Here is a 47,728-nt window from a genome sequence, read left to right as displayed (position 1 = left end):
TGCGAAAATCGGATTCAAAGCGCGAAACTGAGGTTCAAAATGCGAACTCCGGGTTCAAAGTGCGAAAATCGGATTCAAAGTGCGAAATCGTGATTCAAAGTGCGAAACCCGATTTCAAAGCGCGAAACTGAGGTTCAAAGTGCGAAAATCGGATTCAAAGTGCGAAACAGAGGTTCAAAGCGCGAAACCCAATTTCAAAGTGCGAATTCCGATTTCAAAGCGCGAAACCCGATTTCAAAGCGCGAAACAGAGGTTCAAAGTGCGAAAATCGGATTCAAAGCGCGAAACTGAGGTTCAAAATGCGAACTCCGGGTTCAAAGTGCGAAAATCGGATTCAAAGTGCGAAATCGTGATTCAAAGTGCGAAACCCGATTTCAAAGCGCGAATTCCGATTTCAAAGCGCGAAACTGAGGTTCAAAGTGCGAAAATCGGATTCAAAGTGCGAAACAGAGGTTCAAAGTGCAAACTCCAATTTTAGAGCTCAAATTTGGTTTGAAAGACGGAATCCCTGTCTCAGAAATGAACTAGTATCATGTAGTCACTGTTAAGACCAGGTCCCTGGTAAACCCAGGTCCCTGGTAAACCCGTTGTCCATCTTGGCGAAACTAAAGTACGGGACTTTTTTTACTTGGCTATGGCTGCTCCCCAGGGGGAATTAAATGAAGGAGATAGAGATATGGAAAAACTAAATATGACGTTACTCATATTATTGGCCAATCTTTTTATTGCCTTTTTAGGCATTGGCCTGGTGATTCCGGTGATGCCGACGATCATGAATGAGCTGAATTTATCGGGATCCGTAGTTGGTAATCTGGTGGCAGCTTTTGCCATTATTCAGCTGGTTACATCTCCTGTAGCCGGCCGTTGGGCCGATAAATACGGCCGGAAACGAATGATCGTCATCGGGCTGTTTATTTTCAGTTTATCTGAGTTATTGTTTGGGCTGGGCCAGTCGGTGGAAGTCCTGTTTATTTCCCGCTTTCTTGGCGGATTCAGCGCAGCTTTTATTATGCCGGCCGTCACAGCCTATATTGCTGATATTACCACAAAGGAAACTCGGCCCAAAGCGCTCGGATACATGTCGGCAGCTATATCCACTGGCTTTATCATCGGCCCTGGATTTGGTGGATTTTTAGCAGAGTTAGGGACTCGCGTTCCATTTTTTACTGCTGCTGTTTTGGCTCTCATCGCTGCGCTCATATCCATCATTACCCTTCGCGAGCCGGTACGCAATAAGGCGGAAGCAGCTTTGAACCAAAAAGCAGGAATCAAGAGAATTTTTGTACCTATGTACTTTTTTGCATTTATGATCATTTTTATCACCGCTTTCGCCCTGGCGGCATTCGAATCGTTCTTCTCCCTGTATGTTGATCATAAATTTGCCTTTACTCCCAAAGATATTGCCATTGTCATTACAGGTGGCGCCATAATCGGGGCAGTTGCCCAAGTTGTATTGTTTGATTGGCTTACAAAAAAATGGGGGGAAATCGGACTCATTCGTTATTGCTTACTTTTATCGGTTGTGCTTGTGTTTCTCATGACCACTGTACATACGTATGTGTACATTCTACTGGTCACCTTTATCATTTTTGTCGGATTCGACTTGATCCGGCCGGCGGTCACATCTTATTTATCCAAAATAGCAGGCGATGAGCAGGGATTTGTGGGCGGCATGAACTCCATGTTTACGAGCATCGGCAATGTACTCGGACCGATCATCGGCGGAATTCTGTTTGATATGAATCTGGATTATCCCTTTTATTTCTCCTCCATTTTCTTGTTGGCCGGAGTTGCACTTTCACTGGCTTGGAAAAAGCCTGCAGATCTGTGATGAAAAAGTTGGAGCGCGCCGTGCCCTCAAAGGGCGCAGGCGCGCTCCCAACTCTCTTATAAAGCTCCCAACTCTCTTATAAAGCTCCCAACTCTCTTATAAAGCTCCCAACTCTCTTATAAAGCTCCCAACTCTCTTATAAAGCTCCCAACTCTCTTATAAAGCTCCCAACCAACGGTCCAACCGCCCAATTCTCATTTAAAAACGCTGCCTTCCTAGGCTTTGGGGTTTCAGGCCGGGATGGACGCCCGTATCAATCGGCTCACGCACTTTTCTTCGGACGGTCCATTTTCTTTTTATACATATTTGAAAAAGCAATGATCATTGGCACCATAACGATCGTGGGCAGGAACCAAATGATGAGGCTCACGGACTCAATGTTCAGCAATCGGGGAGCGCCGAATACGGTAAAAGCAGTTACCGTGGCGATGCAACAGGACAGCATGCCGACAATGTGCTCCACAATCCAATGGGATGTTGTTTTCGGTATTTTTAGCCAATAGATCAACTGGGAACCACCAAGGAATATGGCCAGAATCGGAAAGTATTGCAAAAGCGGAAAATCAATGAACCACCCGTATACAGAAATGCCCACGCCCATTATAAGAAGGAGGCCAGGAAACAGCAGGTCCGCGAATTGTCTGTGAACTGCCTTTCTCCGCTTATATCGCAAGACGCGAATTCCATACCAGGCTGTGGCACTGCTCAAAACGGCTATTAACAGCAGAAACCAGGAAAAAGGAATGGCATCGGGGTCTGGACCGGCATCCCATGTCAGCCGATAGATGCCCATGAAAAAAGCACTTACCGATACACTTCCCATTGCCCATACATACACCCATCCGACCTTTCGATGCGGCCGCCCTCCTTTTTTTACTGCGATTGGTACCCAGAATATGCACAGGGCCAAAAAACCGCTGACGATATGAAGCCAGCGCATTCCATCAAATAATATTTCCAATATCCCAACCTCCTGCTATCATCTTTTTTTCTATATATACGGACATAGGGCTCATCAGTTCCACAAAAAAGAGCCCTGCTCCAAAAAAAAGCGAGGCTCCCATATATAAAGATCCTATAAAATTATGAAATGAGCTCATATTGGTTAAGGATATGATCTAATTTTTGACTTACCTCAACAGTTTTTTTGCTGGATAATCCCTTGGTCATTCCGGTCATAATCATTTCTCTTCTTAAGGCGTTAATCTCTTTCTGCAATGTTTGCTTTGTCTTATAGAGGGTTGATTTCTCCATAGCGGCTGCTCCTTTGTCAAAGGTATTTTTTGAAAAGATTATTCAGAATCCAAACGGGACGTGTTTCCGGTATTTGGATATATTTAGATTATACCACATATTGTGTCAACTTAAACTTTTTTATACAACATGTAGATATTATCGTATTTTTACATAATGTTGTTTATTGGAGAAAATTTTTTTGTAAAAAGCGGAAGGATGTCGATTGATACGGGAAAAGGTGATTTTTTATATAAAATCATGTCGATTTGCCTATTTTTAAAAATATCGTCGAATTTTGTCAAAAAGTTTTTTGGGAAATGATCAAACAAATTTTTTCTTCTGTCAACATGGTCATAAATTTCTCTTAATACCAAGTGTAGTGCACGGTGGTAATTAGCACTCCAATGTCTTTCTGGATCACTCGTCTGCTTGGAACCTATTCAGAAATACGAACAAATAAGCATTCCATCTATCTCTATAAAATAATATTTTTAAAAAACGTTTGACAAGGAAAAATCCGCGTGCTAGACTGCTAATAACGATTTGGAAAAACCAATTTAATACAATTCTTATCAAGAGTGGTGGAAGGAACTGGCCTGATGAAACCCGGCAGCCTTAAGCATAAGCTTAAAAGGTGCTAAATCCAGCTGAGCTGATAGCTCGGAAAGATAAGAGGAATATACGACAAACCTCTCATCTTTCGTGAGAGTTTTTTTGCTTTAAAAAATTAAATAATGATTTCTTATCCAGAGTGGCGGAGGGACTGGCCCGATGATGCCCGGCAACCATTAAGCTCAATACAGGCTTAATAAGGTGCTAATTCCTGCAGGAGGCAACTCCTGAAAGATAAGAAGAGAATGGACTTTAAAAACAGGCTCTCTTCTTATGAAGAGGGCTTTTTTATTTATCAGAATGGGGGAAATGAACATGACAACAGCAACAAAAAATGCATCATATGACTTGGAAACATTGGCATTACACGGAGGGCAGGCTCCAGATCCGACTACCGGATCAAGAGCGGTTCCGATCTACCAGACAACTTCTTTTGTTTTTCATGATACAGAGCATGCTGAACGGCTATTTGCTTTAGATGAACCAGGAAACATTTATTCCCGTATCGGAAATCCGACAGTGGATGTATTTGAAAAGAGGATGGCCTTACTCGAAGATGGCGTAGCGGCAGTCGCCACTTCCTCCGGAATGTCAGCCATCACTTTATCCATACTTAGTCTGGCAAGCGCCGGCGATGAGATTGTTGCGGGTGCAAATCTTTACGGAGGTACATACAACTTATTCGCTGTCACCCTTCCGCGCTATGGAATCAACGTAAAATTCGTGGATCCAACCAACCCGGAAAACTTCAAAGCCGCTATTACGGATAAAACAAAAGCCGTTTATGGTGAAATCATCGGAAATCCAGGCTTGCAAGTACTTGACGTTGAAGCTGTTGCAGATATTGCTCATGAGGCAGGTGTTCCGCTCATTATTGATAATACTTTTGCAACACCGCATGTGTGCAAACCGATCCAACTCGGAGCCGATATTGTCGTCCACTCCGCAACAAAGTGGATCGGAGGGCACGGAACATCCATCGGAGGCGTCATCATCGACGGAGGCCGCTTTAACTGGAATACTGAAAAGTTTCCTGAGTTTACAGAGCCAGATCCGAGCTATAACGGGATTCGGTACGCAGTGGACTTCGGAACATTGGCGTTCATCACAAAGGTACGTGTTCAATTGCTTCGTGATTTCGGAGCAGCCTTGAGCCCGCAAAATGCGTTTCAATTGATACAAGGGCTGGAAACTTTGCACTTACGCGTAGAGCGCCATAACGAAAATGCGGTTAAGCTTGCGGAATATCTGGAAAATCACCCGGCGGTGGAATGGGTCAACTACCCAGGGCTTGAAAGTCACCTATCTCATCATTTGGCGAAAAAGATCTTCAACAATGGTTTTGGATCGATCATCGTTTTTGGCATCAAAGGCGGTAAAGAGGCCGGGAAAAAATTGATCAACAACATTTCATTGTGGTCACATGTGGCAAATGTCGGAGATGCGAAATCGCTGATCATTCACCCGGCATCTACAACACACCAACAGCTCACCAAAGAGCAATTGGAAGAAGCAGGCGTAACGGAGTCGCTTGTCCGTTTGTCAGTTGGAATCGAATCTCTCCGCGATATTCAAAACGATCTCGACCAGGCATTGGCAAAAGCAACTGGTATTGCTGCTCAAGAAGAGCAACCTCTTGTAATTAATGATGAAGGTGTGATCCGTTGGGCTTTGAACTCTGCAACGGAACGAGTGGTGGAGAATGGAGAGGAAGTCAGCCGCCAAAAAACACTGGCCATTGTAGGATTAAGTGGAAAAGAAGCAAGACCGAGCTACCGTTTGGCCCGCAAAATGCAGCGTCTTGGCTATAAAATCATCCCCGTAAACCCAAGGGAAACAGAGATATTGGGTGAGAAAGTATACCCGGATTTAAAAAGCATCCCATTCCCGGTCGACGTTGTTCAAGTATTCAGGAGTCCGGAAGCTGCCATCGGGGTCGCAAAAGAGGCAGTAGAAATAAATCCGAAAGTTTTCTGGCTCCAGGAAGGTGTCATCTCTCCGGAGGCAGCAGAAATAGCAAGAAACGCTGGAATCCCAGTCGTCCACAATAGATGCACATATAAAGAAGCACAAAGATTACGCGGTACGATCTCAACATATGCGTGTGAAATTTAAGTTACCGAGTGAAGGAGAAAAGCACCTATGAAAAAATTCACATTTATTTTAACATTTAGCATTCTAGGCTTAGTTACATTGATTATTTCAGGATGCTCTTCGAATGCCAATTCAGAAGAAGGAACACCCGAAAAAATTCGGATGGATTATGCTTACTATTCACCGACAAGCCTGGTATTAAAAAAGTTCGGCTTCTTGGAAGAGGAGTTTAAAGAGGACGGCATCGAGATTGAATGGACTTTAAGCCAGGGCAGCAACAAAGCCCTGGAGTTCCTGAACAGTAACAGTGTTGATTTTGGATCAGCTGCAGGCGCAGCTACATTGATGTCAAAGGCGAATGGAGCACCAATCAAAAACGTGTATATCGCCCACAAGCCAGAATGGACAGCACTTGTGACAAGCAAGGATTCCGATATTCAATCGGTAAAAGACTTAAAAGGTAAAAAAGTCGCAGCAACATTGGGTACAGATCCTTATATTTTCCTGCTTCGTTCATTAGACAAGGAAGGGTTGTCCGTTGATGAGGTTGAGATTGTCAACCTGCCGCATGGAGACGGAGCGACTTCACTGACAAACGGATCAGTCGATGCGTGGGCTGGACTCGATCCTCATATGGCCCGTCTGGAAATTGAAACGGGAGCTGAACTGTTCTATCGTAATGCTGAATTCAATACGTATGGATTCTTGAATGTAAGGGAAGATTTTGCTGAAAAATATCCTGAATATGTAGAACGTGTAATCAAAGCTTACGAGAAAGCTAGGGAGTGGGTTCTTGAAAATCCGGAAGAAGCAGTAAAACTACTGGCTGAAGAAGCAAGTATTCCGGAAGATGTGGCGCGTATCCAACTGGAACGTAATGAATTCTTGGAACCTGTACCAGGAGATGTCCAGACCGAAGCACTCATCGAAGCAGGGAAAATTTTACAAGAGAGTGAAACAATTAGTTCAGAGGCCAATGTTGAGGAATTAACATCAGATCTTATTGATCCGTCATTTGCAAAAAAAGCAATTGATGGTGAATAAACTCGGTAGGAGCGAAGTGAAATGGCAAAGCATGAAGGGGAGTTAGCACCTGTACTCGTTAATAGAAAATCGGCAGAAAAGAAAAAAGCACAGATGAAAAAATCACAATTACAGCCAATCTTTCTTGGAAGTATATTGCCAATCATTCTAATTGTGTCTTGGGAAGGTTTAAGCCGTCTGGGAGTTTTTCCGTCGTATCAACTCCCGGCACCTTCTGCAATTTTAGCAACGATTCAAAAGATGGCGCAGGACGGGACTCTCTGGGGACACATCGGTATTACAACTTATCGTGTATTTGCTGGATTTGTGATTGGAACCGTGACGGCGGTGATTTTAGGTTCTTTGGTCGGCTTTTATAAAAAAGCGGAATACCTGTTTGATCCGTTAATTCAGGCTTTCCGCTCCATACCTTCATTGGCGTGGGTGCCCTTGTTTATACTCTGGATGGGAATAGGAGAACCTTCCAAAGTCACCATGATTGCGGTTGGTGTATTTTTTCCGGTGTATTTAAATATTGCCAGCGGCATTGCTGGAGTTGACCGTAAATTGATCGAAGTGGGAAAAATGTATGGCTTAAATACATTTCAGCTTGTAAGAAGAGTCATTTTGCCTGCTTCCTTGCCATCTTTCCTTGTCGGATTGCGAAGCGGCCTCGGATTGGGCTGGATGTTTGTTGTCGCCTCGGAATTGATGGGTGCCAGTCAGGGATTGGGATATTTGCTTGTACTGGGACAAAACACACTTTCTCCAGAGACAATTATCGCAAGTATTATCCTCTTTGCTATTATTGGAAAATTGTCCGACTGGATTTTGAAAGTCATTGAAAAACGCGCACTCCATTGGCAAGACCGGCTTGTTAAGTCGTAACTCGGAGGGGTAAAAGATGGGTTTGGAATTAAGAAATGTCAGTCGGACATTTGCTGGAAAAACAGCTGTAAGGAATGTCACCTTGTCTGCAAAGCAGGGTGAGATTATCGGAATACTAGGTACGAGTGGCTGCGGAAAAAGTACTTTATTAAGGGCGATTTCCGGGCTCGACAATGAGTATGACGGAGAAATATCAATTAATGGCAATACCTCAAAAGATGTTCATGATACGACCGGTTTTATTTTTCAGGAACCTAGACTATTTCCGTGGATCAACGTATTGGAAAATGTCACTTTTGGGTTGAAAGGGAAAAAGGAAGAAAAGTACCTTCTTGGAAAACGGTATTTGGAAAGTGTCGGCTTGGGAGGTTGTGATGAACTGTATCCGAGGGAGTTATCGGGAGGGATGGCACAGCGTGTTGCCATCGCCCGGGCTTTGGTTACATCCCCCGAGATTCTTTTACTGGATGAACCTTTCAGTGCGTTAGATGCCTTTACGAAAATGCAGCTACAAGACCTGCTGATTGATATTTGGAAAGAGCATCAGACGACGATGGTATTGGTTACACATGATATTGATGAAGCCACATACTTATGTGACCGAATTGTAATCCTCCGAGGCCAGCCAGGTGAAATTGCTAAAGAATTGACCATTCCGGAAAAGCGGCCAAGGTCAAGAGGGAGCAAACTGTTGGCAGACCTTAAAGCAGAAATTTTGGAAAGCCTTGATTTAAATAAAGTGGAAAAGGCTACTTTTTCATCGTAACGGGAGGGAAGGCTGATGGGAGTTTTAGAAAAAGAAATACTTGCACCGGTTTCGGGAACTTATAATCTTGAAAACTACGAGGCAATACGAGAGACATTTTCATGGGATGATGCTGCGAAGGGTCTGAGCTTTGAAAAGACCGGAAAGATCAATGCTGCCTATGAAACCATTGACCGTCATGTTGATGAAGGCTACGGAGATAAAATCGCTTTACACTATGTAGATGGCGATGAGAGACGCATACTTACTTTTAAAGAAGTAAAAGAAAAAACGGATCTTTACGCCAGGGTATTAAGGGACAACGGAGTGCGAAAAGGGGACAGGGTATTTGTATTCCTTCCGAAAACACCGGAATGCTATATTTCCATTTTGGCAATTATTAAAATTGGCGCCATTGCCGGTCCTCTGTTTGAAGCATTTATGGAAGAGGCAGTCAAAGACCGGATCAATGACTGTAAGGGAACGGTTTTGATTACAGACAAAGAAATGGTCAAACGGGTGCCGCAAAGCGAAATCCAATCCCTTCATACGATTTTGGATGTCGAAAATATCGAAAATACAGTATACGAAGAAACAGCAGCTGATCCGGTGGAATGGGTGGATCTTGAGGACGGCATGCTGATCCATTATACGAGCGGATCCACTGGCAAGCCCAAAGGGGTGCTCCATGCCCATCGTGCGGTGATCCACCATTATGTTTCGGGCAAGTGGGTGCTTGACGTAAAAGATGATGATGTTTATTGGTGTACGTCCCACCCCGGATGGGTGACGGGCAGCGTGTACGGTCTGTTTGCACCTTGGCTGAACCGGGCTACGATCGTGATTCAAGGCGGCCGCTTTAAAGCAGAAAACTGGTACCGGTTGATTGCCGAATTGAAAGTGACTATCTGGTACAGCGCACCCACTGCCTTTCGGATGCTGCTTTCCCAAGGTGACATTCTCAAAAACTATGATCTTTCCTCGTTACGCCATGTGTTAAGTGTCGGCGAGCCTTTGAACCCTGAAGTGATTTATTGGGCATGGGAACAGTTGGGTGTCCGCATTCATGATACATGGTGGATGACGGAGACGGGCGGGCATTTAATCGTTAATCTGCCGGCTGAAAAGATCAAACCGGGATCCATGGGACGTCCTTTCCCTGGAATCACAGTCGGTATTTTGGATGAAAAGGGGAAGGAACTGCCGCGAGGTTCGGTAGGTCAACTGGCAGTACGGACGCCATGGCCGGGATTGATGAAGGAAATCTGGGGAAATCAAGATCGATTTGACGCTTATTTCAAATATGAAGGATGGTACGTTTCTGGTGACCTGGCTTATCAGGATGAAGAAGACTATGTGTTTTTCCAAAGCCGAGATGACGATATGATCAACTCTGCCGGGGAACGGATCGGGCCATTTGAAGTAGAAAGCAAATTAATCGAACATCCAGCTGTAGCGGAAGCGGGGGTCATCGGCAAACCGGACCCCATTCGCGGAGAATTGGTAAAAGCATTTATTACGCTGAGGCCCGGGTTTACGGAGTCCAAGGAACTGTTGGAAGAAATTCGTGTTTTTGTCCGCAACAATTTAGCAGCACACGTTGCCCCCAGGGAAATTGAAGTCTTGGAAGAACTGCCTAAAACAGTCATCAGCGGAAAAATTTTGCGCAGGGAATTAAAAGAAATGGAGATTCTTAGAACAAAGAAGTCTAATTGATTCTTAATATGGAGGAGATTGGATGACAGTTTCAACATTTACTCAAAGTCGAGTTGGCGGAATACACGCCATTCCGGAACTTGCACCTCAGTGGAAAAAGTTAAATTTCGCGGAAATATTAAAAAGGTCAGCTGCTTTTGTTTCGATTAGCCAAAACAAATGTCTATATGAGAGTGATGGTGCCCTTGGACATGAAAATCACCGTGAGCGGGGGAGCTTGCCGGCAACAATTAAAACGGTGAAAGCGGCAAGGAAAGCAAGTAACTTTGTTTCGTTCAATTGGATTGGCTACAATATTTATCGCGGAAATGAGCCGCAAAATATTTTTGACAAGGTCCAATACGAAACCTGGGTGGAAGGATTGGAAGTTACTGAAGAGAAAATTAAATGGGACAATGAATTGGTGGATGAACTGCAGGAATTGGTAGAACCGGGTGATCTGCAATTTAGTGAATGTGCTTTGCAGACTGCCTTTATCGGTACACCCTTTCCACTGGAATTAGCCAAGAAAAGAGTGGAAGTGATCGTGTTTACTGGGGTTCATCTTGATTGGTGTATAGAAGGAAATGTTCGTTTGGCCCGTGACCACGGTTATCTGCCAATCGTGATCGGCGATGCGACAGGGTGCGAAAAGCCTGAACAGGAAGCGGCAGCCATGGAACGTATCAATCAAATTTTCGCACCTGTCATCTCTTCTGATGACTTTGTAAAATATTTGGAGCAACCGATTTTGAGAGGGGACAGTTAAGAATGTTTGAAGTTAAAACGTACTCCGGGAATAAACAGGAAGATTACCAGCTGTTGCTGAAGCAATTAAAAGCCCTGCTGGATGGGGAGGCCGATGAAACAGCATTGTTGGCCAATGCATCCGCACTGTTAAACCAGTTTTTAGATCAGGTCAATTGGGTCGGCTTTTATGTATGGAAAAACGATGAGCTCGTACTTGGCCCATTCCAGGGGCTGCCGGCCTGTACACGAATTGCTTATGGAAAAGGCGTATGCGGCACGGCTGTGAAAGAACGGAAAACTCAGCGAGTGGCCGATGTTCATCAGTTTCACGGGCATATAGCCTGTGATGCGGCAAGCCAGTCTGAAATTGTCATTCCTATTGTCGTCAATGGAGACATTTACGGGGTGCTTGATATAGACAGTCCGATTACTGACCGTTTTGACGAAGTGGATCAAAAATATCTTGAGGAATACGTAACAATTATTGAAGAATGTTTAGTATAAACCTTCGATTACCAGGAGCTGACTAGACCACTAGAGGCGCTTTGTTTCATCTTTTTGGATGGAGAAAGGTGCCTCTTTTTATGAATGTGTAAGGGGGATTCAAGTACGACATTTCACCGTTTTTTACAACCCCTTCCATGTTTTTTAAAAAAGGACGTTTACAAAGGCGGAAGCCTATATAAGACATAACCAGAGGAAATGAAAATTGAGTGGATTGCGGCCGCACTGCATAATTAAAATAAAAGGAGCCGATCTTGACGGTGAAATGAATTGTGCTAGTGCTAGGCATCAATCACCGGGTTTATGGAGACATCCCGAAGATGAATCTGAGGTATATAAAGATCTTGACTATTGGGTTGAACTTGCAAAAACATTGGAGTAAGGGTGTTTTGACGGTCTGTTTATTGCGGATGTCATTGGCATTTATGGGGTGTATGGCGGCGACAAAGCAACAGCTCTCAGGGAAGGAACGCAGGTTCCGGTGAATGATCCGATGATGCTTGTTTCAGCAATGGCTCATGCAACAGAGCATTTGGGGTTCGGTATTACATGTTCTACAACATACGAGCATCCCTATACATTCACCCGCAGGATGCCAACGCTGGATCACTTGACAAAAGGCCGTATGGCTTGGAACATTGTCACCTCCTATTTGGAAAGCTGAACAAAAAATAAGGATATCAGGGGTAAATCCCAACATAGCGAGCGCTATGCGGTCGCAGATGAATATTTGGAAGTTTGTTATAAACTATGGAAATCAAGCTGGGAAGAAGACGCGGGAAGGTATCTATACAGAACCGGAGAAGGCTCATGAAGTTAATCACCGCGGGAAGTATTTTCATGTTCCGGGTATCCATTTAAGTGAGCCGTCTCCGCAAAGGACCCCAGTTCTCTATCAGTCTGGAGGGTCATCTACAGGTATGAAATTTGCAGCAAAACATACAGAATGCACATTGATCTTAGCACCCGCCAAAGGTCCGGTTGCCTCATATGTCAAAAAACTGAGGGACCTCCTTCAAGAAGAAGGAAGGGATCCGAAGAGTGTGAAGATATTTGCTCTGATGACGCCGTTTGTTGGCCGAACGGAAGAAGAAGCCTGGAGTAAATATGAGGAGCTTTCAAGCTATGTCAGCTATGAAGGGGCTTTGGCTTTATTAAGCGGTTGGACAGGGGTGGATTATTCCAAATACCATCCCGATGATGAAATAGACTACATAGAAACAAATGCCGTTAAATCCAAATTGAAGATCCTCACGATGTCAAAGCCTGACACGAAGTGGACGCTTCGTAAGATTGCTAATTTTGTAGGAGTAGGCGGGATGGGGCCTGTCGCTGTGGGTACACCCGAACAAATTGCAAATACAATGGAAGAATGGATAGATGAAACGGATATAGACGGTTTTTAACTTGGCATAAGCCGTGTCGCCGGGGACATGTAAGGATTTTGTTGAACTTGTTACCCCTGAGCTGCAAAAGCGCGGACTGTTAAAGAAAAAGTGCACTGATGGAACATTTCGGGAGAAGTTATTTGGCATAGGAAACGCCCGTTGCCGGAAGACCACCCAGGGGCGGAGCATCGCAACGTACTTTTAAGCTTGTAAAAAAGTTTGTATTTTTGTACGGGGTCTCTGCTTCCTCGTGATTTCTGTATAAGTAAATGTAGAAAAACCCCGGCCATTCTTTCCCGAGGGCTTTGCGCATGTGGAGTTGCTCATTTATCAGGGAAAGAACTTTCATCTGCAATCATTGACTCCGCAATGGCTAAAGGATTATATTGTTTTCTATATATATATCTATAAATATTATTATAGGAAGGTGTTCCTCATGTCTTTGGAAAGCGTAAAAGCTCATTTTGAACAATGGAACCGGCAGGACGATATCATGGAATTTGAAACCTCCAGCGCTACTGTACAAGAGGCAGCAGACACCATCGGTGTCATACCTGCCCGGATTGCCAAAACACTGTCATTCCGTGGAGAAGGAGATCAGGCCATCCTTGTGGTGGCTGCAGGAGATGCGAAAATTGACAACAAAAAGTTTCGCCATCTATTTAACTTCAAAGCTCGCATGCTTTCACCGGATGAGGTATTGGAACAGACGGGACATGAGATCGGCGGTGTTTGCCCGTTCGGTCTGGCCAATGATTTAAAAGTGTATGTGGATATTTCGCTAAAACGCTTTGATACGGTATTTCCTGCATGCGGAAGTACCAATTCCGCAATTGAACTTACTTGTGACGAACTGTATGAATATTCTTCCGCCACCACTTGGGTTGATGTCTGCAAAGGGTGGGAAGAAGAGAAGCCGGAACCCGTTCTCAGCAGCGAAAAGGGGTTGTGAGCTTGTAAAAAGGGACTTTAAGGACAGTCCCTTTTTATTTTATATCCGAGCACTCTGCGTATGGTTCCCCATCAGCCGGATACCTGTGGAATTGTACAATAGAGCCGGCAAACAACACAGGGTCGTCGGAATATCTGTCCCTGAAAGATTGCAAACGTGCACATGAAAAACTTTCAGGCTGCCGGCAGTATTCCGAGCCCTTTTATGGCAGTCAACCAACAAAGATCTCCGTAGATTTATCCCTTAATAAGTGCTAAACGTTTGACAAGTGGACTTACCAATTGGAAGCAAATGCTGCCCATCTTTTTTGACTACTGTCAGAACACAGTCAATAGGCAACAAATTGAATTTTCCTACGTGGCTTGCTCCAATTCGGGTGACGCTTTGCTGTATAATAAAGTCATTCAGATGGATGTGGCCATTGTTCTTTGTTGATGAATCCATCGAGTTGATCTGTCTGAAAAAACATCGTCGGGAGATACACCGTTAACAAGCAATCTATCTCATTGGGAGCCGCCAGTTTGCACATGTTCGTTCCTTTGATGTCTTTTTCAGTTGTAAAACACTCTTTCCCGGATAAAGTGTGAGAAGGATTGCAATCATTTTTGTTTGTGGTAATTTTTTTGGTATTGGCGATAGGGATCGTTTTTTGTGTTACTCCTTATTAAGACGGAAAAACTGCCAAATTCAATACGTGTGAATGGAGGTGCCCACTTGCTGACAGTAGAAAATGTACATAAATCCTATGGAGACAAATTGTTGTTTAATGGCGTAAGTTGCATTGTTCGGGACCGGGAACGAATAGGCCTGATCGGCGTCAATGGTACGGGTAAATCGAGCCTTTTGAAGATCATTGCCGGGATAGAAAAGCCGGACACCGGAGAAGTGAAGCATGCCAAAGATTACCGGATTGAATATTTGGCTCAGGACCCGGAATTGGATCCTAAACTGACGGTTATTGAGCAAATTTATTACGGAGAAGCAGAAATTATGAGGGTGATGCGCGACTATGAACAGGTCCTTCAGAGGCTGGAGCGTGAGCCGGAAAATGCCAAGGTACAAGAGCATTTGTTCTCGCTCCAGCAGAAGATGGATGAACTGGAAGCGTGGGATGCAAGCAGCCAGGCTAAAACGGTGTTAACCAAACTGGGCATCCGTAACTTTGATCAGCAAGTGCAATTGCTGTCCGGCGGGCAGAAAAAGCGCGTTGCGATTGCCAAGGCGCTGATACAGCCAGCGGATTTGCTGATTTTGGACGAACCGACCAACCATCTTGATCATGAAACAGTGGAGTGGCTGGAAAAATATTTGACGGGCTTTCCGGGAGCTTTGCTGATTGTTACACATGACCGTTATTTTCTAAACCGGGTGACCAATCGGATCTGCGAGCTGGATCATGGCCAGCTTTATACGTATGAGGGAAATTATGAATATTACCTTGAAAAGAAAGCGGAGAGGGAAGCCGAGGAAAGAGCAAGCGAACAGAAGCATGTCAACACGCTTCGAAGGGAATTGGCGTGGCTACGGCGCGGTGCCCGGGCACGATCAACGAAACAGAAAGCGCGAAAAGAACGGATCGAACAGATGCAGGATCGTTCATTTCATACGAAGAAAGAGGAAGCAGCATTCCAGGTAGGTACGACGCGTCTGGGAAAAAAAGTCATGGAGCTGAAAGGGGTCGAAAAAAGTCTTGGCGGCAGACGGTTGATCCGCTCCTTTGATTATCTGCTGAAGCCGGGGGATAAAATCGGGATCGTCGGACCCAATGGTGCTGGGAAAACAACGCTGCTCAATTTGATGGCGAAGCGTATGAAGCCTGATGCAGGAGAAGTCGAAATGGGAGAAACGGTAAAAATTGGCTATTACGCTCAAGGGGACGAAGAACTCGACGGAGGCCGGCGCGTTATTGATTATATTAAAGAAACCTCTCATGTAATCCGGACGAAAAGCGGTGATACAATAACAGCGGAACAAATGCTGGAACGGTTTCTTTTTCCCCGGCCTTCCCAATGGACCTATATCCGAAAACTGTCCGGCGGCGAGAAGCGCAGGCTCTATTTACTGAAAGTCCTGATGACTGAGCCGAATGTACTGTTTTTGGATGAGCCGACGAATGATTTGGATACGCGAACGCTGGGAGTGTTGGAAGAGTATCTCGAACAATTCCCAGGAGTCGTCGTTGCTGTATCGCATGACCGCTATTTCCTTGACCGGGTCGTCGACCGGCTTTTAGTTTTTAAACACGGCGGTGCCATTACCGAGTTTTATGGGAACTACAGTGAATATCTGGATGATGCAGCTGAAGAGGCCAAGTTCAAGGCTGAAGTAAAGCCGGCAGCTGAGAAACCAAAGCCGGTCAAAAAGAAACAGGCCAGACTCAGCTATAAGGATCAAAAGGAATGGGAAAGCATTGAAGATGAAATAGCTGAACTGGAAGAGCGGATTGAAGCGCTTGAGGAACGTATAGCTGAGGCAGGAAGCGATTCTGAAAAAGTACAGGAGCTTTTTTTACAGCAGCAGGAGGCCGAAGCCGCTTTGGAGCAGAAAATGGAGCGGTGGGAAGAACTCTCGCTGATGATCGAGGAACTGGAAAGCTAAAAACTCGCCGCATATGGCGGGTTTTTTCATTTTGGGAGGGCGCCGGGGATGGCAGTCAAGTGCTCATAATCAGTGGGTGAATCCTGAGTGTTTTCGATCCCCAAGCATCCCAGATCTGGACCACCCGGGAACGTAAGCATGACATTCGTTCCCGAAGCATCCCAGATCCGGACCATACGGGAGTGAATTCGAGACATTCGTTCCCGTATGGGCAGTGCTTGAAATCATTTGGCAATGTATCCTGACTTTACGATTAACTATCGTGCAGGGCCGGGTCACACTTATCTGTGCAGGGCAGCCTTATTTATGGAAACATGTAGGTGAACAACAGACAAAGCTTCGCATAATACGCATGCTGGAACCCTTAGGCGCTGTACAATGGTGCCGCCAGTCCTCCTAATTTATACTGATGAGTTCCCTGCAAGGCAGCTGATTCAGGGAATCTGCTCTTGCTTAAAGCATAATCGAGAATGCAACCGGTTCACCACGTGAGGTGCAAAGGATTGGCTGAACCGTTGTTCATTTTAAAAACTTATGGTTGCCTCTGGATGTTCTCCTATGTCGAAACAGATTTTTTTATCTTGCTTTTAGAGGGCTGTACACTCCATACGACAGAAAAAATAGCTGCCAGCAGTCCAAGTGCCCCTGATAAATAGAAGGCACCGCCAATGCCCAGATAGTTGTTCAACAGGCCGCCAAAAAAAGGTACTGTAAACATTCCGATAGCATAGATCCCCTGATAGGCACCCATGGCTGTTGCTCTTTTTTCCTGCGGAATCATTTCAATAGCCATAGCCAGTAAAACAGGGTATAAAAGACCCAGCGAAAATCCGTTTAAACCTTGTAAAATCCACAGTAACAGTTTGGTTTTGACAAAAGGGGTCAGAACAGAAAAGACTGCTGCAGTACCAAATGCCAGCTGTAATGTTCTCCATTGGCCCAGCTTCGGGACAAAGACCTTTCCGCTTAATATAGTAGATATGGCGTGAGGCACCATAAATGCAATAACAATCTGGCTGATTTCATTTGCCTGAAATCCAATATTTACAGCATATGCAGGCGTAAAACCAAACATAGTCGTAAAGAGAATGCCGTGAGCGACAACAGACAGCAACGATACTTTCAGCAGGTGGGGTTCCCGGATAACCGCAGATAGATCTTTCCACCGGATGGGTTCTCCGACTCTGCTGTTTTTCGTTTCTTTTATTAAAAAGGCAAGCAGCAACCCAACGATACTGATCCACGCCCCGATCCAAAACGGGGCTTGCCATCCCCATTGATCAACCAAATAGCCGCTAACCCCCGTACCGGTAAATTGAGCCAATACAACAACAAGTGAAATGCTTCCCATGGCTTTTGTGATCTGCTGATCTGTAAAATAGGAAGCATACAGTACAGTAAACACAACCCAGGTGGAGGCAGCCAGTCCTGCCAGAGATCGTGCCGCCAGAATCCATCCCAAGTGGTCAGTCACAGCAAACAGGAGACAGCTCAGTGCGCTGAAGATCATTCCCGAAAGAATAAAAGGCCTTCTCATTTTCATCAAATCTGAAAAAATACCGATCGGCATCCTGCATAATAGCTGCATAATCCCATAACTTCCTAATACAAGTCCGGCATAAGTGTACGAGCCCCCTTTAAGTTCAATATAGGGAGCCAGCATGGGAACATAGATAAAGTGTGACACCCAGAAGATAAAAGAAACGAGCAAGAATAAGTATGGATTCAACACTTCAGATGATGGTTTCACCCGTTTCACCCCTTGTTTTAATCATGATGGAATGAAGCAGCCGGATTGGCCGCTTCACATTAGAAATTCATCTTTCAACTTATTTCTTTGTTCTTTTGCCTTATCCCCGCATTGATCCCTTTTCGCCAATCTCCTTGGGGGAATCGGCTGCTTGAACCGCGGTTTTTTTATCCGGCCGCCGCCGTGAAGATTGGACATCGTGGCTTCTCCCGAAACTCATTGACAGGAATAGGGGAGAAGTTCCTCTCTGCGTGCAATCGGTGCAGTTCTTTCATTTACCGTTATTTTTTTGTAAAAGCTTTGGGAGGACAGTAACGGCTTTATTTTTAGGTAAACGGCTTACTCATTCCATATGCATATCTTTTTTGGCCTGTTCAAAGAAAAGTTTACAAACCTCTTGGGAGCAGCTCCTGCATCCATATTGTCTCCACTGTGGACCAATTTCCCCGAAAGTCATTCTGCTCGCTATTCTAAGCTTGAAATGCCACATCTTTTGAAGGATCCGGCCGATCTTCATCTGGGGGCCATGCTGTTTATGTTGGCAAGCCTGTTCTGTGATCTGGGAGCAGACCGAATTATATAACAAGAATAAAGCGATTACACAACAATCCGTCGGGACTGTCATGTAATCCACTTTTAAACTTACAATCTATTTTAAAGTATATAAGACTGGAATACTATGAAAATAGAATTATTTTACTTATGAGTTATCGAGGTATTGTTTTAACGCACTTGTTTGCGGTTCCGTTCTTTTGAAGGATAGGGGCTTTATTTTGATGATCCCGGCCAATCCATATGGAAAGAAGTTCAATTGCAACCAACCGGCTCCTTTTACTGGACAGGTAAAAGCTGCCAGTCATGTACCGGTAAAATAGAGTCAATAGGACAGCATCAGGTACGAGAAGGCTGCTATGGCTTTACCGTTTAAGTATTTTTCCTTGTACCCCCAACCCTTTTACCTGCCTATTGAACAGCTTCGAATAACTGGGACCCGGCAGAATTTCCGTTTAAATTCATGTTGCTCAACAAGTTGCCAAAAAATATTTTTTACTGTACTCATGCAATCATGCCGAGAATATCCACCCGATTTTATTCCAATGACAATTACCGTCCGTTTGAATACGATAGTAGGAAACAAAAAAGGGGCGGTAAGACAGTGAAAAACGCGTACTTACAATGTTTGGCTTTATTCGGAGTGGGTGGCGCACATCCAGGCGGCCTGTCTCTTACACAAAAACTTTTGTTAAAGGAAAATCTGGACAGATCTTCCAAGGTGCTGGATGTCGGATGCGGAACGGGACAAACTTCGGCTTTTATATCACAAAAATATCAGTGTCATGTAACGGCCCTGGATTCCAGTAATCTCATGCTGGAGAAAGCAAAAACCCGGTTTCTATCCTTGGGTCTCCCGGTTGACATCAAACATGGCTATGCTGAATCATTGCCGTTTCATAAAGGAACATTTGATTTAATTTTATCGGAATCCGTCACTGCATTTACGGACATGGCAAAAACAGTTTCGGAATATAAGCGGGTATTAAAGCCGGGTGGAGTGCTGCTGGCCATTGAAATGGTACAGGATGGATCTATGACAGAAGGTCAAAAGAAGGAAATTCTCAATTTTTACGGTATCACACAGTTGCAGGGTGAAGAACAATGGTGTGAACTATTTAACGAGGCAGGCTTTAGTCAAATAGAAGTGGAAAAAGTGAGGCTTCATTCCTCGGAATTTCCTGAGCAATATACAAATGACTATTCACTTTCGAATCATATCGCACCTTCCTTTTACAAAATTTTTGAACAGCATCATTATTATTCAATGATCTACAAAAATAAGTTGGGCTGCAGAGTATTTCGGTGTACATCTTGATGGAATTCGGAGTTTCCCTGCGCTTTGGCTTAGCCATATTTTCTGCAACGGCTGTGAATACCGGTGAGCTTTCAGGATGAAGAAAATATAAAAGATTAATTAATTTTTCTTGTATTCTTAGCCTTTCACGATGATAATAAATATGAAGGAAGTTTTATGGTAAGGAGAAATGACCTGAATGGAAGAAGTGCTGGCGTTTTTTAGGAAAAAAGAGGTTAAACGGTTAATTATATTCGCGCTCATTGTATTAATTTTATATAGTCTGAGAAGCATGATCAATCTCATTTTACTAACCTTTATATTTTCATATTTAATGAACCGATTAGTAGAATTCACCGCAAGGCGGGTTCCCATTCCCAGACGGATCCTTGTGGTGTCTATGTATACGATTATTGTCGGTATCCTCACATATGGAATTGTGAAGTACTTTCCGATCTTGACAAAAGAAGTCAGTCAGCTGATTGTTCAGATTACTGCTTTTTATTCACAGCCACAAGAAAACCCTGTATTAAGTTTTATAGATACATTTATTTCGAGCAACCAAATTGCTGCTTATTTGGAAAATGGCCTTTCATTCCTTGTCAAGTCTTTTACCGATATCGGTAAAACGAGTGTCAATGTCATTATTGCACTAACACTGAGCTTGTTCTTCCTTTTGGAAAAACCTCGCCTTTTAGCATTTACTGCTCAATTTAAAGATAGCAAAGTAGCTCCTTTCTATTATGAGATTTCATTTTTTGGAAAGAAGTTCACTCGCACATTCGGCAAAGTGATTGAAGCGCAGTTTATCATCGCTCTTGTCAATACGTTTTTGACTATTACAGCTTTAGCCATCATGGGCTTTCCGCAATTATTTGTGCTTTCAATCATGGTGTTCTTTCTTGGGCTTATCCCCGTGGCAGGGGTCATCATATCCCTCATTCCGCTTTGCCTGATTGCCTTTACGATCGGCGGTTTGATCCAAGTGGTATATGTGATCCTTGTCATTACGGTCATTCATGCCGTTGAAGCATATTTACTAAATCCGAAACTCATGTCGGCCAAAACGGACTTGCCGGTGTTTTATACGTTTATCGTTTTGATTTTTTCACAAAACTTCTTTGGCGTATGGGGACTTATTATAGGAATTCCAGTATTCGTATTTCTGCTGGATGTATTGGATGTCACAAATAAAGATGATGCGCTTGATGCGCAGACGTAAAGAGCTGTCGCAGTGAAATTCAATCACTGCGCAGCTTTTTTTGTGGATGATCCAGCCTGTCCGAGACCATACAAACAATCCTCTGTTACATAAGGAAGACTCTTCGTTTGCCGTATACACTTGGATGCAAGCCAAAAGCTGATTCCATACGGAATCAGCTTATATTGAATGTTTTCACCTTTAACAGCTTATGGTTTTAATGCTTTTCTCCGTTTGATTTTACATTTCCGGGCGTTTTCAATGGTTCGGTAATGATATTGTCATGGACTTCAACCTGATAGGGTTTTCCATTATATACATATTTGAAAATACCGTTGTTGAAATCCGTGCCGAGCTCTTTGTAAAAAATTCCTTCATAGTGGATGTCTTTTGAACATGTAAAGCTGAGTACAAAATTCCCTTCCTCTTTTAAGAGAAAACAGCGTACTCCCGGTTCAAAAGCGGTATCCTCCTCTTCCTCGGTGTGCAATGAACGATCGAATGAAACAATATGGATATCGACAAATGACATGACTCTTAAAAGGACATTGACGAAAGAACCTTTTGTAATTTCTTCCCATCTGTTTTGAGCCGTTTGCCCAATAACGATTTGAGTAATATTGTATCTATGTGCGACTTCAGCAATGACTTTGGCGCTTGGGCGTTTTTCATCATCCATTAAAATGAAATCATCTGCACCCAGTTCTTCAGCCAGTTCTTCCCACCGATCGATATAGCCGGATTTTTCGGCATCAAACTCGTCATATGGAAGAGGATCGACTGTCAATATATAAAACGGGCAGTTCAGCATGTTCGCCATTTTAGCGCCCCTCTTGATCAACCGTTCCCCATTTGGACCGTAATATACACAAACGAGAATACTCTCATCCATACGCCCCTTTTTGTTTTTCATGACGATATTCACCTCTGCATTATGATGGCTATCAGTATGATCAACTGGCCAAATCAATAAAATTCAATAGTTTCCTGATGATACATCTTTGGTGCGGCCCTTCACAATAACCGTCAGCTTTTTGCCAAGGCCGGCTTTCGGCCGATCTTGGTAAGTGCAGCCATTTTATGTTTAGTGTATAATTTAGTAGTAAAAAAATTTTTTTGCTTTTTTCCGCAATTTTTTCATCGGACAAAGATTTGAAACAAAGGCCCCCAATTTGAAAAGATTCCTTAAGGGAATCTTATGTTCAACCGGTCAAGATTGGACACCTCTCATTCTTACATAGTCTGTTCCTGTTTACAGCGGGATGGCTGCAGAAGCACATGCGGTTTGCAGGCATCGGTATCCCGGCTTTTTTTAGGAACTTCATCGCAAAGTGAAGGCCTCATGCAAAGAGGATATGGTACGGCTACGTAACCTCTTTGGGTGAACCCGCTACTTTAAACTTTGCTAAAAAAGAGATCCTTATGGCTACTCATTATCTACCTTGTTTTCGAAAGAGTCAAGAGGTGGCAGGTGTTTCTTTACGAAATCTTTATCTCTCTTCCAAAAAAGGCAGTTTCAGGTATTGTATGCATGTACGAATGAAGTGTGTGTGCATAAAGAGAAATGGCCATACTAGGAACGTTCATGGGGACTTTGTAACTGTAAAAATCAGTACCACGAAGAAAGTGAGGTTTGGCTTTGATAACTTTGATTTTGGTCATCATGCTACCATTTCTTGCGGCTGTTCTTATTCCCTTTCTACATAAAATAAAGATTCCGTTTCACATCGGTTGGTTAGTCCTTCCGGTTCCACTTGTTTTATTTGCAATCCTTGCCCGCTTTCTGCCCTTGATTGCTGATGGGGAAAGCTACATGTATACAGCTGAGTGGATACCTGCTTATGGCATTAATTTTACTACATACTTAGACGGGCTCAGCATGATTTTTGGGCTGTTGATCACAGGTATTGGGAGTCTTGTTATTCTGTATTCGATTTATTATTTAACTCCTGAAGAATCTTTGCATCATTTTTATGTGTATTTGCTGATGTTTATGGGCAGTATGCTCGGTGTTGTCTTCTCTGATAACTTAATGGTCTTATATGTATTTTGGGAATTAACCAGTATATCGAGTTTCCTGCTGATTGCTTTTTGGTTTCACAGAAAAAGATCGAGGTATGGTGCCCAAAAAGCTATGCTGATCACAGTGAGCGGCGGAATGGCCATGCTTACGAGCTTCATCATGATGTATTTGATGACAGGAACGATGAGTATACGAGAAATCATAGCGGCTGTTGATATCAACCATCCGCTGTTTATTCCTGCTCTTATTCTGCTGCTGATCGGTGCTTTTACGAAATCAGCGCAGTTTCCATTTCATATTTGGCTTCCGGATGCAATGGAGGCGCCGACACCAGTCAGTGCCTATCTGCATTCTGCCACGATGGTAAAAGCCGGAATTTTCCTTGTGGCACGCTTTACACCGGTCTTTGGGGAAGGAGATCTTTGGTTTTGGCTTATCACCCTAACCGGAATGGTTACCCTTTTCTGGGGATCCTTCACCGCTGTCCGGCAAACAGATTTAAAAGCATTGCTTGCCTACTCAACAGTGAGCCAGCTCGGGTTAATCATGAGCCTCCTGGGGATTGGTTCCTTATCCTTAAACCCGGGTACAAGTACAGAAGCCGTCATTTTTACACAGGCAACTTTCGCCGGACTATTTCATCTGGTCAACCATTCTACATTCAAGGGTGCACTGTTTATGGTTGTAGGTATCGTGGACCACGAAGTCGGAACACGGGATATCCGCCGGCTCGGCGGGTTAATGTCGATCATGCCTGTTTCCTTCACTATTGCGTTGATCGGCAGTTTTTCCATGGCCGGATTACCGCCCTTTAATGGGTTTCTGAGCAAAGAGATGTTTTTTACTGCTGTTTTACATGTGACCCAGCTTGATCTTTTTTCATTGGATACTTGGGGGCTGGTCATTCCTATTGTGGCATGGATAGCAAGTGTATTAACGTTTATTTACAGTATGATCATCGTTTTTAAGACCTTTATGGGGCCAAGCAAACTGGAAGTCGGAGACCGTAAGATTCATGAAGCAAGTACGGGCATGTTAATTCCCCCGGGCATATTAGCTGTGCTTGTTCTGGGTATTTTCCTGTTCCCTAATGTGGTTGGAGATTACTTGTTGAATCCGGCTGTTGCGGGCATCTTCCCGACATTGGCTGAGACGGCTGATTTACGCCATTCCATCTCACTTTGGCACGGATTTAATATGGAGCTTTTTATGACCCTTGGTGTAGTGGTTTTAGGTGCGCTGCTGTATAGATCCATGGGTATATGGAAAGGAATTTATGGCCTTTTCCCGATTTCCTGGTCACTTGATTTTCTATACAGCCACATACTTTTGCGAATGGAAAGCAGTTCTGCCGCTGTTACTAAATTCTATATGACAGGCACTCTCCGTCATTATGTATTCTATATATTTTGCTTTTTCCTGGCAGCTGTTGGAGGTTCTTTATGGTTCACAGGAGCCCTTTCATTAGACGGGATTGACAACGCCTCGATCCGCTCCTATGAATTGGTGCTTGTTCTCGCTATGATGGGAGCCGGCATTGCCATCCTTTTTGCAAAGTCTAGAGTGGCGGCTGTATTGCTCAACGGGGTTCTAGGCTATGGTATCGCTGCACTATTTGTTGCTTTCCGTGCACCCGATCTTGCCCTAACACAAATTGTTGTTGAGTCGGTAACAACCGCCTTATTTTTGGCTTGCTTTTATTTTCTGCCTAAATGGGATAGAAAGAGTGTAAAAACGGCTAAAAGAGTGAAGGTGACAAATATGATCATCGCCATTTCGGTTGGTGTCATCTTTGTCTTGACGGCACTCTCTGTTCAAAGCGGAAAATTATTCCAGTCTATATCCGTATTTTTTGAAAATGCCTATGAATTAACCGGAGGAAAGAATATCGTCAACGCAATATTGGGGGACTTCCGTGCTTTCGATACGATGCTTGAAGTAGTTGTGCTTTTTATAGCAGGAATTGGGGTTTATACGATGGTCAAGTTAAAACCGGCAAAGAGGGGTGAGAAAGTTGAAGATCAATGATGTCATCTTAGAGACCGTGTCCAAGATCGTTGTGTTTATTATTTTGACAGTTGCGGTGTATCTGTTTTTCTCAGGCCATAACAGTCCGGGGGGAGGGTTTGTTGGCGGACTTGTCCTCGCCTCCGCTTTTATCCTTCTTTTTCTTGCATTTGATATTGAAAGTGTACAAAAGGGCATTCCCTTTGATTTTAAGCGGGTCGCTGCATTAGGAGTTTTTATTGCTGTAGGCACTGGTATAGGAGCAATGATCTTTGGCGAGCCATTTTTAACCCAGACTTTTTCAACTTTTCATATTCCTTTTTTCGGCGAAACTGAACTTGCGACCATCACGTTGTTTGAAGCAGGTGTTGCCCTAACCGTTGTAGGAGTAGTCGTAACGATTATTTTAAGCATAAGTGAGGATGTTTAGATTATGGAGACATTAATAACGATACTGGCAGGCGTCCTTGTTACAGTGGCAACCTATTTGTTTTTATCAAAGAATTTATTGCGTGTTATATTGGGTTCTGCGATTCTTTCCCATGCGGTTCACCTGCTTCTGATGGTCATGGGCGGGTTAAAAAAAGGGACGGTGCCTTTGCTGGGAGAAAGGGAAAATACATATACAGATGCTCTTCCTCAGGCTCTTATTTTAACAGCGATCGTGATCAGTTTTGCTGTTACTGCTGTATTTCTTGTGATAGCTTTCCGTCTGTACCAGGAAAATGGCGGGCGGCCAGGCTTGCCGCGAGGTGCCAATGATGAATAATCTCATCGTAATCCCGATGGTCCTGCCGCTGATTATTGGGGTCATCCTTGTATTTTTCCGAAAGAATATACAGCTCCAGCGTTGGGTAAGTATCGGGACTATGGCATTTGTATCAGGCATTAGTATATATATCCTGAACCTGATCCAGGACAGAGGAATTCTTCGCCTGGATTTTGGGGGATGGGAGCCGCCATTTGGCATTTTATTTGTAGCAGATTCATTTTCTATGCTGCTCGTACTCACTACATGCGTGGTAACGTCGATTTGTCTGCTGTATGCTTTTTATTCCATCGATCCCTCCCGTGAAAGGATGTTCTTTTATACATTTGTTCTCATTATGGCAGCGGGTGTCAATGGCTCGTTTTTAACAGGCGATATTTTTAATCTTTTTGTCTGTTTTGAAGTCATGCTTTTGGCTTCCTATATCCTGATTGCCCTTGGCGGAACGAGGAGACAGATGAAAGAATCCGTTATATATGTAGCCATCAATGTCCTGTCTTCCTGGTTTTTTCTTGTGGCCGTAGCCTTTCTGTATGGTGCCGTCGGGACATTAAATATGGCACATTTGTCCCAGCGGATTGCTGAATCAGGACAAACTCCAATTTTAACAGTTATTGGTATTTTATTTTTAATTGTATTTTCCTTAAAAGCTGCACTGCTGCTTTATTTCTGGCTGCCCGGATCCTACAGTGCCCCGCCGACGGCGATTGCTGCATTGTTTGGGGCATTATTGACCAAGGTAGGGATTTATGCGATGTTCCGGGTATTCTCCCTGATTTTTTACCATGAACCGCAAATTACTCATACACTGATCGGAGTGATGGCCGGACTGACATTAATTGGAGGAAGCCTTGGAGCTGTTGCCTATCGGGATATTCGTTTGATTGTTGCTTACAATGTTATTATCGGGACCGGGTTTATTCTAGTGGGGCTTGCCGTTTCAACACAAACCGCCATAGAAGGATCGATCTATTATTTGATTCATGACATGGTATCAAAAGCTTTGTTGTTCCTGCTGGCTGGAACAGTGATCACATTGACCGGTACGGCTAAGATGGACAGAATGAGCGGGTTGATACGAAATTATCCGGTCCTCGGCTGGATGTTTTTCCTTGTCATGCTGTCTTTGGCAGGCATTCCTCCTTTGAGCGGTTTTTTGGGAAAAGTTTTAGTCAGCCAGGGAGCCATTGAAACCGAGTCTTATATTTTACTGGCCCTTTCTATGATTTCCAGTGTTTTGATTTTATACTCACTGCTTCGGGTGTTCAAACAGTGTTTCTGGGGTGAAACGACCATGAGTGAGGATGATGAACCGCCCCTTCGGAAAGGCATGCTGGTGCCAAGTATCTTGCTCGCTGCTTTAACCATTGGGATCGGATTGGGGGCGGAGCTCCTGTCTGATTATGTGAAGGACGCAGCCGTGACGCTATCGAATCCAATGATCTATATTGAAGGGGTTTTGGATCAAAATGATGAACAGTGAGCATAAAGGGAGTTGAATGTAAATGCCCGCTCAATTTTTACTTAATTTATTTATCGCCTTCCTTTGGATGGTTCTCCGTGATGAGGATGAGTTAAGGTTTTCAACATTTTTTACCGGATTTTTAGCAGGAATTGTCATTGTATTCCTGATGCACCGTTTTTTTGGGCAACAATTTTATCTTCATCGTTTTTATTATGTTGTCAAACTTATATTGATCTTTATCAGCGAGCTGTTTCAATCAGCATTGTTAGTCATGAAGCATATTGTCAGCAGGGAGATAGATGTCAAGCCAGGGATCTTTTCCTATGAAACACAGCTGAAAACCGATTGGGAAGTCACAACTCTGGCCATGCTGCTGACGTTGACCCCAGGGTCGGTTGTCATGGAAGTATCTCCACAAGGGAATGTATTTTACATTCACGCGCTGGATATCGAACGTTATAAAGACACGCTCATACGCTCACTTGGTAAATTTGAAAAAGCCATCATGGAGGTAACCCGCTTATGATCGAACTGATGCTTTCCACAGCGCTTGTTCTGTTTATTTTAGCCATAGCTATAGCTTTATACCGGATAATCCGCGGGCCTTCCATTCCTGACCGGGTGATTGCCCTCGACATGATTGTCGTAAATATGATTTCGGGGATTGCCGTCATTTCTGTGTTATTGAAAACGAAAGCATTCCTTGAAGTGATCTTAGTGTTGGGCATCTTGGCCTTTATCAGCACGATTGCCCTCTCAAAATTTATCGAGAGAGGTGTTATCATTGAACGCAGGCGGAATCGATGAAATCATTGGAGCAACCCTTATTTTGGCAGGCGGGGTCATTTCTGTGATCAGTGCACTGGGCATCATCCGCTTCCCGGATGTTTATACCCGCTCACATGCAGCGACAAAAAGTACGACATTAGGTGTGCTGCTGTCGCTCGTTGGGGCATTTCTCTACATATGGATGACTGAAAACTATATCAGCGTCCGGCTGATTTTGGGAATTGTATTTGTTTTTATTACCGCTCCCGTCTCCGGGCATTTAATGATCCGTGCGGCCTATCGGTCCAAGGTAAAAATGACCGAAGATACGGTGGGGGATGAATTGCAAGCTGTTTTAAACAACAAGCCGGAAGGCCACCAATAAAGGGGCACACATGATTGTAAAAGTTGAAAGCTTCCCTGTGTGTGCGTGAAAGACACATGGATCGGATGACAAAAAATCCTGCCAGGAATCAGATATGTAAAAATTTCCGGCAGCATATTTGTGCAAATATCCAATCGATCAACCATGAAATGGGCTGATCGGTTGGATTTTTTTATAAGAACCCTATTTTATCAAAAGAATTTTGGTAAAATGGGGATATGTAGATGTAATGAAAGCGGTTTTGGAGGAAGAATATACATGTCAAAAGTTATATTTACAAAAGGAACGATTCACACATTTGATAAAAGACAACCGGTTGTTGAAACGATTGTCACAGAAAATGGAAGAATTATAGACTTGGGATCTCACGAGGATATGATGCTGCAGTGGGGGAGAGAGAATGCAAAGGTCATTGATTTGGAAGGCTGCATGGCAACCCCCGGATTGATTGACAGCCATATGCATTTGTCGGGCATTGGTTCTCAATTTTTGGACTTGAATCTGACGGGTGTCACATCAAAAAAGGAAATGCTTGAAAAAATAAGAGAAAGAGCGAATGGTACTCCGCCCGGCAAGTGGGTATCAGGTCTTGGATTTGATGAAAATTTGTTTGAAGATGGCGGGATACCAACGATTCAAGAGCTGGATGAAGTGGCACCGCACTGTCCTGTTTTCATTAAGAGAGTCTGTCATCATGCTTCAGTTGTAAACAGCAAAGCTTTGGAATCAATTCAATATCATCCTTCCATAGAGGTTCCTGAGGGCGGAACTATCGTATTGGATCCGGATACAGGACAGCCGACAGGATTGCTTTTGGAAACGGCTTCTGATCTGATTACGGCCCGCATGCCCGAAAAAACGTATGGGGAGCTGAAGCAGGGGCTGTCGCTGGCAATAGATCATTTGCTTGAAAAAGGTTTAACAGGTGTACATACAAACGATCCGCGTTATCTTGGAGGATTCCAGCAGACCTATAAGCTGTTTGATGAGCTGCTGAACAAGGAACATAAAGGCTTGCGGGCCAATCTCCTGGTGGATTACCCATTCCTTGATGAGTTGCAGGACAGTGGAATGAAGACCGGGGACGGAAACGATCTGCTGCAGGTCGGGGCTATCAAGCTTTTTGAAGATGGTGCGTTTGGCAGAAGGACAGCGCTGCTTTCGGATCCATATTACGATGCGCCTGAAGAATATGGACAGGCCATCCAGGACCAGGAAATCCTGTACCAAATGGTTAAAGAGATCAGGGAAGCCGGTATGCCAGTCGCAGTTCATACGATAGGTGACCAGGCGGCGGCCAACGTTCTCGATGTGCTGGAACAATTTCCAGCCGTATCCTGCCGTGACCGCATCATTCATGTGTCGCTGTTAAGGGAAGATTTGATCAGGAGATTAGCTAAACCGAGTATAGCAGCAGATATTCAGCCCAGGTTTTTAGTCAGTGATTATCCCTGGATCCAAGACAGGCTTGGGGAACAAAGGCTGGAGTACTTATATATTTGGAAAACGCTTCTGTCTGCCGGAGTTCTGTGTGCAGGCGGATCGGATGCCCCCATTGAACCGGCTGATCCGCTGCTGGGCATCCATGCTGCTGTTGCGCGCAGACTTCCTGGAGAAACTCATGAAGGCTGGAATGTAAACGAGAGGCTTACGATACAGGAAGCCTTGGAGGTTTTTACAATCGGCGGAGCCTATGCGACAAGTGAAGAAGACAGGAAAGGGACACTTTCCAGAGGGAAGCTGGCTGATATGACTGTGTTTTCACAAAACCTGCTGGAAATGGAGCACGCAGATGAGCTGCTTCATACAGAGGTGGAAATGACAGTGGTTGGCGGTGAAGTGGTATATCGGAAATAATAAATGGCGGCGTTTCCCACAGAGGGGAAGCCGCTATTTTTATAATGAAAACAAACGGGGGGGACTAGTCATGAAAATTGGACTTATCGGAGCAGGGAACATGGGGATATTTTTACTGGAAAAAATCAATAAATGCGGGTTTTTACCAAACTATTCTATTGTATCGGTACTCGATGAAAGGGAGAAGGCAAAAAATAGTATGCCTGCATTATCAGAGCAGTATGGGTTTGCGTTTTTTAGTCATTTGAATGCATTTTTAACATCAGGTATTGATCTGGTGGTGGAAAGCTCTAATATTCAAGCGGTACACACATATGCTGAGAGGATTCTCAGGGAAAAAGATCTCCTGGTTATCAGTGTCGGGGCGTTGGCTGATCAACTTGTTTACAAGCGGTTGCTGTCTACTGCCGAAAGAAGCGGGACAAGGCTGTATTTGCCTGCAGGTGCCATCGGCGGGTTGGATGCCATTAAAGCTGCCGGCATTACCGGAGACCTGAATTCTGTTTCACTGATTAGCAGGAAGCCGGGAAAAGCTCTGGTAAATGGGGAGCTGACAGAGGAAAAGGTTTTGTTCAGCGGGTCTGCATCAGAGGCTATTGCACGCTTTCCCCAAAATGCCAATGTAGCGATCACTTTGTCACTGGCAGGCATAGGAACGGACAAAACGAAGGTCACCATCATCGCAGATCCCACACTTGAAACAAATGTTCATACCGTTCAAGCATCCGGCAGCTTTGGAAAAATGGAATTTACCCTGCAAAACAGACCTTCGCCGGATAATCCTAAAACGAGCCATCTGACCGCACTCAGCATTCTATCGAGATTACAATCATTAAAGGAGCAGACAGTGATCGGCTGAGTGATAAAGGGTCCGGACTGATATGTGTTGAATAAATTGAAGGAAGAATTCCCTTTGTCCATAGTAACGCAGGAGCGGCACGTCCTAAGGTGAAGCCATCCAGCGACTCTCCTCTCCTCCAGTACAGATATGTAAGTGAAAGCTAAAAACAGTCACTGGGGCTCGAACGAATGCCTAATACTGATGTGAAAGTTAAAAAAGGTCACTGGATTGACTTTCCAGTGACGATATTTTCGGGCCCCCCTATAACGGTCTCTTGAGATATGCTCCAATGACCAACATTGCGGAGAGAAAGAACAGTTATGCAACCACGCTCTACCATCCATAATAGGGCGAGATCATGACATAAACCAAAACGCCGGTTAAACTGACATACAGCCATAGCGGCATCGTCCAGCGGGCAATTTTTTTATGGCGTTCATTTTCTCTATTCCATGCCCTGGCTACACTCGTCAACGCGAGCGGGACGATCACAGCCGCCAAGACGATATGGGTGATCAATATAAAATAATAAATGCCGGCCATGAGTCCTGTTCCACCATACGGCGTGGAAGGAGAGAGAAAATGATAGGTTACATAAGTAATCAAGAAGAAAAATGTAGTGACAAAGGCAGCATAAATGAAACGCCGGTGCACTTGAATATTACGCTTTACAATGGCGATGAGAGCGGACAATAGGAACAAGAAGGTAAAGCTGTTTAAAATCGCATTGATCATCGGCAGTATCGTAATGTCAAACGCATCAAAATCTTTTATGCCCGGCATTCCGGCAAGAATTCCAATCGCGCCGATTAAAATAATAGAAATGATGATGATCGCCGGCCGGTAATTTTTTTTTACGTGTCCAGACGTATCGTAGGTGCTATGATTCATTTGCAGAACCACTCCTGTTTTCATTCGGATTTTCAGTCAGACTCAGTGTACCATATTTTGATTTGCACCGTGTCCAATGAATAAAACATTCACAGTCTTTTCGTTTTCGTGACCGAAATTCATTCGTACAGGTGTTCGATGAGGAAACAGGGTTTAGGTTAGAGGGCCCTCCATTTATGTGAAATGGTGAATACCCCAGCAAAGGTCTCCCGATAAAAAATTCCTTGTTTGCTCAGCAGGATCCTGTGAACTGCTTCAGCTTTCTTACTGGGTTGATGGAATCAGCCGGATGGCACTTGGCACCTCACATTCATCAATAAATGATATCTGCCACCATAGCCGTATGTTTTGTGCAAAAAAAAGTGCCTTCCCCCATCGGAAAGCACGTATTCTTACATTTATTCATTCAGTTTAAATGTGGCAACGGAGGCATGCAGCTCCTCGGACAGCTCCCTTAGAGCAAGTGCTGTGGAAGCTGTTTCTTCACTGCTTGCGGCAGCTTCTTCCGTTGCGGCAGATACACTTTCAATGTAGGCCATTACTTCAGAGGATTGGGCAGACTGCTGCTCGCCGGCACCGGCAATTTCCGTGACCTTATTTTCGGTTTCTTTGATCATCTGAATGATTTTTTCAAAAGCTTCGCCAGTTTTCTGAGTGATCGCGGCACCTTCTTCCACGGATTTAACGCTGACGGATGCAGCCTCCTGCATGCTGCGTATAATATTTTCAATCTCTGTCGTTGCTTTACTGCTTCTTTCTGCAAGCTTACGGACTTCATCCGCTACGACAGCAAACCCGCGGCCCTGATCTCCGGCCCGAGCGGCTTCGATGGCAGCGTTGAGGGCAAGGAGGTTGGTTTGATCGGCAATCTCATTGATTACTTCTGTAATATCACCGATCTTCCTGGAATCTTCTTCTAGCCTGACCATTTGCTCACTTACCAAACGCGATCCTTCTATGGAGGAAAGAACCACTTGCTCTCCTTCCTGAGCTATGTTCATCGTCTGATGTGACAGTTTTGCGGCTGCTTCTGAATTGCGGGCGACAGAATGAATTGCATCTGATAATTCTTGAAACAGCTGGCTCATCGTTTGCGCAGCATTTGCCTGATTTGTACTGGCACTTGCCACCTCTTCCGTACTTGCGGAAACTTGTTCAGATGAGGCTGAAAGGTTTTTGGCAGCATCTAAAATATTTTGGATCGTGTGTCTAAGATTCAATACCATTTTATTGACAGATTGAGCCAATGTTCCGATTTCATCTTTTGAACCGATATTTGCTGTTTGGGATAAATCTCCATCAGCTACTCTTTCAACCAAGTGAGCCACTTGTCCAATTGGACGGGAAATCATCCTTGCCATCCATAACCCGAATACAATACTTATTACAAAGAGAAAGGAAATAACGCTGATGGCAATCATCAATGTTACAGAATATACTTCTTGAGCATCTTTCCGCGCTTTTTCGGCAGTTTCGGAGTCGGCCGCCATCAGCTGATCCAACGCATCGATTAAACCGCTTTGCATATTAAGCAAGCCGCCATTAAGCGTTGTTAAATATTGAGCGCTTTCACCTGAAGAAACCAATTGAAGCGCACGATCGTATGAGGTTTTATGGGATTGCCAAATCATCTCAAAGCGAGACAAATGTTCTTTTTGCTGATCAGATAGTTGATGTTGGCTGTACTGGTCCATCTGAACTTCGATCTGTTCCATAATCTCTTGTACATCAGCCAAAATATTTTCAGCATCCGCATCATACAAGTACAAGTCCCTGCTGGCCAGTCTTAATTGCTGCAATAAATCCCGTGCCTCTGCCATTTCCTCAATAGGCTTGAGGTTGTGGCTGTACATCCTGTCGATACCGTCATTCAATTTACCTAACTGGTAAATGGACATCGCTCCGATCCCCGCCTGAATGAGGGCAAGGATCATAAAAACGATGATAAGCTTGGTTGCTGTTTTTAAATGAAAAAACCATTGAAACATCTTGATAGGCCACCACCATTGTTCTGTATGTTTTGAAAGGGATTTCATACAATTATCCAAGTCAGGCAAAAAGATGATAACCTTTCTGCCTCTATATTCTTAATCGGCTGATTTGACTTAACCTTTAGTACCTTTCTTTTTTTACAATAATCCTGCAAAGTGTTGAATGGCATTCAGAAAAACGTAGAGCAAAGGAATAGTCAGGATGCACAAAAGAGTTGTCAGCATAACCCCGAAAGAAGCAAACTGGGAATCTCCGCCATACTTTTCGCAATAAATACAAATCGTGGGGGCTGAAGGCATAGCGGAAACGATAACAGCAATCAAAAACACGTGAAAAGGGACTCCAAGCATGGCAAAAGGAAGCAGCAGCATGGGAAATGCAAGAAGTCTTAGGAGCGCAGCTTTCCAAAGATACATATTGGTTAAAGAAATGGCAAAATCCTTTAACGTCACATTAGCAACTAGAGCACCAATCAAAATCATTGACAGCGGGACAGTCATGGTACCGACAGACTCCAGTGCTGCAGCAATGAACGAAGGCCAAGTAAATGGGACAAACATCAAGACAAAACCAAGACTGGTCGAAAAAATCCCGGGATTGAGCAAAACTGCTTTCCAATTGACTGTATTTTTATTTTTGGTAAATAAATGGATGCCATATGCCCAGATAAATAGTAAATAAAAGATATTAAAGACGGTCAGGTAGATAATGCCTTCTTCTCCAAGCAATATGAAACTGACGGCATACCCGATAAATCCCTGATTTCCGAAGAGGATCAAGCTTTCATAAACGGGTTTTTGAAGGGGAGACAGATTTGTGCTTTTATTGAGCCGCCCTGCAATTACCGCAGTCAGCACAAGGATATATGCCGACATGACCATGAGCCAGGAAAATTGTTTGAGATATGCTATAGAAAGCTCGATATTGAGAGAGTGAAGAATTAAGGCCGGGAGCGTCATATAAAGCAAAATCTGTGTAATGACCCGGACAGATTCCTGTGTCAGAATTTGTTTTTTTCTTGCAGCATACCCCAATACCGCAATGATATATAATGCCAGCATTTCTTGAAAAAACAAGCCGGAAGATAACATAGGCAGCAACCTCCTTTTTTACCTTATGAAGATTGCTTATCCACGGTTCAGTTCATCATGGAGATACATAGCGGTGTAAGGCTGCGTAAAAAGGGTATAGGAAACTGATGTCAATATAAAGGCGGGTAAACATCATGCTAAAACGTTATATTATACCGATGGTCAGTTTCATTGGCGGAACCGTATGGCTTCTCATCAAAAAGCTAAATCGCAGACAGTCCTTCCCCAGGGGCTTTCCGATTGGCTCTATTGACCGGACAACCGATTCAGTCATTTTCCATTGGAAAGATCCCCGGAGCAGACATCTCGTATATAAAGGGGGAAAACTTATTTATGATGGTGATGGAGCCAAATTTACAGATACCCGATTGAATCCCGGTACCAATTACGTATATACAATGAAAGTGTCAGTCGACAGGAAAAGTAAACCTCTTTACCTGAAAGTACAAACTTCTACAGCAATGGAATCAAACAAGACAGAAAATGTTTTGGATCAAGTTTATTTTACTACTGTTCTATCACATTCTTTTATTCTCCTGAACTGGGAGCCCATAGAAGGGGTAAAAGAATACACGGTCTATCGTAATGGAGCTAAGGTGGCAACAGTAGCCGATACCTTTTTTGTAGATCGGAAAATCCGATTAAAGGAAAAAGCAGATTATCTGATTCGGGCTGAGAGACCGCTTACCCAATCCGATGAAGGATTGAACGAAGGGAAATTTGTTGCAGCCGGATTTGTTGGATTGTTCAAAAAAGGAAACAGGGAAAAAGATGAAGTTATGGAACGATTTCATTTTAAAAAAATGATTGATCCCTTGGAAGACCTTTTGAAAGAGGAACCGGAGGAAGACCGGCCAAAAGATTGGATCTTGTTATATAGAACATTTTTGAAGAAAAAGTGGATTAAAAACCCGAATCCTGCTTCACCTTATCGGTATTTCAAAGGAGACGGCCGGTACTTTGATCCGGAATCAGACCGCTATCGGACCTCTGCCAGGGTCACAGTAGCAAATGAAGATGTTCAGCTGGAAAGCGATATTGGAAAAACGAAAGGATATGGCCGTTTTAGAAACCTGAAAAAGGAAGAGACAGCATCTGCGGAGGGGATACAGCTCGAAAATCTCCAAGTGACTGATGGGAAGGTCTCGTTTTTGGTCAGCCATTCCGTAAAAAACCCGCTTGTCACTTCCCCTGCCGTTGATTATAACGTTCGGGTGAATTTGTATCAAAACGGATTTTTTGATATATCGGGAGTTCATGATCAATCTCCACATCATGAAGTTTATTTGAAACAAAGCAGCCGGCGCAGCTGGGATATCATTCACCTGGCAGAAAATGAAGGATTGGAATGGATGTCTGATACGATGGCTTCCTTATATTGGCGAGTCTCCAATTTCAAGTAAAAGGCAAAGCGGAACTCCTGTATTTTTAAACATGCCCTGTATCCAAGGGAAACGGAATTCCTCATTCCATTGTTTGTATCTATGAGAAGGAGGGAAAATGGGTTATAAGTCACTTTGCGAGGAAGGAGTACGTGCTATGACTTCACCCCTGATCGTAAACATGCTGACAGCGGCCGCCATCATGCTTTCCATTTCCCCTGCAGATATTTGTATCCGCCCTTTCCTTGAGACATACCATGCACAGATCCAGCAAGAGAAGGAATTGGAGGAAGTTGCACTTCATTTGGCCGATGATTTTATCCGTCCTCTGCAATCAAAAGATGGCGAAAGTCTTCAACTAAGTACAAAGGAAGAGTATATCGATTATTACAGCAAGATCAGTCATATGGAGTTGGCGGCAGAGTTTCTTGATGTGTTTTTCATGGAAGACGATCAAGTTGTCAAACCAAAGCCCGGCCAGCTGCCTCTTTGGATTGATCGTCACCGGCCATATGAATTTCAAAAATTGAGTGATACGGATATGGTGCTGACACAGTTTAGCTCATATGAACTGTATGGACCGGCAACCCTGACGATTTACTACAGGCTTGATCAGGAAAAAGGATGGATCATCCATGAAGTCTTTTATGAAACAGACATGGAAGAGATAAATCAGGTATAGATAACGAGGCGGCTCTAATAGGGCCGCCTGTTTTTATCTGTGAAAAGAGACTGGAGGCAGGACAGGATATGAATGCACGTTCTAATTTCTTCAATGACAATCCAAATAAGTTTCAGACTTTCCCATGTCATTATTCGCTATATGAGCGGAGCTTTTAGTATATGCCCCGGTTACAGACTATGAAAGGAATCTTGCACGTACTTCCGGAGGGGGAAGCATGCAGCTTTCTTTGTGGCCAAACCATTTATATCGGTTACGGGCTACGAAATCATAAACTGCATTTCGAATGGGGGCGGGGACTATCTTCAAAATATAGGCCAGTTTCCAAAGCCCCTTTAAATGTTTGCTGATTCTCAGTGCTGCCGCAGACTTGTAAAATACCTTGTCTCCCTCGATTAACACCATACTGTCTATATCTGTAGATGCGTTGCGTTCTTTAAGCAGCTGTTGCCCGATATCGCTTTGAAGTGAGGCGAATTGAAATATTCCTTTTGGGTCATTCCGAATAATAAACTGTACGCTTGCATCACAAAAATTACAGTCTCCGTCAAAAAGGATGATCGGCTTCATTCTTCCACCTCCTGATCATCAATTCTATTTATAACTTAACCTGTATTGCCAAGATAAAACATATTCACTGATATTGGAAGAAGTCAAATCCATAATTCTGCATGATGGTGACCTATTCTTTTTGCACAATTATATGGACGTTATCTTGGAAGAAATCATGCGTCCCGTTAATAGGCAACCGGGAAGTGTTTTATTTGTCAATAGAGGAGACGTACAAGCTCTCTATGGAGGAGAGTGCCATCAATATCCACCTGCAACAAGACTCTATTAGATCGCTGGAGAGGAGGAAACTTGTTGGGATACCTATTGAACATGATAAATGTGGCATTTGATAAGTCATTTGTCCTGTCTCTTTGTATTTAGGCTGACAAAATATTAGTTCTATTTACCGGGCGTGTTAACAAGTTTATATAACTTTAAGACTGTTTTGCAGCATTGAAGTTTAAATATTCACTATATTATGATAAAATTTGCGATATGTCTAGTAAAAATATCAGAAGTCCTGTTTATTTTTAATCATATACGACATTCATACAGAGGGAAATTTTTGGCAAGTATTGTAATGAATTGTCGGAATTTTCTTAAAGGGGGTGGTGAGTCAGCCCAGGATGATCGATTGCAGATAAAGCCGGACAAGCCACGGACATTGACCTCTACATATTTCTGAGAAAAACAGATGAGGGGGAGAAAAGGAAGGGAAGGGGATGAGAATGTTGCTCAAAAGACGTATATTTTTAGTGATAACAGCTGTGTTTCTCGTGTTTACCTCCAGTGGAATTGCTGGAGCACAGTCCGAAAGTATCGTCGGTTCCAATGTTATTCAATACGGGGAAATGGTTGAAATTCTCGAAGAACTGGAAGCAGCCGGTGATGGAAAGCTTGATGTGTTCACACTGAGGGAGATGGGCATTGAAGAAGGACGAAGTGAGTCGGGAAAAGACCTTTATGTTGCCAAGATAGGTAATGGGGATAAAAAAGTATGGGTTCAGGGCCGGATCCATGGGAATGAGCCCTATGGAACAAATGCAACACTGCGAATCATAGAAAATTTAATACAGGAAAAAGACAGCTCTTACAAAGAGATAATGGATGAATTAACAGTGTATTTTATCCCGATGTATAACCCGGATGGTGCTGACAGGAACCAGCGCGGAACCATCTTGTATGATGAGGAAACAGGTCAACCAAAATTAGTGAATGGCAGAACAGTTACCGTTGATCTGAACAGAGACTGGGTGGAAGGCGGATTCTCTGCCATTGAGTCGGTAGGGTACTACAAATTTTGGACAGAAATCAAGCCGGAGTTTATGCTTGATATCCATCACCAAGGAAACAAATTTTTCCATGGAACCAACATTCCGGTAACGATGTCATTGGGTATTTCTTTGGCTCCTGGAGGGCCGACACTTCCAAATATTCAGGATGGTTTATACGAAGATTTGACACGCCAAGCCATGGTAACTGTATTTGATGCTCTCCAACCTTATAAGGAATACACCGTTAACCAGTATGATACAGGTACAACGGTGATTGATATCCGCGGAGGTGTCTCATCCGGCATGATGCTCGGCATTAATTATCAAGGCTTAAATCAGGATGGACACAGTAATCCGGCTGTATTCTTGGAGACGTCCGGTCAATTTTTGGATGGTGAACGTGAGCCGTTAGTTCAACAAAATATCATTGCGACTCACGCCTTTTTATCCGGGCTTGCTTCCGGCAAGTTATATGAGGCTGACCCTGAACGTTGGAATGAAGTGCCTCTCCGTCCAATTACTGCTTATAATACAGACTATAACGGGAGAGTTCCATTAGATACTCCGTTTCCTGGTACCTCACCAAGCGTTTCTGCAGCTCATATTCTGGCGCTTGTCGAAAGATATGAAGAGTTGGGTAAGTTTTCCAATAAGGGCACTGCTCAATCACTGAAGCAGCATGCGAAAAAGCTGAAGCGCTACGAAGAGGCAGGTCAATATGAACAAATCGTTAAGCATATCGGTAACTTTGGCAATTTTATTGATCAAAAGAAAGAGGACGGCTTAATGACCGATGGAACTTACCAAATGTTGAAGGGGAATACGGATTATTTAAAAGAAGTCCTGGAACAGGAACTTGAGAGTGCAGAAAAAGCCGGACAGGCCAGTTAAATCCTTTAAGTTATTTTACTTTTGGATCAACAAAAATCAGCCTCAGTTCATTGGACCGGTTTAATGAAAAAATATTCAGGCAGGAGGTTTCCTGCCTTTTTTTTGATAGGATTTCATTAATTTCAGGTCAATATACAGCTGGCAGTTGGACTGAAAATCATCCAGGCGGATAGACGTTAATTCATAGATTTGGTTTAAACGGTATTTTAGTGTATTGGTGTGAATGTAAAGTTTTTCTGCTGTCTGTTTCAGCCGGCAGTTTTCCTCCAAGTAGACTTCAAGTGTATGAAGGAGGTTCGTTTGACTTTCCTCATCTTTTTGTTTCAAACTGACCAGATCTTCATTTACTATTCCCATCTTTTTTTGATAATGGGAAATGGCCTCCAAATAACGGTATACCCCGAGTCTTTTATTTTCAAAAGAGGGAAGTTCTTCTAAACCGGTAAATTTAGCTGTATGGATGACTTCCACTGACTCCAGATAACTTTTTCTTAAATTTGTGATGGACGAGTGCCCGCTGCTGATCCCTGCATATACTTGCCCGGGATTAAATTGGGCCAGAACAGAAGAAACGAGTTCATTGGCATGATCCATTAAATGTTTGGACGATGGCTGACTGCTGCCGATCAAGACAATGATTTTTAATTGGTCGATAAAAAGATGAGTCGGCATTTTCAGGGCGTTTGCGAATAAACCCGCCTTCTCAAGGAGCTCACTGAACGAATCTTCGCAGGAAGGACTGACTGTAAATACGGTTGTCGCAAATACATCAGGCAGAAGGATATTCAGGTTCGCCGCTTCCCATTTGATCCGATCCTCGGAATGAAGTACACCTTCCACTACTTTTTGATAAAACCTATTTTTCTCTTCATCTTTTTTTGACTGTAATTGCTTTGCCTGGTAGAGAAGCTTCCCTGCATGAAAGGAGACCTTTTGAAGAAAGGCAAGCTCGTCATCTGTCAAAGGCTCTGTTTCTTGCACCCAGATGAACCCGAGTACATGGTCCTTATATTTCGCGTTGACGACGACCCGCTGATTTAAACCGATTCCCTCCATTTTCTTTACTCGAAAAGGCACAGGAATGGTTTTCAGCTGATGGACTATGCCCTCGTCCATAAATGTCTCGAGGATGGGGATGGTCCAACGTTTTGTAAAAATCGTCTGTCTGTTGGCTTCATCAAATTGGTCAATATAAAAGGAGCTGTATGCCAATAGAGAAAACTGGTCATCTTCAATGACAACAGGCTTCTTCAAATGATTACTAATGGCTTCGGTAATATCTTCAATTTCCGTCAACGTATAGATTTTTTCCAAGAGGCTGTCCATGTGAACTCCTCCCAACAAAAAATAAAAACGGTTACTAAAAAGTGTACCATACTTTTTAGTGACCGTTTCAAAAATATCTGAATTTTACTGATTATAGCATTTCGGAGATCGTCTTCGCCTGCATATGGAGAAGCAGGTAATCCGGTCCGCCGGCTTTGGAGTCGGTACCGGACATGTTAAAGCCGCCGAACGGCTGGTATCCGACAATGGCACCAGTGCAGCCGCGATTTAAATACAAGTTTCCAACCATGAACTCTTCGCGGGCTTGCTCCAAGTGCATGCGGTTGTTTGAAATCACCGCTCCTGTCAGCCCATATTCTGTGTTATTGGCGATTTCCAGAGCTTCTGTGAAATTTTCAGCCTTGGTAAAAGCGACAACCGGTCCGAAGATTTCTTCCTGCATAATCCGGGCTTGAGGGTCGACGCCGGCAAATATGGTCGGTTGGATGAAATATCCTTTGGAATCGTCTCCTTCCCCGCCGATCATTAATTCGCCTTCTTCTTTGCCGATGTCAATATATTTCATGATTTTGTCAAAGGCTTGCCGGTCATTGACGGGTCCCATAAAAGTGTTCGGATCAGCGGGATCTCCAACTGTCAGTTCTTTTGTTATTTCAATCGAACGTTCCAGCACTTCATCGTAGACGTCTTCCACGATGACTGCCCGGGAGCAGGCGGAGCATTTTTGCCCGGAAAATCCGAAAGCCGAGCGGACAATCGATTGGGCTGCCAGCTCCAGGTCGGCTTCCCGATCTACAACAATCGTATCTTTACCGCCCATTTCAGCGATGACGCGTTTTAACCAGATTTGGCCTTTGTGGACAACGGCTGCCCGTTCATAAATTCGTATGCCCACTTCCCTTGATCCGGTAAAACTGATAAAACGAGTTTTCGGATGATCGACCAGGCAGTCGCCGAGTTCTGACCCGTTACCGGGGATATAGTTCAGAACGCCTTTTGGCAGTCCTGCTTCTTCCATTACTTCTACAAATTTGGCTGCGATCACCGGGGTGGTCGAGGCCGGCTTCAGCAGGACCGTATTGCCTGTAACGATGGCCGCTACGGTGGTCCCGCACATGATGGCAAAGGCAAAGTTCCAAGGCGAAATGATGATGCCGACACCAAGCGGGATATACTCATAGCGATTATGTTCGCCATGTCGGCTTTCCACCTTTTTGCCGTCTTTCAATGCAAGCATTTGCCGTGCATAGTATTCGAGAAAATCAATTCCTTCTGCTGTGTCGGCATCAGCTTCATTCCATGGTTTTCCCGCTTCTTTGACTAAGAGGGCAGAAAATTCGTGCTTTCTTCTCCGAACGATGGATGCGGCTTTAAAAAGGATATCCGCACGAACCTCAGGCTTTACTTTTTTCCAAGATTCAAAGGCTTCCAATGCGCTGGCCATTGCCTGTTCTGCCAGTGTTCGGTCAGTTTTGGAAACCCGGCCAACCACTTCAGTCTTATTGGCAGGATTAACAGAAATGATTTTTTCATCCGTCATGATCTTATCTCCGCCAATGACTAAAGGGTAATCCTTTCCCAGTTCCTGTTCTGCCCAGTGAAGTCCGGCATGGAACGCCCGCTTATTTTCTTCATTGGAAAAGTCGGTAAATGGTTCATGTTTATAGGTGATCATTATGCAACACTCCTTAATTATGATTGTTTAAAGACCAATCCGAGTGACCCCCTCTTTTTAACGATTGACAGGGGCAGGGGATGGAAGCTAATATTCTATGAAGCTTGCGCAGCTCTATTTCACTGTCATTTTTTAAACAGTCCTTTAAAGGCAAATGAGATATTTGCCGGCCGTTCCGCGAGCCTTCTCATGAAATATCCGTACCAATCCCGGCCATACGGTACGTACACCCTCACATGATAGCCCTGTTTCGCCAACTCCAGTTGTGTCTGATTCCGCATGCCGAACAGCATTTGGAATTCGAACCGGTCTTTAGGGATGTTCAGCCGTTCCGTCAGTTCTTTTGTATATTCAATCATTTGGTCATCATGGGTAGCGACTGCAGTATAAAGTCCATAGGTTAAGCTTTGTTCAATGAGCTTTTTGTATTGAGCGTCTACATCTTTTTTATCCGGAAAGGCGACGGAAGGCGGTTCTTTATAGGCTCCTTTTACAAGACGCAAAAAGGGATCCAACGGGCGAAGGTCTTTTAAATCTTGTTCGGTGCGGTATAAATAGGCCTGTAACACGGTACTTACGCAGCTATACTGCGATTTAAACTGTTTAAAAAGATCAAGAGTTTTGCCGCAGCGTGTTTCATCTTCCATATCGATCGTGATCATGACGTCATGTTCCTCTGCCGTTTCCAAAATTTTGATCATATTGGAAATCACAAGATCATCGCTGATATCAAGGCCCAGCGAGGTCATCTTCACCGACATATGGGAAACGAGGTTTTCCTTCCGGATCATTTCAATGGTCTGGATGGCTTCTTTCGTTCGTTGGATGGCGGTTTCCGGCTTACTGACAAATTCCCCCAAATGGTCTACAGTCGTTGAAAGGCCTTTTTGATTCAGCTCCCTGATTACAGGGATGGATTGTCGAAAATCCGTTCCTGCAATAATTTTTCCCGAAACCAGGCTGCTGCCTCTTTTTTGGGCAAGAGTATTCAATATACTGCTTTTTGAAAGGTATAAAAAGATGTTCCTTGTTACCGCTTCCAATGTACTCACCACCTTCAGTAAAGTAGATGTATCTATATTGTATAAGCAATGCAGCGATGAAACATCGTCTCTTACATACAAACTTTTCCTGCTTCTTTTGTTGGTTCGAGACAACAGAAATGCAAACGCTGATTAGTTTGAAGGGAGAAGCGGGAGGGGGGCAATTTTATTGTCAAACTATTAACAGTCCATGCTTGTAGTGAAAAGTATCAACCGCAGAAAAGGAAAGAAATGTAGAAAAAAAAGCTAGGGCAGATAAATGTAATGTTGAATTGATAAAATGGAGACTTATTTTGACATGGAGAAATGGTATACAAAATAAAAAATGGCAAAAAAACCAATGTAAGGGTTTACAACAAAAAGATAATGTGATAGATTACTGTTTAAGTATTTGGAATCTTCTTATCAAAAAGAAGGTGATAGTTCAATGAAACTGGCTTTAGGCCATTTTAAACAGGAGTTGATAAAGGATTACAATGAGCTCAATTTACGGATGTTTGATATTGGCGTCAAAAGTCAAAAGGTTGAAATTTTGGGTAACAAGATATTAATTTTCGCCAATCATAAGAGAATTCCTTCTCTTAAACATTTGGACGAATTTAATCGCTTAGTTACCCGCATGACGGATGTAGCCATTATTGACAGCCATAAGGAGCATTTTAAGGATTTGGTAGAGAAAAAGTATAAGATGAAGGTCATTTCCATCTTAAAAGACTATGACCCATTTATGGAGCTTGCGGTGACCATCATCTTACTTGACAAGGATGTCTCCCAATATATTTCAAAACAAAGTGACTGGTCAAATGAACTCGTTTGAGTGCATAAAAACCGTCAGTACTAATCTGCAGATTCACATCTGCCTGATTTGTGCTGGCGTTTTTTTATTAAAAAAATACTGCGAGGAGGAAAATGCATGCATACAGCAGAGGATATTTTAAAGGCATTGGATGAAATTACAGGAGGAAGAGTGATTCAATCCCTTCAGGAAGTACACAAGCAAGAGCATCCGTTTGTTATTAAGAAATCTTCCGGCTTACCCGGGAAAGAAATTATGGAAACCCCAGGGTTGGTTTATGGAGACAGGAACAGGGAGGTGAAAAAGCTGGCGGTTACCATGACAATGACAGAGGGCTCGATTGAACTGGCTGGTGCAACCGGGGTAGATGCTATTATAGCCCACCATCCGATCGCAGAAGCCGCAAATTCCGGCGGTGTCACTTTAAAGAATTATCTCGACCTCTATAATATCACAGTCTTTGAACTCCATGAGGCTTTTCACGGACTGCATCCGGGAATCTCTTTCTTACATGGACATGAAGTATATCATACAGACATTTCTTATGGAGGACTTGAAGGGAACGTCTTATTTGTCGGCAAAGCCCTGCCAGATGTAACTACGCTCGAAGATATATTGAACCGCCTGGACTCTTATATGGGTCTGGAAGAGGAAAACAATCTGCTTTTCTTAGAAAAAGAAATTCGAAAAAATAATGCTGTGACCGAGACAAGTGTAGTGACTCGCGGAAGAATTCTTCGGGGAGAACCGGAAAGCCCTGTGAAACATATCATCCATATTTTTCCTCATACCGGATTTACACCTGACCACTTGCGGCAGGCAGCAAAGGAGCATCCGGAAGCAGATACTGTCATTGCATCAATCAGCCGGGTGTATGACGGGCATGAATTGATCCGTACAGCTGAAGAATTAAACTTAAATTTTCTCGTCGGGAACTGTCATGTACTGGAGATACTTGAAAATGGGCTTCCGCTCGCCTATGCCTTGGACATGCTTCTTCCCGATGTTGAGGTAGTCGTTTTCAGGGAACGGGTGACGAGTTACCCTGCGAGATTAGTAGGGACACCGCAAATGATGAAATATGCCGAGAGGATGGCGTCCAAGTACTTAATCAAGAAAAAACTTGCTGAGTTATCATAGTGAAGGAGTGAATAAAAATGGGTGAAATTAAGCCTCTTGAGAAAGAAGAAGTTTCTCTGGGGGAAGCTGTCAGCCAACCTGTTCCTCGGAGAAAGAAGTGGGAAAGAATTGAATTGATTGGCCTTGCTTTAATTGTTGCTTCATTGTCCGTCATGATGATCTCTCCAGGCACGTTGGCAGGTTTATTTAACGCGATGGTGGATAAAGTTTTCCCGGTTGTTGTCGAAGTGTTTCTAACGGGAACAGTCGGGGTAACGATCATCGTCAGTGTTGTGATTGGCAGAACATTAGAAAGGCTTGGGTTTACGGATGCTCTGATCCGCGTGTTTCTTCCGGTGACTAAGCTGCTCAAAATCAATTCGGCTGTCTTGATTCCAAGCATTTATAATATTCTTGGAGACATTAATGCAGCAGGGAAAATTGCAGGTCCCATCCTTGTCCGTTCAGGGGCTACAAGAGCAGAGCAGAAGATGGCGATTGCTACGATGGTCCAGTCGCAGCAGTCCTTCTCCACTTTTATGTTGGGAATGCTTGCCTTGACCGCTGTTGGTGTCAATGCATTTGTAGTTGTCATTGTCGCTGTCTTTCTTCCTGTCATTGTCGCACCGTTCATTTTGTCAAAGACGATTTATCGTGATACGAAAGCGGTTGATATTGAAAATCTGCCGAAGTTCACTCCAACAACAGGACCATTGCCTACCTTATTCAATGCTGCACGGGAAGGAGCGGAGTTGGTATTCCTTTTAATCATCCCTGCAGTGGCTGCAGTGTTCGCGGTAATTGGCCTTCTGGAATACATTGGTGTGTGGAAGCCCATTGAATCTGCGTTATCTGCAGGTTTGCTTGCGTTGAGTATTGACCCGGAAACAGGTATTTTATCCATACTGGCAACACCAACACTGGCAATGGCTCAATTGTCGGAGACGGCTGCAACGATGGATCCCCGTCTGGTCATCGGCTCTTTTGTACTGGCATCTTCTGGATTGCCGCTGTCTACTATTCTGGGACAAATCCCTGTGATTTGGGCGGCAAACTCTGACTTGAATGAGAAAGAAGCCTTGACGGCTGCCGTTATAGGAATTATTATGCGTCTGATTACAGCATTCCTGGTGGTATACTTTTTAACACCCGTTTTAGTTTAATATCGGCCTTTAAACAGTATATAAGATAAATCAATCTGAAAGATGTTGCTTTGAATATGTTGAACAGAGAATGGATCAAAGTATAAATTTGTGTCCTGTATCACATGATCTTTTCTTTGCCACATTTTTATAAAACTTGTTTGGTATATTGTATTTGCCATTTCAGGTTTTGGAACTGTAATGTCTAAAATGAATGTGGACGGCGGATCTTTCGGAAAGGGAATGAGGCGGCAATGTGTAGATTGCAGGGGTTCAAAGCGGTTTATTGTATTTTCTGAAATGTGGTGGATTCTGCCGGTGCCTGTCAGAATTTTATCGGGAAGAATGATCCCGCCTTCATAAAAGATATCTTTCCCGATCGATGAAGGTATTTTTACCTGATCCCATATAATTGCGATTGTAAAAGAAGCCCCGGGCAAAATGGTCCATGCTCTTTGCGTCATCAACTCAAATCCAATTTGCATAAAGAATGAGACCTCCTTAATCATCTATATGAAATATAGGAACAAAGAAGACCGGCTGATAAGCCGGTCTTCAGCTTGTAGAGAAAGTATATGTTTTTTTCTCTACAGGCTTTTTTATTTTACATTTAGACGACTTGTATCTAGATTTTTGTGTTTTTATTTTTAAGAAAAAGATTCCCATCCACCTAGACCTGT

Annotated in this window: 43 protein-coding genes and 2 riboswitches; of the genes, 30 read left to right on the top strand and 13 right to left on the bottom strand. The window is 43.6% G+C overall.

Going from position 1 to position 47,728, the window contains the following annotated elements; translation table 11 throughout:
• Nucleotides 1–139 precede the first annotated feature (139 nt).
• Together ACFSCZ_RS07385 and ACFSCZ_RS07380 are read left to right on the top strand one after the other, a co-directional pair.
• The gene (locus ACFSCZ_RS07385) at nt 140–478 is read left to right on the top strand and encodes a hypothetical protein (protein ID WP_380773201.1); all 339 of its coding nucleotides are present in this window, start codon (nt 140–142) and stop codon (nt 476–478) included.
• Nucleotides 479–676: 198 nt separating this feature from the next.
• Nucleotides 677–1,831, top strand: coding sequence for an MFS transporter (locus tag ACFSCZ_RS07380; RefSeq protein ID WP_380773200.1), 1,155 nt, complete (start codon nt 677–679; stop codon nt 1,829–1,831).
• 262 nt (nt 1,832–2,093) lie between these two features.
• Here ACFSCZ_RS07380 and ACFSCZ_RS07375 read toward each other — a convergent pair whose 3' ends face one another.
• On the bottom strand, nt 2,094–2,792 hold the full coding sequence (locus ACFSCZ_RS07375) for a DUF2306 domain-containing protein (protein ID WP_380773198.1): 699 nt from the start codon (nt 2,790–2,792) through the stop codon (nt 2,094–2,096).
• A gap of 122 nt (nt 2,793–2,914) precedes the next feature.
• A complete protein-coding gene (locus tag ACFSCZ_RS07370) occupies nt 2,915–3,085 on the bottom strand; it encodes an aspartyl-phosphate phosphatase Spo0E family protein (protein WP_380773197.1) in 171 nt (56 codons plus the stop codon).
• Between the two features lie 548 nt (nt 3,086–3,633).
• A riboswitch (SAM riboswitch) is annotated at nt 3,634–3,742 on the top strand.
• Between the two features lie 64 nt (nt 3,743–3,806).
• A riboswitch (SAM riboswitch) is annotated at nt 3,807–3,920 on the top strand.
• A gap of 74 nt (nt 3,921–3,994) precedes the next feature.
• On the opposite strand from ACFSCZ_RS07370, the gene ACFSCZ_RS07365 reads away from it, so the two are divergent.
• The 11 genes from ACFSCZ_RS07365 to ACFSCZ_RS07315 all read left to right on the top strand — a co-directional run bounded on the left by ACFSCZ_RS07365 (nt 3,995) and on the right by ACFSCZ_RS07315 (nt 16,316).
• Nucleotides 3,995–5,794 (top strand): PLP-dependent aspartate aminotransferase family protein, encoded by a 1,800-nt coding sequence (locus ACFSCZ_RS07365; RefSeq protein WP_380773196.1) that lies wholly within the window; start codon nt 3,995–3,997, stop codon nt 5,792–5,794.
• Between the two features lie 27 nt (nt 5,795–5,821).
• Nucleotides 5,822–6,817 carry an aliphatic sulfonate ABC transporter substrate-binding protein gene (locus tag ACFSCZ_RS07360; protein ID WP_380773195.1) on the top strand — a complete coding sequence of 332 codons (996 nt, stop codon included), beginning with the start codon at nt 5,822–5,824 and terminating at the stop codon, nt 6,815–6,817.
• A 21-nt stretch (nt 6,818–6,838) separates the two neighbouring features.
• Nucleotides 6,839–7,684, top strand: coding sequence for an ABC transporter permease (locus ACFSCZ_RS07355; protein ID WP_380773194.1), 846 nt, complete (start codon nt 6,839–6,841; stop codon nt 7,682–7,684).
• A 16-nt stretch (nt 7,685–7,700) separates the two neighbouring features.
• The gene (locus tag ACFSCZ_RS07350; RefSeq protein WP_380773193.1) at nt 7,701–8,450 is read left to right on the top strand and encodes an ABC transporter ATP-binding protein; all 750 of its coding nucleotides are present in this window, start codon (nt 7,701–7,703) and stop codon (nt 8,448–8,450) included.
• 15 nt (nt 8,451–8,465) lie between these two features.
• Nucleotides 8,466–10,145, top strand: a complete 1,680-nt coding sequence (acsA, locus tag ACFSCZ_RS07345; RefSeq protein ID WP_380773192.1) for an acetate--CoA ligase — start codon at nt 8,466–8,468, stop codon at nt 10,143–10,145.
• Between the two features lie 22 nt (nt 10,146–10,167).
• Nucleotides 10,168–10,893 (top strand): cysteine hydrolase family protein, encoded by a 726-nt coding sequence (locus ACFSCZ_RS07340; protein WP_380773191.1) that lies wholly within the window; start codon nt 10,168–10,170, stop codon nt 10,891–10,893.
• Nucleotides 10,894–10,895: 2 nt separating this feature from the next.
• On the top strand, nt 10,896–11,378 hold the full coding sequence (locus tag ACFSCZ_RS07335; protein WP_380773190.1) for a GAF domain-containing protein: 483 nt from the start codon (nt 10,896–10,898) through the stop codon (nt 11,376–11,378).
• 430 nt (nt 11,379–11,808) lie between these two features.
• Nucleotides 11,809–12,042 (top strand): LLM class flavin-dependent oxidoreductase, encoded by a 234-nt coding sequence (locus tag ACFSCZ_RS07330; protein WP_465270186.1) that lies wholly within the window; start codon nt 11,809–11,811, stop codon nt 12,040–12,042.
• Nucleotides 12,043–12,088: 46 nt separating this feature from the next.
• Nucleotides 12,089–12,784 (top strand): LLM class flavin-dependent oxidoreductase, encoded by a 696-nt coding sequence (locus tag ACFSCZ_RS07325; protein WP_380773188.1) that lies wholly within the window; start codon nt 12,089–12,091, stop codon nt 12,782–12,784.
• Nucleotides 12,785–13,202: 418 nt separating this feature from the next.
• A complete protein-coding gene (locus ACFSCZ_RS07320) occupies nt 13,203–13,718 on the top strand; it encodes a YbaK/EbsC family protein (protein WP_380773187.1) in 516 nt (171 codons plus the stop codon).
• Between the two features lie 714 nt (nt 13,719–14,432).
• Nucleotides 14,433–16,316: an ABC-F family ATP-binding cassette domain-containing protein gene (locus ACFSCZ_RS07315; RefSeq protein WP_380773186.1), complete on the top strand. Its 1,884-nt coding sequence runs from the start codon at nt 14,433–14,435 to the stop codon at nt 16,314–16,316.
• A gap of 556 nt (nt 16,317–16,872) precedes the next feature.
• Here ACFSCZ_RS07315 and ACFSCZ_RS07310 read toward each other — a convergent pair.
• Nucleotides 16,873–18,066 carry an MFS transporter gene (locus ACFSCZ_RS07310; protein WP_380773185.1) on the bottom strand — a complete coding sequence of 398 codons (1,194 nt, stop codon included), beginning with the start codon at nt 18,064–18,066 and terminating at the stop codon, nt 16,873–16,875.
• A gap of 54 nt (nt 18,067–18,120) precedes the next feature.
• Nucleotides 18,121–18,264 (bottom strand): hypothetical protein, encoded by a 144-nt coding sequence (locus tag ACFSCZ_RS07305; RefSeq protein WP_380773184.1) that lies wholly within the window; start codon nt 18,262–18,264, stop codon nt 18,121–18,123.
• Between the two features lie 958 nt (nt 18,265–19,222).
• On the opposite strand from ACFSCZ_RS07305, the gene ACFSCZ_RS07300 reads away from it, so the two are divergent.
• Nucleotides 19,223–19,936 (top strand): class I SAM-dependent methyltransferase, encoded by a 714-nt coding sequence (locus ACFSCZ_RS07300; protein ID WP_380773183.1) that lies wholly within the window; start codon nt 19,223–19,225, stop codon nt 19,934–19,936.
• A gap of 178 nt (nt 19,937–20,114) precedes the next feature.
• Nucleotides 20,115–21,137: an AI-2E family transporter gene (locus tag ACFSCZ_RS07295; RefSeq protein ID WP_380773182.1), complete on the top strand. Its 1,023-nt coding sequence runs from the start codon at nt 20,115–20,117 to the stop codon at nt 21,135–21,137.
• 196 nt (nt 21,138–21,333) lie between these two features.
• Here the strand turns inward: ACFSCZ_RS07295 and ACFSCZ_RS07290 are convergent, their stop codons facing one another.
• On the bottom strand, nt 21,334–22,029 hold the full coding sequence (locus tag ACFSCZ_RS07290; protein WP_380773181.1) for an adenine nucleotide alpha hydrolase family protein: 696 nt from the start codon (nt 22,027–22,029) through the stop codon (nt 21,334–21,336).
• Between the two features lie 726 nt (nt 22,030–22,755).
• Between ACFSCZ_RS07290 and ACFSCZ_RS07285 the strand changes: the two genes are divergently transcribed.
• The 9 genes from ACFSCZ_RS07285 (at nt 22,756) to nadX (ending at nt 31,249) form a co-directional block, all read left to right on the top strand.
• Nucleotides 22,756–25,167, top strand: coding sequence for a Na+/H+ antiporter subunit A (locus ACFSCZ_RS07285; RefSeq protein ID WP_380773180.1), 2,412 nt, complete (start codon nt 22,756–22,758; stop codon nt 25,165–25,167).
• Nucleotides 25,154–25,576, top strand: a complete 423-nt coding sequence (locus ACFSCZ_RS07280; protein ID WP_380773178.1) for a Na(+)/H(+) antiporter subunit B — start codon at nt 25,154–25,156, stop codon at nt 25,574–25,576. The genes ACFSCZ_RS07285 and ACFSCZ_RS07280 overlap by 14 nt, the downstream gene beginning before the upstream one ends.
• 3 nt (nt 25,577–25,579) lie before the next feature.
• On the top strand, nt 25,580–25,915 hold the full coding sequence (locus ACFSCZ_RS07275; RefSeq protein ID WP_380773177.1) for a Na(+)/H(+) antiporter subunit C: 336 nt from the start codon (nt 25,580–25,582) through the stop codon (nt 25,913–25,915).
• Nucleotides 25,908–27,398, top strand: a complete 1,491-nt coding sequence (locus ACFSCZ_RS07270; RefSeq protein WP_380773175.1) for a Na+/H+ antiporter subunit D — start codon at nt 25,908–25,910, stop codon at nt 27,396–27,398. Before ACFSCZ_RS07275 ends, ACFSCZ_RS07270 begins: the two co-directional genes overlap by 8 nt.
• Nucleotides 27,399–27,420: 22 nt before the next feature.
• Nucleotides 27,421–27,906: a Na+/H+ antiporter subunit E gene (locus ACFSCZ_RS07265; protein ID WP_380773173.1), complete on the top strand. Its 486-nt coding sequence runs from the start codon at nt 27,421–27,423 to the stop codon at nt 27,904–27,906.
• On the top strand, nt 27,903–28,187 hold the full coding sequence (locus ACFSCZ_RS07260) for a Na(+)/H(+) antiporter subunit F1 (protein WP_380773172.1): 285 nt from the start codon (nt 27,903–27,905) through the stop codon (nt 28,185–28,187). The genes ACFSCZ_RS07265 and ACFSCZ_RS07260 overlap by 4 nt, the downstream gene beginning before the upstream one ends.
• Nucleotides 28,165–28,533 (top strand): Na+/H+ antiporter subunit G, encoded by a 369-nt coding sequence (locus ACFSCZ_RS07255; RefSeq protein WP_380773170.1) that lies wholly within the window; start codon nt 28,165–28,167, stop codon nt 28,531–28,533. Before ACFSCZ_RS07260 ends, ACFSCZ_RS07255 begins: the two co-directional genes overlap by 23 nt.
• Before the next feature lie 258 nt (nt 28,534–28,791).
• A complete protein-coding gene (locus ACFSCZ_RS07250; RefSeq protein ID WP_380773169.1) occupies nt 28,792–30,390 on the top strand; it encodes an amidohydrolase in 1,599 nt (532 codons plus the stop codon).
• A 70-nt stretch (nt 30,391–30,460) separates the two neighbouring features.
• Nucleotides 30,461–31,249, top strand: coding sequence for an aspartate dehydrogenase (gene nadX / locus ACFSCZ_RS07245; protein WP_380773168.1), 789 nt, complete (start codon nt 30,461–30,463; stop codon nt 31,247–31,249).
• Nucleotides 31,250–31,564: 315 nt separating this feature from the next.
• Here the strand turns inward: nadX and ACFSCZ_RS07240 are convergent, their stop codons facing one another.
• From ACFSCZ_RS07240 to ACFSCZ_RS07230, 3 genes are all read right to left on the bottom strand, one after another.
• Nucleotides 31,565–32,122, bottom strand: a complete 558-nt coding sequence (locus tag ACFSCZ_RS07240) for a DUF420 domain-containing protein (RefSeq protein ID WP_380773167.1) — start codon at nt 32,120–32,122, stop codon at nt 31,565–31,567.
• Between the two features lie 398 nt (nt 32,123–32,520).
• Nucleotides 32,521–34,110, bottom strand: coding sequence for a methyl-accepting chemotaxis protein (locus ACFSCZ_RS07235; RefSeq protein WP_380773166.1), 1,590 nt, complete (start codon nt 34,108–34,110; stop codon nt 32,521–32,523).
• A 141-nt stretch (nt 34,111–34,251) separates the two neighbouring features.
• Nucleotides 34,252–35,205 carry an AEC family transporter gene (locus ACFSCZ_RS07230; RefSeq protein WP_380773164.1) on the bottom strand — a complete coding sequence of 318 codons (954 nt, stop codon included), beginning with the start codon at nt 35,203–35,205 and terminating at the stop codon, nt 34,252–34,254.
• A 134-nt stretch (nt 35,206–35,339) separates the two neighbouring features.
• Here ACFSCZ_RS07230 and ACFSCZ_RS07225 point away from each other — a divergent pair, with 134 nt between their 5' ends.
• A complete protein-coding gene (locus tag ACFSCZ_RS07225; protein ID WP_380773163.1) occupies nt 35,340–36,608 on the top strand; it encodes a DUF3238 domain-containing protein in 1,269 nt (422 codons plus the stop codon).
• Between the two features lie 97 nt (nt 36,609–36,705).
• Nucleotides 36,706–37,269, top strand: coding sequence for a hypothetical protein (locus ACFSCZ_RS07220; protein ID WP_380773161.1), 564 nt, complete (start codon nt 36,706–36,708; stop codon nt 37,267–37,269).
• A gap of 177 nt (nt 37,270–37,446) precedes the next feature.
• On the opposite strand, the gene ACFSCZ_RS07215 is transcribed toward ACFSCZ_RS07220, so the two are convergent.
• On the bottom strand, nt 37,447–37,839 hold the full coding sequence (locus ACFSCZ_RS07215) for a thiol-disulfide oxidoreductase DCC family protein (RefSeq protein ID WP_380773159.1): 393 nt from the start codon (nt 37,837–37,839) through the stop codon (nt 37,447–37,449).
• 704 nt (nt 37,840–38,543) lie between these two features.
• Between ACFSCZ_RS07215 and ACFSCZ_RS07210 the strand changes: the two genes are divergently transcribed.
• The gene (locus ACFSCZ_RS07210) at nt 38,544–39,986 is read left to right on the top strand and encodes a M14 family zinc carboxypeptidase (protein WP_380773158.1); all 1,443 of its coding nucleotides are present in this window, start codon (nt 38,544–38,546) and stop codon (nt 39,984–39,986) included.
• Nucleotides 39,987–40,061: 75 nt separating this feature from the next.
• On the opposite strand, the gene ACFSCZ_RS07205 is transcribed toward ACFSCZ_RS07210, so the two are convergent.
• The 3 genes from ACFSCZ_RS07205 to ACFSCZ_RS07195 all read right to left on the bottom strand — a co-directional run bounded on the left by ACFSCZ_RS07205 (nt 40,062) and on the right by ACFSCZ_RS07195 (nt 43,991).
• Nucleotides 40,062–41,312 (bottom strand): PucR family transcriptional regulator, encoded by a 1,251-nt coding sequence (locus ACFSCZ_RS07205; RefSeq protein ID WP_380773157.1) that lies wholly within the window; start codon nt 41,310–41,312, stop codon nt 40,062–40,064.
• A gap of 91 nt (nt 41,313–41,403) precedes the next feature.
• The gene (gene pruA / locus ACFSCZ_RS07200; RefSeq protein WP_380773203.1) at nt 41,404–42,951 is read right to left on the bottom strand and encodes an L-glutamate gamma-semialdehyde dehydrogenase; all 1,548 of its coding nucleotides are present in this window, start codon (nt 42,949–42,951) and stop codon (nt 41,404–41,406) included.
• 122 nt (nt 42,952–43,073) lie between these two features.
• On the bottom strand, nt 43,074–43,991 hold the full coding sequence (locus ACFSCZ_RS07195; protein ID WP_380773202.1) for a proline dehydrogenase family protein: 918 nt from the start codon (nt 43,989–43,991) through the stop codon (nt 43,074–43,076).
• Between the two features lie 427 nt (nt 43,992–44,418).
• Between ACFSCZ_RS07195 and ACFSCZ_RS07190 the strand changes: the two genes are divergently transcribed.
• The 3 genes from ACFSCZ_RS07190 to ACFSCZ_RS07180 all read left to right on the top strand — a co-directional run bounded on the left by ACFSCZ_RS07190 (nt 44,419) and on the right by ACFSCZ_RS07180 (nt 47,069).
• The gene (locus tag ACFSCZ_RS07190) at nt 44,419–44,808 is read left to right on the top strand and encodes a Na-translocating system protein MpsC family protein (protein WP_380773155.1); all 390 of its coding nucleotides are present in this window, start codon (nt 44,419–44,421) and stop codon (nt 44,806–44,808) included.
• A 96-nt stretch (nt 44,809–44,904) separates the two neighbouring features.
• Complete coding sequence (locus tag ACFSCZ_RS07185; RefSeq protein WP_380773154.1) at nt 44,905–45,927, top strand: Nif3-like dinuclear metal center hexameric protein; 1,023 nt, start codon at nt 44,905–44,907, stop codon at nt 45,925–45,927.
• Nucleotides 45,928–45,944: 17 nt separating this feature from the next.
• Nucleotides 45,945–47,069: a hypothetical protein gene (locus ACFSCZ_RS07180; RefSeq protein WP_380773153.1), complete on the top strand. Its 1,125-nt coding sequence runs from the start codon at nt 45,945–45,947 to the stop codon at nt 47,067–47,069.
• On the opposite strand, the gene ACFSCZ_RS07175 is transcribed toward ACFSCZ_RS07180, so the two are convergent.
• Nucleotides 47,066–47,533, bottom strand: coding sequence for a hypothetical protein (locus tag ACFSCZ_RS07175; RefSeq protein WP_380773152.1), 468 nt, complete (start codon nt 47,531–47,533; stop codon nt 47,066–47,068). The genes ACFSCZ_RS07180 and ACFSCZ_RS07175 overlap by 4 nt on opposite strands.
• Nucleotides 47,534–47,728 lie beyond the last annotated feature (195 nt).

Source organism: Siminovitchia sediminis (genome assembly GCF_042680885.1).
In the GTDB taxonomy this organism is placed as follows: Bacteria; Bacillota; Bacilli; order Bacillales; family Bacillaceae_C; genus Siminovitchia; species Siminovitchia sediminis.
Note: the sequence above shows the minus strand (reverse complement) of the source record. Positions and strands in the feature narration are given on the sequence as shown.

Coding starts and splice junctions, on each gene's coding strand:
- ACFSCZ_RS07380 (WP_380773200.1), top strand. CDS start 677: ATGGAAAAACTAAATATGACGTTACTCATATTATTGGCCAATCTTTTT.
- ACFSCZ_RS07370 (WP_380773197.1), bottom strand. CDS start 3,085: ATGGAGAAATCAACCCTCTATAAGACAAAGCAAACATTGCAGAAAGAG.
- ACFSCZ_RS07365 (WP_380773196.1), top strand. CDS start 3,995: ATGACAACAGCAACAAAAAATGCATCATATGACTTGGAAACATTGGCA.
- ACFSCZ_RS07360 (WP_380773195.1), top strand. CDS start 5,822: ATGAAAAAATTCACATTTATTTTAACATTTAGCATTCTAGGCTTAGTT.
- ACFSCZ_RS07355 (WP_380773194.1), top strand. CDS start 6,839: ATGGCAAAGCATGAAGGGGAGTTAGCACCTGTACTCGTTAATAGAAAA.
- ACFSCZ_RS07350 (WP_380773193.1), top strand. CDS start 7,701: ATGGGTTTGGAATTAAGAAATGTCAGTCGGACATTTGCTGGAAAAACA.
- acsA (WP_380773192.1), top strand. CDS start 8,466: ATGGGAGTTTTAGAAAAAGAAATACTTGCACCGGTTTCGGGAACTTAT.
- ACFSCZ_RS07340 (WP_380773191.1), top strand. CDS start 10,168: ATGACAGTTTCAACATTTACTCAAAGTCGAGTTGGCGGAATACACGCC.
- ACFSCZ_RS07335 (WP_380773190.1), top strand. CDS start 10,896: ATGTTTGAAGTTAAAACGTACTCCGGGAATAAACAGGAAGATTACCAG.
- ACFSCZ_RS07325 (WP_380773188.1), top strand. CDS start 12,089: ATGCGGTCGCAGATGAATATTTGGAAGTTTGTTATAAACTATGGAAAT.
- ACFSCZ_RS07320 (WP_380773187.1), top strand. CDS start 13,203: ATGTCTTTGGAAAGCGTAAAAGCTCATTTTGAACAATGGAACCGGCAG.
- ACFSCZ_RS07305 (WP_380773184.1), bottom strand. CDS start 18,264: ATGTCCAATCTTCACGGCGGCGGCCGGATAAAAAAACCGCGGTTCAAG.
- ACFSCZ_RS07295 (WP_380773182.1), top strand. CDS start 20,115: ATGGAAGAAGTGCTGGCGTTTTTTAGGAAAAAAGAGGTTAAACGGTTA.
- ACFSCZ_RS07290 (WP_380773181.1), bottom strand. CDS start 22,029: ATGAAAAACAAAAAGGGGCGTATGGATGAGAGTATTCTCGTTTGTGTA.
- ACFSCZ_RS07275 (WP_380773177.1), top strand. CDS start 25,580: ATGGAGACATTAATAACGATACTGGCAGGCGTCCTTGTTACAGTGGCA.
- ACFSCZ_RS07270 (WP_380773175.1), top strand. CDS start 25,908: ATGAATAATCTCATCGTAATCCCGATGGTCCTGCCGCTGATTATTGGG.
- ACFSCZ_RS07265 (WP_380773173.1), top strand. CDS start 27,421: ATGCCCGCTCAATTTTTACTTAATTTATTTATCGCCTTCCTTTGGATG.
- ACFSCZ_RS07260 (WP_380773172.1), top strand. CDS start 27,903: ATGATCGAACTGATGCTTTCCACAGCGCTTGTTCTGTTTATTTTAGCC.
- ACFSCZ_RS07250 (WP_380773169.1), top strand. CDS start 28,792: ATGTCAAAAGTTATATTTACAAAAGGAACGATTCACACATTTGATAAA.
- nadX (WP_380773168.1), top strand. CDS start 30,461: ATGAAAATTGGACTTATCGGAGCAGGGAACATGGGGATATTTTTACTG.
- ACFSCZ_RS07240 (WP_380773167.1), bottom strand. CDS start 32,122: ATGAATCATAGCACCTACGATACGTCTGGACACGTAAAAAAAAATTAC.
- ACFSCZ_RS07235 (WP_380773166.1), bottom strand. CDS start 34,110: ATGTTTCAATGGTTTTTTCATTTAAAAACAGCAACCAAGCTTATCATC.
- ACFSCZ_RS07230 (WP_380773164.1), bottom strand. CDS start 35,205: ATGTTATCTTCCGGCTTGTTTTTTCAAGAAATGCTGGCATTATATATC.
- ACFSCZ_RS07225 (WP_380773163.1), top strand. CDS start 35,340: ATGCTAAAACGTTATATTATACCGATGGTCAGTTTCATTGGCGGAACC.
- ACFSCZ_RS07220 (WP_380773161.1), top strand. CDS start 36,706: ATGGGTTATAAGTCACTTTGCGAGGAAGGAGTACGTGCTATGACTTCA.
- ACFSCZ_RS07215 (WP_380773159.1), bottom strand. CDS start 37,839: ATGAAGCCGATCATCCTTTTTGACGGAGACTGTAATTTTTGTGATGCA.
- ACFSCZ_RS07210 (WP_380773158.1), top strand. CDS start 38,544: ATGAGAATGTTGCTCAAAAGACGTATATTTTTAGTGATAACAGCTGTG.
- ACFSCZ_RS07205 (WP_380773157.1), bottom strand. CDS start 41,312: ATGGACAGCCTCTTGGAAAAAATCTATACGTTGACGGAAATTGAAGAT.
- ACFSCZ_RS07190 (WP_380773155.1), top strand. CDS start 44,419: ATGAAACTGGCTTTAGGCCATTTTAAACAGGAGTTGATAAAGGATTAC.
- ACFSCZ_RS07185 (WP_380773154.1), top strand. CDS start 44,905: ATGCATACAGCAGAGGATATTTTAAAGGCATTGGATGAAATTACAGGA.
- ACFSCZ_RS07180 (WP_380773153.1), top strand. CDS start 45,945: ATGGGTGAAATTAAGCCTCTTGAGAAAGAAGAAGTTTCTCTGGGGGAA.
- ACFSCZ_RS07175 (WP_380773152.1), bottom strand. CDS start 47,533: ATGCAAATTGGATTTGAGTTGATGACGCAAAGAGCATGGACCATTTTG.